Annotated in this window: 53 protein-coding genes (2 of these 53 running past the window's edge); 25 read left to right on the top strand and 28 right to left on the bottom strand. The window is 71.9% G+C overall.

The genetic code is table 11. The features are described from left to right. Nucleotides 1-1154 carry the 5' portion of a cytochrome ubiquinol oxidase subunit I gene (locus ABD346_RS09170; protein WP_344373660.1) on the bottom strand. 394 nt of this gene lie to the left of the window's left edge, so only the first 1154 of its 1548 coding nucleotides appear in the window; the start codon lies at nucleotides 1152-1154; the stop codon falls past the left edge of the window. Continuing rightward, complete coding sequence (locus ABD346_RS09165; protein WP_344373659.1) at nucleotides 1151-2341, bottom strand: TDT family transporter; 1191 nt, start codon at nucleotides 2339-2341, stop codon at nucleotides 1151-1153. Before ABD346_RS09165 ends, ABD346_RS09170 begins: the two co-directional genes overlap by 4 nt. A gap of 70 nt (nucleotides 2342-2411) precedes the next feature. Here ABD346_RS09165 and ABD346_RS09160 point away from each other — a divergent pair, with 70 nt between their 5' ends. Both ABD346_RS09160 and ABD346_RS09155 read left to right on the top strand, forming a co-directional pair. Then, nucleotides 2412-3356, top strand: a complete 945-nt coding sequence (locus tag ABD346_RS09160) for a LysR family transcriptional regulator (RefSeq protein WP_344373658.1) — start codon at nucleotides 2412-2414, stop codon at nucleotides 3354-3356. 170 nt (nucleotides 3357-3526) lie between these two features. Beyond that, complete coding sequence (locus tag ABD346_RS09155; protein WP_344373657.1) at nucleotides 3527-4909, top strand: MFS transporter; 1383 nt, start codon at nucleotides 3527-3529, stop codon at nucleotides 4907-4909. Between the two features lie 49 nt (nucleotides 4910-4958). Here the strand turns inward: ABD346_RS09155 and ABD346_RS09150 are convergent, their stop codons facing one another. The 6 genes from ABD346_RS09150 to ABD346_RS09125 all read right to left on the bottom strand — a co-directional run bounded on the left by ABD346_RS09150 (nucleotide 4959) and on the right by ABD346_RS09125 (nucleotide 11503). Next, nucleotides 4959-6875, bottom strand: a complete 1917-nt coding sequence (locus ABD346_RS09150) for a helix-turn-helix domain-containing protein (protein ID WP_344373656.1) — start codon at nucleotides 6873-6875, stop codon at nucleotides 4959-4961. Nucleotides 6876-6972: 97 nt separating this feature from the next. After that, complete coding sequence (locus ABD346_RS09145) at nucleotides 6973-7776, bottom strand: 3-hydroxybutyrate dehydrogenase (protein ID WP_344373655.1); 804 nt, start codon at nucleotides 7774-7776, stop codon at nucleotides 6973-6975. Nucleotides 7777-7832: 56 nt separating this feature from the next. After that, on the bottom strand, nucleotides 7833-8315 hold the full coding sequence (locus tag ABD346_RS09140) for an NUDIX hydrolase (RefSeq protein ID WP_189960432.1): 483 nt from the start codon (nucleotides 8313-8315) through the stop codon (nucleotides 7833-7835). A gap of 34 nt (nucleotides 8316-8349) precedes the next feature. Next, entirely contained in the window at nucleotides 8350-9966 is a 1617-nt protein-coding gene (gene lnt / locus ABD346_RS09135) for an apolipoprotein N-acyltransferase (protein WP_344373654.1), read from the bottom strand. Nucleotides 9967-10086: 120 nt separating this feature from the next. Beyond that, nucleotides 10087-10674, bottom strand: a complete 588-nt coding sequence (locus ABD346_RS09130) for a hypothetical protein (RefSeq protein ID WP_344373653.1) — start codon at nucleotides 10672-10674, stop codon at nucleotides 10087-10089. 46 nt (nucleotides 10675-10720) lie between these two features. Next, nucleotides 10721-11503, bottom strand: coding sequence for a glutamate racemase (locus ABD346_RS09125; RefSeq protein ID WP_344373652.1), 783 nt, complete (start codon nucleotides 11501-11503; stop codon nucleotides 10721-10723). 81 nt (nucleotides 11504-11584) lie between these two features. Here ABD346_RS09125 and ABD346_RS09120 point away from each other — a divergent pair, with 81 nt between their 5' ends. Then, on the top strand, nucleotides 11585-12760 hold the full coding sequence (locus tag ABD346_RS09120; protein WP_344373651.1) for a glycosyltransferase: 1176 nt from the start codon (nucleotides 11585-11587) through the stop codon (nucleotides 12758-12760). A gap of 6 nt (nucleotides 12761-12766) precedes the next feature. Here ABD346_RS09120 and ABD346_RS09115 read toward each other — a convergent pair whose 3' ends face one another. Further along, nucleotides 12767-14101 (bottom strand): TerD family protein, encoded by a 1335-nt coding sequence (locus tag ABD346_RS09115; RefSeq protein WP_344373650.1) that lies wholly within the window; start codon nucleotides 14099-14101, stop codon nucleotides 12767-12769. Nucleotides 14102-14311: 210 nt separating this feature from the next. Between ABD346_RS09115 and ABD346_RS09110 the strand changes: the two genes are divergently transcribed. Continuing rightward, nucleotides 14312-14773, top strand: coding sequence for a hypothetical protein (locus tag ABD346_RS09110; protein WP_344373649.1), 462 nt, complete (start codon nucleotides 14312-14314; stop codon nucleotides 14771-14773). A gap of 183 nt (nucleotides 14774-14956) precedes the next feature. Beyond that, complete coding sequence (locus ABD346_RS09105) at nucleotides 14957-16501, top strand: MFS transporter (RefSeq protein WP_344373648.1); 1545 nt, start codon at nucleotides 14957-14959, stop codon at nucleotides 16499-16501. 66 nt (nucleotides 16502-16567) lie between these two features. Here the strand turns inward: ABD346_RS09105 and ABD346_RS09100 are convergent, their stop codons facing one another. After that, nucleotides 16568-16915: a winged helix-turn-helix transcriptional regulator gene (locus ABD346_RS09100; protein ID WP_344374441.1), complete on the bottom strand. Its 348-nt coding sequence runs from the start codon at nucleotides 16913-16915 to the stop codon at nucleotides 16568-16570. Between the two features lie 788 nt (nucleotides 16916-17703). On the opposite strand from ABD346_RS09100, the gene ABD346_RS09095 reads away from it, so the two are divergent. The 4 genes from ABD346_RS09095 (at nucleotide 17704) to ABD346_RS09080 (ending at nucleotide 22307) form a co-directional block, all read left to right on the top strand. Further along, nucleotides 17704-18156 carry a DUF6643 family protein gene (locus ABD346_RS09095; protein WP_344373647.1) on the top strand — a complete coding sequence of 151 codons (453 nt, stop codon included), beginning with the start codon at nucleotides 17704-17706 and terminating at the stop codon, nucleotides 18154-18156. A gap of 57 nt (nucleotides 18157-18213) precedes the next feature. Next, entirely contained in the window at nucleotides 18214-19047 is an 834-nt protein-coding gene (locus ABD346_RS09090) for an MOSC domain-containing protein (protein ID WP_344373646.1), read from the top strand. A 138-nt stretch (nucleotides 19048-19185) separates the two neighbouring features. Further along, the gene (locus ABD346_RS09085; protein ID WP_344373645.1) at nucleotides 19186-19791 is read left to right on the top strand and encodes an Rv1733c family protein; all 606 of its coding nucleotides are present in this window, start codon (nucleotides 19186-19188) and stop codon (nucleotides 19789-19791) included. A gap of 113 nt (nucleotides 19792-19904) precedes the next feature. Continuing rightward, nucleotides 19905-22307: a right-handed parallel beta-helix repeat-containing protein gene (locus tag ABD346_RS09080; RefSeq protein ID WP_344373643.1), complete on the top strand. Its 2403-nt coding sequence runs from the start codon at nucleotides 19905-19907 to the stop codon at nucleotides 22305-22307. Here the strand turns inward: ABD346_RS09080 and ABD346_RS09075 are convergent. Next, nucleotides 22277-24604, bottom strand: coding sequence for a hypothetical protein (locus ABD346_RS09075; RefSeq protein ID WP_344373642.1), 2328 nt, complete (start codon nucleotides 24602-24604; stop codon nucleotides 22277-22279). The two genes, ABD346_RS09080 and ABD346_RS09075, sit on opposite strands and share 31 nt — an antisense overlap. 189 nt (nucleotides 24605-24793) lie before the next feature. Between ABD346_RS09075 and ABD346_RS09070 the strand changes: the two genes are divergently transcribed. Further along, nucleotides 24794-25654 carry a DeoR/GlpR family DNA-binding transcription regulator gene (locus ABD346_RS09070; protein ID WP_344373640.1) on the top strand — a complete coding sequence of 287 codons (861 nt, stop codon included), beginning with the start codon at nucleotides 24794-24796 and terminating at the stop codon, nucleotides 25652-25654. Nucleotides 25655-25777: 123 nt separating this feature from the next. Then, nucleotides 25778-26260, top strand: coding sequence for an SRPBCC family protein (locus ABD346_RS09065; protein ID WP_344373639.1), 483 nt, complete (start codon nucleotides 25778-25780; stop codon nucleotides 26258-26260). A 15-nt stretch (nucleotides 26261-26275) separates the two neighbouring features. On the opposite strand, the gene ABD346_RS09060 is transcribed toward ABD346_RS09065, so the two are convergent. The 3 genes from ABD346_RS09060 to cds1 all read right to left on the bottom strand — a co-directional run bounded on the left by ABD346_RS09060 (nucleotide 26276) and on the right by cds1 (nucleotide 30102). Next, nucleotides 26276-27889, bottom strand: coding sequence for an FAD-dependent monooxygenase (locus ABD346_RS09060; RefSeq protein ID WP_344373638.1), 1614 nt, complete (start codon nucleotides 27887-27889; stop codon nucleotides 26276-26278). A gap of 145 nt (nucleotides 27890-28034) precedes the next feature. Then, nucleotides 28035-28940 (bottom strand): universal stress protein, encoded by a 906-nt coding sequence (locus ABD346_RS09055; protein WP_344373636.1) that lies wholly within the window; start codon nucleotides 28938-28940, stop codon nucleotides 28035-28037. A gap of 61 nt (nucleotides 28941-29001) precedes the next feature. Further along, a complete protein-coding gene (gene cds1 / locus ABD346_RS09050; RefSeq protein WP_344373635.1) occupies nucleotides 29002-30102 on the bottom strand; it encodes an L-cysteine desulfhydrase Cds1 in 1101 nt (366 codons plus the stop codon). A gap of 219 nt (nucleotides 30103-30321) precedes the next feature. On the opposite strand from cds1, the gene ABD346_RS09045 reads away from it, so the two are divergent. Both ABD346_RS09045 and ABD346_RS09040 read left to right on the top strand, forming a co-directional pair. Further along, nucleotides 30322-30651: a hypothetical protein gene (locus tag ABD346_RS09045; protein WP_344373634.1), complete on the top strand. Its 330-nt coding sequence runs from the start codon at nucleotides 30322-30324 to the stop codon at nucleotides 30649-30651. 147 nt (nucleotides 30652-30798) lie between these two features. Next, nucleotides 30799-31317 carry an ATP-binding protein gene (locus tag ABD346_RS09040; protein WP_344373632.1) on the top strand — a complete coding sequence of 173 codons (519 nt, stop codon included), beginning with the start codon at nucleotides 30799-30801 and terminating at the stop codon, nucleotides 31315-31317. A gap of 22 nt (nucleotides 31318-31339) precedes the next feature. Here the strand turns inward: ABD346_RS09040 and ABD346_RS09035 are convergent, their stop codons facing one another. From ABD346_RS09035 to ABD346_RS09025, 3 genes are read right to left on the bottom strand one after another with little or no spacing between them, the layout of a single operon-like run. After that, nucleotides 31340-33895 carry an ABC transporter permease gene (locus ABD346_RS09035; protein ID WP_344373630.1) on the bottom strand — a complete coding sequence of 852 codons (2556 nt, stop codon included), beginning with the start codon at nucleotides 33893-33895 and terminating at the stop codon, nucleotides 31340-31342. After that, a complete protein-coding gene (locus tag ABD346_RS09030; RefSeq protein WP_344373628.1) occupies nucleotides 33892-34710 on the bottom strand; it encodes an ABC transporter ATP-binding protein in 819 nt (272 codons plus the stop codon). The genes ABD346_RS09035 and ABD346_RS09030 overlap by 4 nt, the downstream gene beginning before the upstream one ends. Continuing rightward, the gene (locus tag ABD346_RS09025; protein ID WP_344373627.1) at nucleotides 34707-34994 is read right to left on the bottom strand and encodes an SHOCT domain-containing protein; all 288 of its coding nucleotides are present in this window, start codon (nucleotides 34992-34994) and stop codon (nucleotides 34707-34709) included. Before ABD346_RS09025 ends, ABD346_RS09030 begins: the two co-directional genes overlap by 4 nt. 153 nt (nucleotides 34995-35147) lie before the next feature. Here ABD346_RS09025 and ABD346_RS09020 point away from each other — a divergent pair, with 153 nt between their 5' ends. From ABD346_RS09020 to ABD346_RS09005, 4 genes are read left to right on the top strand one after another with little or no spacing between them, the layout of a single operon-like run. Beyond that, entirely contained in the window at nucleotides 35148-35732 is a 585-nt protein-coding gene (locus tag ABD346_RS09020) for a TetR/AcrR family transcriptional regulator (protein ID WP_344373626.1), read from the top strand. A 35-nt stretch (nucleotides 35733-35767) separates the two neighbouring features. Then, the gene (locus ABD346_RS09015) at nucleotides 35768-36181 is read left to right on the top strand and encodes a (R)-mandelonitrile lyase (protein ID WP_344373625.1); all 414 of its coding nucleotides are present in this window, start codon (nucleotides 35768-35770) and stop codon (nucleotides 36179-36181) included. Between the two features lie 10 nt (nucleotides 36182-36191). Further along, entirely contained in the window at nucleotides 36192-36761 is a 570-nt protein-coding gene (locus ABD346_RS09010) for a DUF4865 family protein (RefSeq protein WP_344373624.1), read from the top strand. Next, entirely contained in the window at nucleotides 36755-37639 is an 885-nt protein-coding gene (locus ABD346_RS09005; protein WP_344373623.1) for a phosphotriesterase family protein, read from the top strand. Before ABD346_RS09010 ends, ABD346_RS09005 begins: the two co-directional genes overlap by 7 nt. Here the strand turns inward: ABD346_RS09005 and ABD346_RS09000 are convergent. After that, on the bottom strand, nucleotides 37627-38847 hold the full coding sequence (locus tag ABD346_RS09000) for an ROK family protein (protein WP_344373622.1): 1221 nt from the start codon (nucleotides 38845-38847) through the stop codon (nucleotides 37627-37629). The two genes, ABD346_RS09005 and ABD346_RS09000, sit on opposite strands and share 13 nt — an antisense overlap. A gap of 381 nt (nucleotides 38848-39228) precedes the next feature. Between ABD346_RS09000 and ABD346_RS08995 the strand changes: the two genes are divergently transcribed. Then, complete coding sequence (locus ABD346_RS08995) at nucleotides 39229-40443, top strand: MFS transporter (RefSeq protein ID WP_344373621.1); 1215 nt, start codon at nucleotides 39229-39231, stop codon at nucleotides 40441-40443. Nucleotides 40444-40506: 63 nt separating this feature from the next. Here the strand turns inward: ABD346_RS08995 and ABD346_RS08990 are convergent, their stop codons facing one another. Continuing rightward, entirely contained in the window at nucleotides 40507-40911 is a 405-nt protein-coding gene (locus ABD346_RS08990; RefSeq protein WP_344373620.1) for a MarR family winged helix-turn-helix transcriptional regulator, read from the bottom strand. A 160-nt stretch (nucleotides 40912-41071) separates the two neighbouring features. Between ABD346_RS08990 and ABD346_RS08985 the strand changes: the two genes are divergently transcribed. Next, complete coding sequence (locus ABD346_RS08985; RefSeq protein ID WP_344373619.1) at nucleotides 41072-41359, top strand: DUF6332 family protein; 288 nt, start codon at nucleotides 41072-41074, stop codon at nucleotides 41357-41359. Here the strand turns inward: ABD346_RS08985 and ABD346_RS08980 are convergent. The 3 genes from ABD346_RS08980 to ABD346_RS08970 form a co-directional block, all read right to left on the bottom strand. Then, a complete protein-coding gene (locus tag ABD346_RS08980; RefSeq protein WP_344373618.1) occupies nucleotides 41320-41985 on the bottom strand; it encodes a response regulator in 666 nt (221 codons plus the stop codon). The two genes, ABD346_RS08985 and ABD346_RS08980, sit on opposite strands and share 40 nt — an antisense overlap. Next, the gene (locus tag ABD346_RS08975; protein WP_344373617.1) at nucleotides 41982-43244 is read right to left on the bottom strand and encodes a sensor histidine kinase; all 1263 of its coding nucleotides are present in this window, start codon (nucleotides 43242-43244) and stop codon (nucleotides 41982-41984) included. The genes ABD346_RS08980 and ABD346_RS08975 overlap by 4 nt, the downstream gene beginning before the upstream one ends. A gap of 101 nt (nucleotides 43245-43345) precedes the next feature. Next, a complete protein-coding gene (locus ABD346_RS08970; protein ID WP_344373615.1) occupies nucleotides 43346-44044 on the bottom strand; it encodes a TetR/AcrR family transcriptional regulator in 699 nt (232 codons plus the stop codon). Between the two features lie 212 nt (nucleotides 44045-44256). On the opposite strand from ABD346_RS08970, the gene ABD346_RS08965 reads away from it, so the two are divergent. After that, entirely contained in the window at nucleotides 44257-44718 is a 462-nt protein-coding gene (locus tag ABD346_RS08965; protein ID WP_344373614.1) for a nitroreductase family deazaflavin-dependent oxidoreductase, read from the top strand. An 80-nt stretch (nucleotides 44719-44798) separates the two neighbouring features. Here ABD346_RS08965 and melA read toward each other — a convergent pair whose 3' ends face one another. The 4 genes from melA to ABD346_RS08945 are packed head-to-tail and all read right to left on the bottom strand — an operon-like array spanning nucleotide 44799 to nucleotide 49401. Continuing rightward, nucleotides 44799-46109 carry an alpha-glucosidase/alpha-galactosidase gene (gene melA, locus ABD346_RS08960; protein WP_344373613.1) on the bottom strand — a complete coding sequence of 437 codons (1311 nt, stop codon included), beginning with the start codon at nucleotides 46107-46109 and terminating at the stop codon, nucleotides 44799-44801. Between the two features lie 37 nt (nucleotides 46110-46146). After that, complete coding sequence (locus ABD346_RS08955; protein ID WP_344374440.1) at nucleotides 46147-47019, bottom strand: carbohydrate ABC transporter permease; 873 nt, start codon at nucleotides 47017-47019, stop codon at nucleotides 46147-46149. Nucleotides 47020-47030: 11 nt separating this feature from the next. Continuing rightward, nucleotides 47031-48026, bottom strand: coding sequence for a carbohydrate ABC transporter permease (locus ABD346_RS08950; protein WP_344373611.1), 996 nt, complete (start codon nucleotides 48024-48026; stop codon nucleotides 47031-47033). Between the two features lie 31 nt (nucleotides 48027-48057). Next, nucleotides 48058-49401, bottom strand: a complete 1344-nt coding sequence (locus ABD346_RS08945) for an ABC transporter substrate-binding protein (RefSeq protein WP_344373610.1) — start codon at nucleotides 49399-49401, stop codon at nucleotides 48058-48060. 369 nt (nucleotides 49402-49770) lie between these two features. On the opposite strand from ABD346_RS08945, the gene ABD346_RS08940 reads away from it, so the two are divergent. After that, nucleotides 49771-50493, top strand: a complete 723-nt coding sequence (locus tag ABD346_RS08940; protein ID WP_344374439.1) for a TNT domain-containing protein — start codon at nucleotides 49771-49773, stop codon at nucleotides 50491-50493. Between the two features lie 40 nt (nucleotides 50494-50533). On the opposite strand, the gene ABD346_RS08935 is transcribed toward ABD346_RS08940, so the two are convergent. After that, nucleotides 50534-51799, bottom strand: coding sequence for a geranylgeranyl reductase family protein (locus ABD346_RS08935; protein WP_381228415.1), 1266 nt, complete (start codon nucleotides 51797-51799; stop codon nucleotides 50534-50536). 177 nt (nucleotides 51800-51976) lie between these two features. On the opposite strand from ABD346_RS08935, the gene ABD346_RS08930 reads away from it, so the two are divergent. Continuing rightward, complete coding sequence (locus tag ABD346_RS08930) at nucleotides 51977-53341, top strand: dipeptidase (RefSeq protein ID WP_344373609.1); 1365 nt, start codon at nucleotides 51977-51979, stop codon at nucleotides 53339-53341. 89 nt (nucleotides 53342-53430) lie between these two features. Further along, a complete protein-coding gene (locus ABD346_RS08925; RefSeq protein WP_344373607.1) occupies nucleotides 53431-54141 on the top strand; it encodes an MBL fold metallo-hydrolase in 711 nt (236 codons plus the stop codon). On the opposite strand, the gene ABD346_RS08920 is transcribed toward ABD346_RS08925, so the two are convergent. Further along, nucleotides 54100-55140 (bottom strand): NUDIX hydrolase, encoded by a 1041-nt coding sequence (locus ABD346_RS08920; RefSeq protein ID WP_344373606.1) that lies wholly within the window; start codon nucleotides 55138-55140, stop codon nucleotides 54100-54102. The two genes, ABD346_RS08925 and ABD346_RS08920, sit on opposite strands and share 42 nt — an antisense overlap. A gap of 241 nt (nucleotides 55141-55381) precedes the next feature. Here ABD346_RS08920 and ABD346_RS08915 point away from each other — a divergent pair, with 241 nt between their 5' ends. Both ABD346_RS08915 and ABD346_RS08910 read left to right on the top strand, forming a co-directional pair. Then, complete coding sequence (locus ABD346_RS08915; RefSeq protein WP_189960472.1) at nucleotides 55382-55558, top strand: hypothetical protein; 177 nt, start codon at nucleotides 55382-55384, stop codon at nucleotides 55556-55558. Between the two features lie 125 nt (nucleotides 55559-55683). Continuing rightward, nucleotides 55684-55734: the 5' end (the start) of a 2OG-Fe(II) oxygenase gene (locus ABD346_RS08910; protein ID WP_344373605.1), read on the top strand. Its footprint extends 666 nt past the window's final position; only the first 51 of its 717 coding nucleotides appear in the window; the start codon lies at nucleotides 55684-55686; its stop codon lies beyond the right edge, outside the window.

Raw genomic sequence — 55734 nt, 5'->3', positions numbered from 1 at the left:
CGCAGCCGGCGTGCCAGCCACCACTTCCTGCGGGTCAGCCACAGCCCGGCCGTCGCGGCGCCGCACGACACCATGCCGAAGGTGATCATCAGCCGGAAGCCCCAGAACGTCATGAAGATGTTCGGGACGTAGTCCTTGGGATCTCCGCCGTAGCGGGCGGCCTCCTGCCGGGCGATGTCGTTGATGCCGGGGACGGCGTCATCGAAGTTGTGGTGGGCGAGGAAGGACAGCAGACCGGGTACCTCGACGGCGACGTCGTTGCGGCCCTCGTCCAGGTCGCCGACGGCGAACACCGAGAACGGCGCGGGCTGTTGGGTGTCCCACAGGGCCTCGGCCGCCGCCATCTTCATCGGCTGCTGCTCGAACATGACCTGTCCGAGGCTGTCGCCGCTGATCGCGGTGGCGAGTCCGGCGACTGCCGCGACGGCGAGGCCGAGGCGCAGCGAGGTGCGCATCACGGCGGTCCGCCCGCGCTGCCCGGCGCCGGGTTCCTCACCCCGGTCCTGCGCCCGCCTCGCCCTGACGAGGTGGAAGCAGGCGATGCCGACGACGAAGGCGCCACCGGTGAGGAACGACGCGCTGAGCGTGTGCCAGGCGTTGACCAGGACGGTCTCCTGGGTCAACACGGCCCACAGGTCGGCCAGTCGGGGCCTGCCGGTGGCCTTGTCGAGCCGGTACCCCACCGGATGCTGCATCCAGGCGTTGGCCGCCAGGATGAAGTACGAGGACAGGACCGTGCCGAGCGAGACCAGCCAGATGCAGGCGCAGTGGACCTTCTTCGGCAGCTTGTTCCAGCCGAAGATCCACAGCCCGATGAAGGTCGACTCCAGGAAGAAGGCGATGAGCGCTTCGAAGGCGAGCGGGGCCCCGAAGACGTCTCCGACGAACCGTGAGTAGTCGGACCAGTTCATGCCGAACTGGAACTCCTGGACGATGCCGGTGACGACGCCCAGGGCGATGTTGATCAGGAAGAGCTTGCCCCAGAACTTGGTGGCGTGGAAGTACTTCTCCTTGCCGGTCCGTACCCACGCGGTCTCGAGTCCCGCCGTGACGGCGGCGAGTGAGATCGTCAGGGGTACGAACAGGAAGTGGTAGACCGTGGTGATGCCGAACTGCCAGCGGGCCATGGTCTCCGGGGCGAGAGCCAGGTTCACGAGGCGGCCCTGAGCGCGGGGACGGGAACGGCGCGGACGGCGGCGGGGACGGGGGTGGGCGGGGGCAGGAACAGGGTGCCGCGCAGGGCGCCCTTGGCGGTGCGGACCGCGGTCACGGCCCAGGCGGCGACGAGCAGGGCGTACAGAGCGATGGCGGCCCAACGGAACAGGTTGGCGTCGGTGCGGGCGGCCAGGCCGATCGAGCCGGTCACGCAGGTGCCCACGGGGAAGGTGAAGCCCCACCAGGTGAGGTTGAAGGGCAGCCCGGTGGTGCGGGCGGCACGGATGGTCACGGCGGCGGCGATGACCAGCCAGATCATCGCGAAGCCCCAGGTGACGACGCCGAAGACCTCGGCGAAGACGGCCAGGCCGCGGGCGTACTCACCGGGCAGGGCGCTGGGCGCGGCGTTGGCGAGCAGCCCCGCGGCGGTCACCGACTGGCCCAGCGGGCCGAGCACGATCCACAGGGTGGGAACGGTCCCGGCGGGAGGCATGTCCTGGTGCACAAGGCGCGAGAAGATCATGTTGATGACGATGAACGCGGCGAACAGGCTGATGCCGAACATCGCGAGGCAGGCCAGGATCATGGTGAGGCGCAGCTGCCCGGCGGGGGTGTGCGGGATGAGCAGGGCGCCCATGGCGGCCGACACCATGGGGGGCACGACCGGCATCAGCCAGCCGCCGAAGGCGGCGTCCGGGGCCGCCTTGTGCCGGGTGATCATCCGGTAGGGGACGGTGAAGGCGGCGAGCAGTCCGAGCACGGTACCGGCCAGCCACAGGGTCCAGTCGACGGCGACAGCGGCTTCCAGGCCGATCCAGTCCTTGCCGAGCAGCAGGGTTCCGGCGCCGATGGTCATCAGGGCCATCGGAGGAGCACCGTAGAACTGCGACATCACGGGGTTGTTGCCGTGGGCCAGCGCGATGTCCCGGTGGCGCACCCAGTGCACGGTCCAGGAGGTGGCCATCACCACGAGAAGCAGCGAGGCGCACGCCCACACCACCGTGGCAGCGGTCCGCAGGCCCGGGAACTGGAGGGGAAGGGTGGCGGCGGCGTTGGCGACGATGCCGGTGCCCATCACGGAGGCGAACCAGTTCGGGCCGAGGTGCCGGAAGGCATCCCGGGGCTGCTCAAGGTCACGCAGCAGGCGGCGCCGCGCAGGGGCGGAAGGTGCGATCTTGGTGCTCATGGCCCCACCCTGCGACGGGCCGGATGAGCGCGGTAGAGGGATCAGACCAATGCGTCCATAGAATGAACCTATGCGCCTGTCTCCTCATGTCCCCGACCTCTCGGCCCTTGACCTGCTGCTGAGCGTCATCGAGCTGGGCAGCCTCGGCCGGGCAGCGGAGGCTCACGGCATCAGCCAGCCCTCGGTCAGCTCGCGCATCCGCTATCTGGAGAAACTGGTGGGCGTCCCCGTCCTCGAGCGTACGACGCTGGGCTCCCGGCCCACCCCGGCCGGCGCGCTGGTCGCCGAATGGGCTCAGGAGGTCCTCGACTCGGCCCACCATCTGGACGTGGGCATCCAAGCCCTGCGGGACAGTCGGCACTCCCGGCTGCGCGTCGCCGCCAGCCAGACCATCGCCGAATACCTCTTCCCGCGCTGGCTGGTGGCGCTGCGCGGCCGCACCTCCACGACCACGGTCGCCCTCGAGTCCGGGAACTCGTCGGAGGTCGGCGCCGCCGTCCTGGAGGGGCGCGCCGAGATCGGGTTCATCGAGAGCCCGCGTGCCCCGAAGGGGCTGCACAGCCAGCCGGTGGCGAAGGACCGGCTCGTCGTCGTGGTCGCCCCCGACCACCCATGGGCGCGGCGCGGCACGGTCTCCCTGGACGAACTGGCCGAAAGCCAGCTGATCCAGCGGGAGTCCGGCTCCGGCACCCGGACCGCCTTCGAGCGGGCGATGCTCAAGCAGCTGCCCGACTGGCAGGCGTCCGCCGCCCTGGAGCTGTCCTCGACGACCGCGATCAAGTCGGCGGTGGCGGGCGGGGTCGGCCCCGCGGTGCTGAGCTCGCTCGCGGTCGCGGCCGAGCTGGCCAACGGTACGCTCAGGTCCCCCACCGTGACGGGCCTGGAGCTGGACCGCGTGCTGCGCGCCGTCTGGCCCACCGGTCACCGCCCCACGGGCCCCGCCCGCGACCTGGTCGCCATCGCCCGCCAGTCCGCCGCCCCTCGCAGCGCGACCCGGCCGAGCCGCGGCCTGTGACGGGCAGGGCCTCTCGGGGTTCCTGACTACGCCTGCCACATCCCTTCATAGTGGCTCCCCGCATAGCCTGCCTCCGAAGTGTGGTGCCCCACCACATATCCGGCTGACCAGCGCATTCCTACGGTGTGGCAACACGTATCGTCCCCGCCCACCGCCCGGAAGTGGTACCCATGGCCGCCTCTGCAACCGCTCCCCCGCCCGCCACCAACCTCAAGCGCGTCGTCGCCGCCAGCCTCATCGGCACGACCATCGAGTGGTACGACTTCTTCCTGTACGGGTCGGCCGCCGCCCTCGTGTTCAACAAGCTGTTCTTCCCGGAGTCCGCGCCGCTCGTCGGCACGCTGCTCTCCTTTCTCACGTATGCCGTGGGCTTCGCGGCGCGGCCGCTCGGGGCGCTCGTGTTCGGGCACTTCGGGGACCGGCTCGGCCGTAAGAAGCTGCTCGTGGTGAGCCTGCTCATGATGGGCGGGGCCACCTTCGGCATCGGCCTGCTGCCCACCCACGCCACGGCGGGGGCCGCGGCTCCCGTGCTGCTCACGGCGTTGCGGCTGGTGCAGGGGTTCGCGCTGGGCGGCGAGTGGGGCGGGGCCGTGCTGCTCGTGTCGGAGCACGGGGACGCCCGGCGGCGCGGGTTCTGGTCCTCGTGGCCCCAAACCGGCGCCCCCGCAGGGCAGCTGCTCGCCGCCGGGGTGCTCTCCGCGCTCACCGCGCTGCTGAGCGACGACGCGTTCACGGCATGGGGCTGGCGCATACCGTTCCTGCTGTCCGGTGTGCTCGTCCTCGTCGGCCTGTGGATCAGGCTCTCGGTGGATGAATCGCCGGTGTTCAAGGCCGCGTTGGCCCGGGCCGAGGCCCGCAAGGCGGACAGCGTCACCGAGAAGCTGCCGCTCGTCGCGGTGCTGCGGGACCACTGGCGCGATGTCCTGGTCGCCATGGGAGCCCGGATGGCGGAGAACATCAGCTATTACGTGATCACTGCCTTCATCCTGGTGTACGCGACCACCTCGGCCGGGATGGCCAAGCAGACCGCGCTCAATTCCGTACTCATCGCCTCCGCCGTGCACTTCGTGGTGATCCCGGCGTGGGGCGCCCTTTCGGACCGGGTCGGGCGCAGGCCGGTGTATCTGATCGGCGCCCTCGGCGTCGGCGCCTGGATGTTCCCGTTCTTCGCGCTGATCGACACCGGCAGCTACGGAAACCTGATCCTCGCCGTCACCGTCGGCCTGGTGTTCCACGGGGCGATGTACGCACCACAGGCAGCGTTCTTCTCGGAGATGTTCGCGACCCGGATGCGGTATTCGGGCGCTTCGATCGGCGCGCAGTTCTCCTCCGTGGCGGCCGGTGCGCCCGCGCCGCTGATCGCGACGGCGCTGCTCTCCGACTACGGCACGTCGACGCCGATCGCCCTGTACGTCATCGCGGCCGTGCTGCTCACCGTGGTCGCCGTCGGGTGTGCGAAGGAGACCCGGGAGCGGGATCTGGAGTGTGTGGACGGCGCCGCACAGGGTGTTCCCGCCACATCCGCACGCGGGGTGGATGCCCGAACTGCCTAGCATGAGCCGGGAGTTGGTGTGGGGTGGCCATGCGGTGCCGCCCCACCCTTCACGGCGTCATGGCCGGCGCCGCCACATGGAGGCGCAGGGCCAGTTGGATTTCCAGGGCGCGGGCGGGGGACTGCCAGTCGGGGCCCAGGAGGCGGCCGATCCGGTCGAGGCGCTGGGCCACCGTGTTCACATGGACGTGCAGATGCTCCTTGGTGCGGGCCGGGCTCATGCCGTTCGCGAAGTACGCGTCGAGGGTGCGGACCAGGTCGCTCCTGCGTTTCCTGTCATACGCCACGACCGCGCCGATCGTCCGGTCGACGAACCCGCCGATGTCCCGGGTGTCCGCGAGCAGCAGCCCGAGGAAGCCGAGGTCCTGGGCCGCGGCCCCTTCACCGGAGCGGCCGAGCAGGCGCAGCGCCTCCAGGCAGCGGCGCGCCTCGGCGTACGCGGTGGCGACCGCTGCGGGTGTCACGGCGGGAGCCGCGACGGCGGCGGACGCGCCGACCGTGACGGGCTCGTGGAGGGCGGCGCTCAGCTGTTTCGCCGTCTGCCGGGCCACCTCGGCCGGGGTGTCGCCCGGGCCCAGCGGAAGGAGCAGCACCGTACCGCCGTCGCGGGTCGAGGCCAGGCCGTGCCGGGTCGCGGCCAGGTATGCGGCGGCGGAGCCGATGCGCCGGCGCTCCTCGGTGCGGCGGGCGGCGGTGCCCGGGTCGAGGCCGTCGATGCGGGCGGCGATCACCACGTGCGGGGCGTCGAGGTCGGCCCGCAGCCGGGCGGCGCGTTCCCGCAGCAGCCGGGGGTCGCGGCCCGGCGCGTCCAGAAGGTCGTCCAACAGCTCGCCCCGCACACGTTGTTCGGCCTCGCCGGCCGAGCGCCGGTTGAGCAGCAGGAGCGAGGTGACCAGGGCGGCCCGTTCCAGGGTGCGCCGGTCGACGGGATCGAGGCCCGGCTGGCCGTGCAGGACCAGCGCGCCCAGGAGTTCGCCGCCCGCGGAGACTCCGGCGAGCCAGTCCTCGCCGTGGCGGATCGCGTGGCCGTCGGTGCCGCTCAGGCGCAGGACGGCGGTGTGTGCCGAGTCGGCGTCGGCGAACTCGACCATGCCGTCGAGGACTTCGGACACCGCGTCGGCCACGTCGTGGACTCCGCCGCCGCGCAGCACCAGTTCGGTGAGCCGGTCGTGGACCTCCGACGCCCGTTCGAGGACCGCGCTGTGGTCCCGGATGGTCTCGTTGGCCATCTCCAACTCGGCCAGCGCGGAACGGGTTTCGGCCAGCAGGTTGGCGGTGTCGATGGCGACGGCGGCATGCGCGGCGAAGGAGCCGAGCAGCGCGATCTCCTCGCGTGCGAAGACCCGCGGGTGCCGGTCGGCCGCGAAGAGCACCCCGATGACGGTACTGCCGAGCATGAGGGGCACCCCGAGAATGGCGACGAGTCCCTCGTCGCGTACGCCGGTGTCGATGGCGCTGGTGTGCTGGAAACGCTCGTCGTCGAAGTAGCTGGAGGTGACGTACGGGCGGGCGGTCTGCGCGACGAGCCCGCCGAGCCCCTCGCCCATGCCGAGGCGCAGCTGCTGGAAGCGGGCGGCCACGGAGCCTTCGGTGACCCGCATGTAAGTGTCGCCCGCCGTGGGGTCGTTGAGGCTGAGGTAGGCGACCTCCGTGCCGAGCAGCGAGCGGGCCCGCTGCACGATGGCGCGCAGTACGGCGTCCAGGTCGCGCAGGCCGGCGAGGTCGTGGGCGGTCTCGAACAGGGCGGACAGCTCGGCCTCGCGGCGTCTGCGCCCTTCGAGGTCGGCCCGTACGCGCAGGGCGAGCTGTTTCGCGGCCTCCAGGCCGGCGAGCGCCTCGGGTGGCGCGCCGTCGGCGCGGGCGAGGAGCGCCGGGCGGTCGTACGCCTCGGCGGGCGCGCCCCGGGCGAGGAGTGCCAGGTAGGGGGCTTCGGGGTGGTCGTGGGGATGCGCTGGGTCGTGGGACATGGTCACAGGGATACCTGCCGGGTGGGCGGCCTCGCCAGGCCTGTGGACAACTCTTGAGGGGTGCAGAACAAGCAGGAGAACGGGCAGGCACCGGCGCTCAGTGCGCGGTCCAGCCGCCGTCCAGGGCCAGTGACGTACCGGTGATGAAGGAGGCCTGCGGGGTGCAGAGATAGGCGACCGCTTCGGCGACCTCGTGCGGTTCGACGAGCCGCTTGAGCGCCGCGTCCTTGAGGAGCACCTCGGTGAGCACCTGTTCCTCGGGGATGCCGTGTGCCGCCGCCTGGTCGGAGATCTGCCGCTCCACCAGGGGCGTACGCACATAACCGGGGTTGACGCAGTTCGAGGTGACCCCGTGGGGAGCGCCTTCGAGGGCGGCGGTCTTGGAGAGGCCTTCGAGACCATGTTTGGCGGACACATAGGCCGACTTGAAGGCGGAGGCCCGCAGGCCGTGCACCGATGACAGGTTGACGATGCGGCCCCACCCCTGCCCGTACATGTGGGGCAGCGCGCCCCGGATCAGCCGGAACGGGGCTTCCAGCATCACCGTGAGGACGGTGTGGAAGACCTCGGGCGGGAACTCCTCGATGGGGCGCACCAGTTGGAGCCCGGCGTTGTTCACCAGGATGTCCGTTCCGGCGGCGGCCTGTTCGGCGGCGTCGAGGTCGGTCAGGTCGAGGACGACGGATTCCACGGTGCCGCCGAGTCCGGCGCCCCGCGCAGCGAGCTCTTCGAGGCCTGCCGCGTCCCGGTCGACCGCCCTGACCTTGGCTCCGGCCGCGGCGAGCCGCAGGGCGCAGGCCCGGCCGATGCCGCCCGCGGCGCCGGTGACGAGCGCGGTGCGTCCGCCCAGGTCGACGGTGACGGAGTGCGGGAGGGGCGCGGGAACGAGGGGCGCGGTCATGGTCTCGACCCTAGGCAGGCCGCCCCTCACCCACCCATGTGGTCGGCACACATACTTCAGAGCCCAGTGCTGGGTTGGAACCATGTGGGGCTGTCCGACTGCGCCTGCTTGATGCGGAACAGCGCGAACTCGCTGAGCTTCGGCAGTGCGTCCATGGCGAACCAGCCCACTTCGAGGGACTCCTCGTCGTTGACGCGGGCCTCGCCGCCGGTGGCCCGGCAGCGGAAGGTGATGTCCATGAACTGGCATTGGTCGCCGTTGGGGTAGGTGATGGTGCTCTTCCCTGCCTCCACGAGCACCACCCGCTCGGCGACGCACCGCACGCCGGTCTCCTCGTACACCTCGCGCACGGCAGTGTGGGCGGGCTCCTCCCCCGGCTCGGGAATGCCGCCGATGGTCGACCACTTGCCGTTGTCCGCCCGGCGGCCGAGCAGGACCCGGCCCTCGTCGTCGAAGACGATCGCACTCACACCCGGCAGCAGGAGCAGCTGGTGCCCGGCGAGGGCCCGGATGTCTTGAATGAAGTCAGGAGTTGCCATGCCCCGACCCTAACGGCCGTCCGGATCCGGCCAGTCAGCTCTCGTTGCCGCGACGCCCCCGCACGGACCGGGTGATCGCCCAGGCCAGGCCCGCGGCGGCGGCTGCGACGAGCGCCCACTCGGGCAGCGTGCCCAGCTTGGTGGCGGGCGTCTGCGAGGAGCGCAGCGGCACCTTGGCGACGAGCGAGGCCGGGGTGAACATGGCGGTCTTCTGGACGACCTTGCCGTCGGGCATGATCACTGCGCTGACCCCGCTGGTGACCGGAACGGTGACGGTCCTGCTGTGCTCGACGGCCCGCACCCGGGACATCGCAAGCTGCTGGTAGGTCATCTCGCTGCGGTCGAAGGTGGCGTTGTTGCTCGGCACGGAGATCAGCTGGGCGCCCGCGGTGACGGTGTCGCGCACCGCCCAGTCGAAGGCGGCCTCGTAACAGGTGGCGATGCCGACCTTGGTGCCGGCCATGGTGAACAGGCCCGGCTTGGTGCCGCGGTTGAAGTCCTCGCGGACCATGGAGGTGTAGCCGGGGGCGAAGGTGTTGATGAGTCCGCGCAGCGGGATGTACTCGCCGAACGGCTGGATCTGCCGCTTGTCGTACGTCGCGACGGGGCCGAGCTTGGGATCCCACTGGACCTGCTCGTTGTAGAGCTTCGCGCCGTAGCCGCCGACGACCGCGCCGACCGAGATGGGGGCGCCTATGGCCTTGGCTGCCTGGTCGATGACGGCGCGGGCGTCGTCGTCCGCGAAGGGGTCGACGTCGGAGGAGTTCTCCGGCCACAGCACGAAGTCGGGCTGTGGCTGCTTGCCCGCCTTGACCTGGTCGGCGAGCCGCAGCGTCTCGCGTACGTGGTAGTCGAGCACGGCCCGGCGCTGGGAGTTGAAGTCGAGGCCGAGGCGGGGCACGTTGCCCTGGATCACGGCGACGGTCGCGGTGCCGTCCTCGGCGGAGTCGCTGACCAGGCCGCGGGCACCGAAGGACGCCGCGACCGGCACGACGACCGTGAGCAGTGCGGCCGCCGCCGCTCCCTTGCGGACACTGCCGGTGCTCCGGAGCCGCAGCCCTTGCCGTACGCATTCGTACAGGCCGAAACCGCACAGCACCACGGCGAAGCCGAGTACGGGGGTGCCGCCCAGGGCGGCAAGGGGCAGGAAGGTCCCGTCGGCCTGTCCGAAGGCGACCTTGCCCCAGGGGAAGCCCCCGAACGGCGCGCGGGCTCGGGCCGCCTCGGCGGCGACCCACATGGTGGCGGACCACACAGGCCACAGCGGAAGCCTGGAGACCACCGCCATACCCGCTCCGGCCGCCCCGATGAACAGCGCCTCGATCGCGGCGAGCCCCAGCCAGGGCCCGGGGCCGACCTCCACACCGGTCCAGACGAGGAGCGGGAGCAGGAAGCCGAGGCCGAAGAGGTAGCCGAGGCCGAGGCCCGCCTTCCAGCTGCGGCCGCGCAGCAGCAGGCCGAGGACGGCGAACGCGGGCAGCGCCAGCCACCACAGGGGCCTCGGCGGAAAGCTCAGGTACAGGAGCACCCCGGCCAGCGCGGCCGCGGCGGGCCGGGCGAGACGGTTCAGCAGTCCCCGCAGCCGCGAGGGTGCGGCAGGCTGCGGTCCGAGCTGCTCCGGCTCGGTTGTGGGGGTTTCGGTGGTGCTCACCCGGCGGAGTCTACGGCGGGTGACTGTGTACCGGGGAGTCCGGTCTCAGGCCCTGTGTGGACTCCGTCGGGCCCGGGCGGGCTTCAGCCCCGGGCTCTCTCAAGCATCCGGCCCCGAAGGTCAGGCCTCGGCGGGCTTCGCGGTGCCGAGGAGCCGCAGCCGGTCGCGGATGACGCGGACCGCCGCTTCGGCGTCGTCGACGGTGACGGTGAAGACGCGGCCGTCTCCGAGCTTGAGCGCCACGCCCTCACCGCGGCGTACGACGACGGCGGTGCCGATCTCGGGGCGCCAGCGGTAGCCCCAGCCGCCCCACTGGCGCGGGGTGACGCGGGGCACGAAGTCGGCTCCGACCACATGGTCGAGGGGGATCCTGCGGCGCGGCAGCCCGATGTGGCCGCAGCGCACTTCCAGGCAGTCACCGTCGACCGTGACCGCCACGTGGACGAAGGCGAGGGTCCCGAAGAGCACGAGGAGCCCGGCCGCCAGACAGCCGACGACGGACATCAGGAGCGGTGCGATGCCGGAGGTCCAGTTCGAGTCGACGGCCAGCTCGACGCCGAGCGCGATGCAGGCCGCGCCGCCGGCCGCGAGCAGCCATTGGACGCGGTTGGTCGCCCGGCCGGTCCAGACCTCTGGCGCCTGCTCGGCGGCACCGGATCCGTGCTGCGACTCGGGGGGCGTGGGGTACTCCGGGGACGGTTCCCTCATGGGTAGCAGCCTACTCAGGTTCCGCTGCGGTGGCACCGCGCAGCGCTCAGTGAGCGGGGCTGACGGCCTGGAGCAGGCGGCCTTCGGGGTAGGCGAGGGCGACATCGGGCAGGGTGCCGGTGCGGCCGCTGAGCAGCACCGTCAGGCCTCCGGCCTGGGCCGCGTCCGGTGCGGGCATGATCCCGGCCCGGCGCAGGCCCTGGGCGGCCACGGCCTCGGCGCTGCCGAAGAAGGTGAGCGGGCCGCCGTCGGGGCGCAGGGCCATACGGATGCGTTCGGCGACCAGTTCGTAATGGGTGCAGCCAAGGACGACGGTCCTTACCTCCGGCGGCGTGAGGGCGGCGGCCACGGCGACGGCCCGGTCGATCGCGGCGTCGTCGGCGTGCTCCACGGCCTCGGCGAGGCCGGGGCAGGGCACCGCGGTGACCGGGACGCCGTCGGCGAATTCGCGGATCAGTCCGCGCTGGTACGGGCTGCCGGTGGTGGCCGGAGTCGCCCAGATGGCGAAGGGCTCGCGGCCGGCCGCGGCGGGCTTGATCGCGGGGACGGTGCCGATCACCGGGATCTCCGGTTCCAGGGCGGCGCGGATCGCGGGCAGGGAGTGCACGGACGCGGTGTTGCAGGCGATGATCAGGGCGTCCGGTTCCAGGGCCGCGGCGGCCCTGGCCACGGCGAGGGCGCGCTCGGTGACGCCTTCGGGCGTGCGCGGGCCCCAGGGCATGCCGTCCGGGTCGTTCGAGATCACGATTTCGGCGTCGGGCCGCAGCCGACGTACCGCTGCTGCCGCGGCGAGCAGGCCGATTCCGGAGTCCATGAGCGCGATCTTCACCCGGTCACCATAGTCGACGGACCCCGGCAAAACCGGCCGAGGTCCCGTGTGGAGCACGGGATGTGGGGCAGACTGCGGCGGATGAGCGCCCTTGTATGGATCGCCCTGGTGTCCCTGGTCGTCTGGCTCTGGCTGCTGCTCGGACAGGGCTTCTTCTGGCGCACCGACCAGCGGCTGCCGCCCCGAGCGGCACTTGAACATTGGCCGGATGTCGCGGTGGTGGTGCCGGCCCGCGACGAGGCCGAGGTCCTGCCGTCGAGCCTTCCCTCGCTGCTCGCACAGGACTATCCGGGGCGCGCGGAGATCATCCTGGTGGACGACGGGAGCTCGGACGGCACCGGCGAGCTCGCCCGTTCCCTCGCCGAGCGGCACGGCGGTCTGCCGCTGTCCGTGGTGTCTCCGGGTGAGCCGGAGGCCGGCTGGACCGGCAAGCTGTGGGCGCTGCGCCATGGCATCGCGCTCGCGCGGGCGCGGGAGCCGGAATACCTCCTGCTCACCGACGCCGACATCGCGCATGCGCCGGACAGCCTGCGGGAGCTGGTCGCCGCGGCCATCGGCGGCGGCTTCGACCTGGTGTCGCAGATGGCCCGGCTGCGGGTGGCGAGCGGCTGGGAGCGGCTGGTCGTCCCGGCGTTCGTGTACTTCTTCGCGCAGTTGTATCCGTTCCGCTGGATCAACGCCCGCAGGCCGCGTGCCACGGCCGCCGCCGGTGGTTGCGTGCTCCTCCGCACGGAGGCCGCGGCCCGGGCCGGGATTCCGGACGCGGTGCGCCAGGCGGTGATCGACGACGTGTCGGTGGCGCGCGCGGTGCGCGGGTCCGGCGGGCGGGTCTGGCTGGGTCTCGCGGACCGGGTCGCCAGCGTGCGCCCCTATCCGCGCCTCGTGGACCTGTGGCGGATGGTCTCGCGCAGTGCGTACGCGCAGTTGCGGCACAACCCGCTCGTACTGCTCGGCACCGTCGCGGGCCTGACGCTGGTCTATCTGGCGCCGCCGGTCACTTTCGTCGCGGGCCTGGCGACGGGGAGTGCCGGGGCCGCGTGGGCGGGCGGGCTTGCCTGGCTGGTGATGACCGGAACGTATCTGCCGATGCTCCGCCACTACCGCCAGCCGCTCGCGCTCGCCCCGACGCTGCCGTTCACGGCGCTGCTCTACCTGCTGATGACGGTCGATTCGGCGGTGCAGCACTACCGGGGGCGGGGTGCGGCCTGGAAGGGCCGCACCTACGCCCGGCCCGAGGCCGCACCCGAGCAGCGGTGACGCGGGCTACTTGCGGCCGGGCGTCCAGTTCATGCCCCAGCCATAAGCCTGGTCGATGGTGCGCTGCGGGCTGACGCCGCGCGCGGGCACCAGGTAGCGGGCCTCGCGCTGGACGACCAGGTCGCCGTTGTTGTTGGTGATCAGGGCGAGCGCGCAGACCGTGGAGGGGACGGTGCATTCGTCGAGGAAGAACTCGATCGGCGCGCCGAACTGCGGCTGGAGGGTCACCGTGGCGTGCAGGTCGGCGAAGCTGCGGGCGCCCTCATAGATAGTGACGAAGATCAGCAGGCGGCGGAACTTGTCCTTCTGGTCGAGATTGACGGTGAGGTTCTCGCCCGATTCGACGGCGCCGGTGCGGTCGTCGCCGTCGAGGTGGATGTACGGGGGCTGGTGGAGCGCGCCGAAGGCGTTGCCCAGGGCCTGGACGACGCCCTTGCGGCCGTCGGCGAGCTCGTACAGGGCGCAAAGGTCGAGGTCGAGATCGGAGTGGTTGGCGGCGGCGCGGCCCAACTTGGCGCCCCAGCCGCTGAATTGCTTGCGGCTCTGCCAGTTGAGGTTCACCCGCATCGCGCCCGAAGTGCCGCCCTGTTTGGCGAGCGAAACCCTGGGCGCCTCCTTCGTGAGGGTGACTTTGGAGAGGCGAACGGGTGTCGTCGGCGTCAACGGCGGAGCGGTCGGAGGCGCCGGAATCCGGGCGGCCGGCTCGGGCCACACGGGCGACGGGGGCGGGGTATAGGCGGCCTGGGCGGGAGGCGGCGCCGGGGTGAAGGGCGCCTGCACGGGTGACGCGGCGGGCGGCTGCTGCGGCTTGTCGACGGTGATCCCGAAGTCCGTTGCCAGGCCTTCGAGTCCGCTGTCGTAGCCCTGGCCGACCGCGCGGAACTTCCAGGCGCCCTGGCGGCGGTAGAGCTCGCCGAGGATGAACGCGGTCTCGACGGTGGCGTCCTGGCTGTCGAAGCGCGCGATCTCCGCGCCGGTGGCCGCGTCCAGGACGCGGATGCCGAGGCCCGGGACGCGGCCGAAGGTCCCGCCGTCGGCGGACGCGGCGAGCACGACGCGCTCCACGGCCGGTTCCACCTGCGCGAGGTCGATGACCAGCGTGTCCGTCACCGCGTCGGGACCGGACCGCTTGCCTTCGTGGCGTACGGCGCCCGAGGAGTGGGTGGGCTGGTTGTAGAAGACGAAGTCGGCGTCCGAGCGGACCCGTCCTCCGGCCAGCAGGAGAGCCGAGGCATCCACGTCCGGGACACCGGGTCCCGACCGCCAGGCCAGTTCGACGCGTACCGAGTGCGCAGGCACCGGAACATTGGCTCCTTTAAGCATGGACATGCTCTCCCCCATCACTCGTCGCGGTGCCGAAAGATTTCTGCACCGTCAACCTAGTGCCCGATCGGCCACCCGGCACCTCTCCCGTCCACCGCGCCGGTAACCCTGGATGACCTCGCCCTTCACCGGATTCCAGCGCCCTGGCGCGACCGATTTACCCAAGTTCGCTCTCATCGAAGATGCCCAGGCACTCCGAATGCGTCTCCTCGATGTCCAGAGGTGCCGATGACCGGCCGTCCCGGAACGGCGGTGGCGGACTCCTTCGCCCTGTACCGGATCGTCTCCGGCCACGGCCCGGGTGCCGCGGTCGCACGGGAGGCCGCGCTCGGCGGGAGCCTGCGGCTGCTTTCGCCGGTCGTCGCCGTGGCGGTGGCGGCGGGCATGCGCGACTGCTGGGACGAGGCGTGCGACGAACGCCACGGATTCCTGGGACACGAACTGGTCACCTTGTGCCGACTCAGCGGTCTGGAGACCGGTTTGGACGATCCGGGCTCGGCAGTGGAGGCCGGGCGCCTGTACGCGGCGTCCACCGCGCTGCACATCGACGGGCCGGAGGTCCTGGCGGCCTGTCACGCCGCCGGGCCGGCCGCGCGCAAGGGCTGCGCGTTGCTGACCGCGGCCCGGGCCGCGTACTGCTACCGCTCGGCGCGGGAGGCCGGGCTCCGGCTCCCCCTGCGCGCGCTCTGAGGCGCCGGGCGGACACCGTTCACGGGAATTCCGGAGCGGCAATCCGGCACCGCCTGGGATTGCCGCTCCGGAGTCTGCTCCAATTTCACCGGAGACCCCGGTCAGAGGCAGTACACATTGTGTCCCCAGGGACAAGAAATACCGTACTTGTCCTGCCCTCCGGACCATCTGCACGATGAACTCATGACAGAAGAAAAGTCGGATCCCCGCCGCTGGGCGGTCCTTGTCGTGCTGTTGGCCGGAATGCTCATGGGGGGCATGGACCTCACCATCCTCAACGTCGCGCTGCCCACGGTGGGCCGGGAATTACTGCCGTCCAGCTCCGAACTCCTGTGGATCACGGACGGCTACGCGCTCACAGTCGCGGCGACGCTGGTGGTGTGCTCCACGCTGGGAGACCGGATCGGGCGGAAACGGATCCTCATGACCGGGGTTACTGTCTTCGCGCTCGCCTCGCTCGTGGCGGCACTCTCCCCGGCGCCGGGACAGCTCATCGCGGCCAGGGCCGTCCAGGGGCTCGGCTATTCGATGATGCTGTCGAGCACGGTGGTCATCATCCGGGTCGTCTTCCCGGTCGCCCGCGAGCGGTCGCTGGCGTACGGGCTGTGGGTGGCCGGCTCCAGCACGGGCGCGGCGCTCGGGCCGGTGCTCGGCGGCGCCCTGGTGGAGCGGTTCTTCTGGGGCTCGGTGTTCCTCGTCAACGTACCCATCGCGGCGCTCGCCCTGCTGGCCGGCGCGGTCCTCGTCCCCGAGTCGCGCAACGCCTCTCCGAGCCGCTTCGACGCCCCCAGCGCGCTGATCTCGATTCTCGGCCTGGCGGGAGCCGTGTACGCGCTGCAGCACATCGGCCAGCCCGAGAGCATGTCGCCGGTCACCGTCGGAGTGGGCATCCTGGGCGTGGCGCTGCTTGTCGCGTTCACCTTGCGTCAACGCCGCATCCCGAACCCCCTGCTTGACATGAGGCTGTTCGCCGACCGCCGCTTCTCGGTCTCCACCGTCTCGATCCTGCTGTGCTACGGCGCCTATACGGGCCTGCTGTTCCTGCTCACCCAGCAGCTCCAACTGGTCGACGGCTACTCGCCGTTGACCGCGGATCTGACCCTCGTGCCGGTGGCGGTGGCCGGCGCGGTCGGCGGGGTACTGGCCCCGCGGCTGTCGATGGCCGTCGGCAACCGGTGGGGTGTGACGGTGGGTGTGACGGTGCTCGCCCTCTCGCTGATCGCGCTGTCGGCGTTCGGGGCTGCCGGGAACCTCCCGGCACTGGTGGCTGTCGGCCTGGGCGCGGGCACCGTCATGACGCTGGGCGCGGACTCGATGATGAGTGCGGCTCCTCCCGAGCGGGCCGCGGAGGCCGGCGCCGTCCAGGAAGTCGGCTTCTCGCTGGGCGCGGGGCTCGGCGTCGCGGCGATGGGCATCATCACGACGGTCGCGTACGGTGCGAGCCTGAAGCCGGTGCCGGGCCTGACGGGGAGCCAATCGGACATCGCCTCAGGGTCGTTGAGCGCGGCCATGGACCTGGCGGGCCGGCTCGCCGGCAGCACGGGGGAGGCCGTGCGCAGCGGCGCCCAGCACGCCTTCGAGACGGGCTTCTCGGTCAGCACCGCGACGGTGGCGGTCGTCCTGCTGGTCCTCGCCGCCCTGGCCGCCGCACTCCTGCGTCCCGCCGAGACCGAGGCGCCGACGGCCACCCCGCAACGCACCCCGGCGGAGCAGGAGTCAACGACCTGATACCGCCGTCCCGGGCAGCGGCCTGAGGCCAAAGGACACGGTGACCACGTCGAGGCCGGGCGAGGTTCACGCCGCCGAGGAATCCGGAACGTCCGGAACAGTGCTGCGGACCTGCCGGCGGTAGTAGTTGCCCCACTCCTCCAACTGACCCACCAGGCTGCGCAGGCTCATGCCGACCTCGGTCAACGAGTACTCCACCCGAGGCGGGATCTCCTGATAGACGGTCCGCCGCACGAGCCCGTCCTCCTCCAGATCGCGCAGCTGCCGGGTGAGCATCCGCGGAGTGATATCGGGCATGGCCCGGTTCAATTCACCAAAACGTAACGTCCCGCCGAACAGATATTTCATGATGCTGAGCTTCCACACACCCCCGCAGACGGTCATCGCGACCTCAAGAGTGCAGTAGTCGAGCATCTCATCCACGCGCGGCCGCATGTTCCTCCCACTATCCGTCTCCCGCCGATCTCTGCACGGCGTCCTGATTTCCCCATGCTAACTACACGCGCTTGCCGGAGCATTGGCCGAACCGGACATGTTGGAGGCCCGGAGGCCCACATCGGAACGCCTGCACACCACTGGGCCCGGCAGGGCCACTCGGGGATTCACCACTGCCCCGTTTTCCGGCCCCGTAAAGCGCGGCGCGTACGGCCGGGTTCCGGCTCACCCCGGCAGCCTGTGGCCGACTTTCCGGCAGCCTCGGGGCATGTCGACGAAGCCCGCCAGACGGCCGGTCCAGCGCCGGAGAACTTCACAGCACTTGGGTCAACGACCGTCCGCTCGCGTCACTCGGCCGACTTCGAAGGCCGCGGGCCAGGCACCAAAGGCTCCGGCCGGCCTCCCCCTCGACGTACGCCGCGCGAGGGGCCCTATTCCCATCGGTGAGCAATAGCGCGGCCGGGGCAATGGGCGAGGGCCCCAGTCGACGTCGACAATGGCGACCGGCCTCTGTTGACCTGTCGTCAATCGCCTGATGACCCGAGGCGCTCGCGATCGAGGACCCCTTGCCCGGCGGCACAGCGCGGCTGTCACCTTTCGTAGCCATTCCGTCACTTCTCGTCAATCGGAAGGCTCCGCATTAGCCCTCGCCGCCAGAGATTCGTCAGCGCCGTTTCAGCAGGTCAAGCCGACAAAACCAGCGTAAAACGGATGACCCGAAGATGGGGGCTCCCCAACGACCACATCGTGGGCTTAACTTATGTGCCATGACCTCCCCCCGCTCCACCTATGGCGGCGGTTACTACTCCGCGCCGTTCTTCCCGGACACCCCCATCTACGACTCCCTCGTCGCAGAACGGGGTACGCCTCAGATCGCCCCGATCCGAGTGCCTTCCCTCTATGACACCGGCAGCAGTTACCTGCCGGCCCTTCCGTCGGCGCTGCCCGCGCTGCCGGCCGCTCCTTCGCAGCAGAGCCCCTCCTACGCCTCGTCGTACGGGTACCAGCAGCAGACGCCCCAGCCGATGCCGCTGCAGCACGCGCCCGCCCCGTACATCCCGCAGCAGACCTCGGCCCCGCGCGGCTACCAGGGGCAGCAGGCCATGCCGCAGCGGCCGATGGGCACCGGGTACGAGGCCATGCGGCCCGCAGCGCCCCGGCCGGCGCCCGCGCCGTACGAGGATCCGTACAACCGGCCCTATCAGGGCACCGGGTACTGATCAAGGGCGGGACCGGCCGTCCGGACGCTTGTCCGAGGCGGCTGGCAGAATGTGTTTATGAGCAACGGACTTGATGCGGTTGTCCACGGGATGCGCATTCATCCCGTCAAGTCGGTCGGGGGATACGACACAGCACAAGCGGCGGTCGAGCCATGGGGGCTCGCCGGGGACCGCCGCTGGATGCTGGTGGACACAGAGGGCACGGCCGTCACTCAACGCGAGCGGCCGGGCCTCGCCCTGAGCAGTGCCGCCACACTGCCGGGCGGAGGCGTGCGGCTCTCCGCGCCGGGGCGCGACGATCTGGTCGTCGAGCCGCCGGAGCCGATGGCCGCCGTCGGCGTCACGCTCTTCGGCAACAAGTTCAAGGCGGTGACCGCCGCCGACGAGGCCCACGCGTGGTTCAGCGCCTATCTGGGCACCGAGGTGCGGCTCATGCACCTCGACGATCCGGCGCGCCGCAGGACGATCAACCCCAAATACGCGCCGAACGGCGAGACGGTCAGCTTCGCCGACGGATACCCGCTCCAGATCGCCACGCGCGCCTCGCTCGACGCCCTCAACTCGCTGATCGCGCAGGGCGGCCATCCCGCCGAGGGCCCCCTGCCGATGGACCGGTTCCGGCCCAATGTGGTCCTCGACGGCACCGAGGCATGGGCCGAGGACACCTGGTCACGGATATCGATCGGCGAGGTCACCTTTCGGGTGGCGAAGCCCTGCGGGCGCTGCGTCATCACCACCACCGACCAGGCCACCGCGGAGCGCGGCAAGGAGCCGCTGCGCACCCTGGCCCGGCACCGCCGGATCGGCAGCTCGCTGGCGTTCGGCGTCCTGGTGATCCCGGAGGACACCGGCATCATCCGCATCGGTGACGCGCTGAAGGTGCTCGCATAGCTCTGCGCCACGCGGGAACTCCTGTGGGTAGCAGACGCGTTGGACAGGACAAGCCGGGTGGATCAGATCCCTGTTCGTGCCACCCGCGCGCAGGCCGGCCCGCCGGGGCGGCACGAAGCGGAAGGGGGTGCGTGGCCGGTGCGAGCCATTCCGGGAGTGTGGCGCTGGCGGCACAACCCGCTGCGCCGCCGCACCGACCTCGCGGAGGCCTGGCTGGCGCTCGTGGCCCTGGTGCTCATGGTGTTCGCCGCGCCGGCGGTGGGGGTGCTCTGCGGTTCCCTGACGGACACGAGCCTGCGCCAGGCGGTCACCGAGCAGCGCCGGCACCGGCATGTGACCTCGGCGGTGGTGGTGCGCCCGGCCGGGCAGCGCGCGCCGGTGTCCGAGCCCGACGGTTCGACGGTCCGCACCCCACGTACCCGGGTGGTCGCCAACTGGACGGCGTACGACGGCAGTTCGCACAGCGGGACGCTGGCCTCGCCGCTCAAGGCGCCCGCTCCCGGCGCCACTTTCCGGATATGGACCGACGACCACGGACGCCCGGCGCCCCGTCCGATGGCGCTGTCCGCGGCCGATACGCATGCCGTGTTCTCGGGGATCTGCGCGGCCGCGGCGGCCGCCGGATTCGTCGAGGGCGTACGGCGGTTGATCGTATGGCGGCTGATACGCCGGCGGTATGAGCGACTGGACCGGGCGTGGGCCCGGTACGGTCCGGACTGGGGTCGTACCGGCGCAGGCAGCTGACCGGTCAACTCACCGGCCCCGCGCGCGCTACGGTGGACCATCAGTCGCACAAACCAGGTCACGGTCGAGGTGTGTGCGAGGTCGTACGCACGAGGTGGGGGCACGGCAGCACCATGGCTCAGGGCACGGTCCAGGTGACGCACACGGGCACGTCGAGGTGGCGCCGCCGCACGGGTGAGTACGCCTCTCTGGCCGCGGCCCTGGAGGCCGCGGGCGACGGCGACGTCCTGACCGTCGCCCCGGGCACCTACCGGGAGAACCTGGTGCTGCGCCGTTCGGTGACGCTGCGCGGCCCCGAGGGCACAGTCGGTTCGGTCCGGATCGCGCCGGCCGACGGTGTGGCGCTGACCGTGCGCGCCTCGGCGACCGTGCGGGACCTGTATCTGGAGGGCCAGGACGCGGCGGCGCCCGCGCTGCTCGTGGAGGACGGTGCGCCCGAGCTCGTCGACCTGCGGGTGGTGACGCGCTCCGCGGTGGGCATCGAGGTGCGCGGCGAGGCGCGGCCCACGGTGCGGCGCTGCACGGTGGACAACCCGGGCGGCGTCGGCATCGGTGTGTTCGACGGTGCGGGCGGGGTGTTCGAGGAGTGTGAGGTCGTCGCGGCGGGGCAGTCCGGGGTCTCGGTGCACAGCGGCGCGCACCCCCGCCTCGAACGCTGCCGGGTGCACCACTCCAGTGGCGCGGGGCTCGCCGTCAGCGGCGAGGGCAGCGGTCTCGAAGCGCTCGGCTGCGAGGTGTACGAGATCAAGGGCGCCGGGGTGCAGATCGCCTCGCGCGCCTCGGCCCACCTGACCGACTGTACGGTGCACCGGACTTCGGCCGACGGCATCACCCTGGACACGGACGCGGTGCTCACGCTCGCCGACTGCGACATCCACGACATCCCGGAGAACGCGGTCGATCTGCGTTCGCGCTCGGTGCTCACGCTGACCCGCACCAAGGTCCGCCGCTTCGGGCGCAACGGCCTGTCGGTGTGGGACCCGGGCACACGGGTGGACGCCAAGCAGTGCGAGATCCACGACAGCACGGGCGACTATCCGGCGGTGTGGGTCAGCGACGGCGCGACCGCGGTCCTGGAGGGCTGCCGCGTCCATGACGTACCGGACGCGATCTTCGTGCTCGACCGGGGCTCGCGCGCCGATGTCGTCGACAGTGATCTCACCCAGGTCCGCAACACGGCGGTGTCGGTGAGCGACGGCGCTACCGCGCAGCTCGACGACTGCCGGATCAGGGAGGCCTCCACCGGCGCCTGGTTCCGCGACCACGGCAGCGGCGGCACGCTCGCGGGCTGCACCATCGACGGCGCGCAGACCGGCGTCATCGTCACCAAGGGCGCCGATCCGCGCATCGAGCGGGTCACGGTCACCTCGCCCGCCGAGGCCGGTTTCTACGTCTCCGCCGAGGGCCGGGGCACCTTCCACGGCTGCCGGGTGACCGGCAGCGGCGGCTTCGGCTTCCATGTCATCGACGGCTGCCGTACGACGCTGACGCGCTGCCGCACCGAGCGGTGTGCGCGCGGCGGTTATGAGTTCTCCGAGGACGGCGCGGTCGTCGAGGACTGCACCAGCGACGAGAGCGGCGCCAAGGCGGGCGCGGCCGAGCCGCCCGCGGTGCTGAGCGCGACGCAGACCATGGGGCTGCTCTCGGCGGTACCGGGCCCGCGCACCGTCGAGCCCCCGGCGGCGGAGCCGGTGGCCGAGCCCGCGCGCACGTCGGGCGCGGTGCTCGGCGAGCTGGACACCTTGGTGGGTCTGGAGAGCGTCAAGCGCGAGGTGCGGGCGCTCACCGACATGATCGAGGTCGGCCGCAGGCGGCAGCAGGCCGGCCTCAAGGCGGCCTCGGTCCGCCGCCATCTGGTCTTCACCGGCTCCCCCGGCACCGGAAAGACCACGGTGGCGCGCCTGTACGGGGAGATCCTGGCCTCCCTCGGTGTCCTGGAGCGCGGCCATCTCGTCGAGGTGTCGCGCGTCGACCTGGTCGGCGAGCACATCGGGTCCACGGCGATCCGTACCCAGGAGGCCTTCGACCGCGCGCGCGGCGGGGTGCTGTTCATCGACGAGGCGTACGCGCTGTCCCCGGAGGACTCGGGCCGGGACTTCGGGCGTGAGGCCATCGACACGCTGGTGAAGCTGATGGAGGACCACCGTGAGGCGGTGGTGGTCATCGTCGCGGGCTACACGGCGGAGATGGAGCGCTTCCTGAGCGTCAACCCCGGTGTGGCGTCCAGGTTCTCACGGACCATCAGGTTCTCGGACTACTCTCCCGAGGAGCTGCTGCGCATCGTGGAGCAGCAGGCCGACGAGCACGAGTACCGTCTCGGCTCCGGCACGGCGGAGTGTCTCCTGAAGTACTTCACGGTGCTGCCCAGGGGCGCGGCGTTCGGCAACGGGCGCACCGCGCGCCAGACGTTCGAGTCGATGGTGGAGCGGCACGCGGGCCGGGTCGCCCAGCTGCCCGAGGCCAGCACCGACGACCTGACCCTGCTCTATCCGGACGATCTGCCCGAACTGCCCTGATCCGCCCGCTGGTTGGGCACACCGCTCGCCAGCTCGGCCAGGAGCAGCGCCCGTTCGCGGCCGAAGGCGGGGTCGGCCTGGTAGTCGGAGTGCCCCAGTATCGGCGCGGGCAGCGGGTGTTCGCGGGTGCGGCCGTAGGCGAGCGGGTCGAGCAGCGGGCCCTTGTCGACGTCGCCGCCGGTCAGGACGGGTCCGCCGATGGGGTCGGTGGCGCGCCACAGGTTCCGCCAGCAGTGCACCTCCTGGTGGAGTGCCTGGAGCGGCGCGGGGCCGAAGTAGGTGGGGAACCAGCGTCCGTAGAGCCGCTCGACGGGGCAGCCGTAGGTGAGCAGGGCCACCCGGCGCCGGGTGGCGGCGGGCAGTTGCCAGACAGCGGCCGCGGCGAGCGCGCTGCCCTGCGAGTGGCCGGAGATCACGAGACGGCCGCCGGTGCGTTCGGTCCAGGTGTTCATCCGCCAGGCGAGGTCGGGCACGGCCCGCTCGGCGTAGCAGGGCGGCGCGAAGGGGTGTGCGGCGCGCGGCCAGAAGGTGCCGACGTCCCACAGGATGCCGACGGTGCGGCGGGCCGCCGCGTCCTTGTAGGCGCGCCGGCCCCAGGTGACGAAGAGCAGGAAGCCGAAGCCCGTGCACCAGGAGCCGAGCGACTGGGCCGCGTCGGCGGCGAAGGCGATGGGCGTGGCCGCGCCGTCGGCCGCCTGCTCCGGCACTTCGCCGGTCCACCACGCGCCGACCAGGGCCGCCGCGCCGAGCAGCAGGGACGCGCCGGAGAGAATGCCGAGGAAGACGGGGGCGTGGTCGGTGAGCCCGGCCATCGCGCGCGCTCCGGCGATCCGGCGGGTGCGGGCGGTGTCGGGCTGTTCGGTGGGGTAGTCGGCCATGACGCGCGGGGCGTCGGCGCGGGCGGTGCGCCAGGTGCGTACGGCGAAGAACAGCACGACGGGGATCAGCAGGGCCAGCAGGGCGGGGATCACCGAGGACTGCCACGTCAGCAGCGCGGGCGGCCCGTTGAAGGACGCCCGGTGGATGGCCCCGTGGTCCACCCAGGCGGCGACGCGCTGGGCGACACCGCCCGTCATCACGCCGCCGAGCGCGCAGGCGAGCATGGCGACGGCGGGGCCGCCGAGGCCGCACAGGGCGGTACGTTCCCCGGGTGCCCGGCGTCGCAGGTGCAGGGCCACGGCCGCCAGGGCGATGATCAACACGCCCTGCGCGAAGGCGAGGAAGCCGAAGGAGCGGTCGCCGGGCAGGGCGCCGGAGGAGACCCAGTCGGCGCGGTCCCAGGACGCGTACACCAGGGCGAGCGCGAGCAGGGCGAGCGAGGCGACGGGCAGCCAGGCGGTCACGGCCCGGTCGAGCTGCTCGTCGAGATGCGTTTCGGTACGTCCCCTGCGGCACACCACCCACACCACAACTATCCCTGTCACAGCGAGAGTTGACTCCAGGAGCAGGCCCAGCGTCTCGAAGACGGCGCTGGTGGCGGCGCGGTCGTAGCGGGCCGCGGCGCCCGTGACCCCCGCGGCGGTGGTCAGGAATCCGGCGGCCGTGTGGGCGGCGCGGAGCCGGGCCACCAGACGCCTGCCGTACCAGAATCCGGGCCTGCTGAAGGCGGGCTTGACGGCCTCGGCGGGGTCATTGGCAGGCTCCGCGTTCAGCGGCTGCTGGGATTCGTACGCGCTCCAGGTGCGGTTGGAGAGGTACCAGAGCAGGAAGGTCAGGCCCGCGGGCGCGAGCGCCGCGAGGGCGAGGCGGCGGCCCGGCTGGGACCACCAGCCGTGGTGGGCGACGGAGGTGAAGCCCAGCCAGTACCAGGAGCGCGAGCAGGCGGCCGAGCCCGCGCACTGCCAGGCGGTGAGATCGAGCGCGACCTCGCAGGCGGCGGCGACCAGGAGCACGGTGAGGCTGAGCGCGACGAGCCGCACCAGGACCCCGTACAGCCGGATCGCCCAGTGCGGCTCCTTGGCGGGCGGCCGCATCCAGTGCGCGAGGTTGATCACCATGAACGGCAGCAGGAGCAGCCACAGGGCGCGGGCGCTGTTGCCGGAGGTCAGATTGCACCAGACGTACGCCTCGGGCACCGGGCGGTCGCGGTAGCGCTCGGGGTGGGTCTCGGCGTCGGCGTCCTCGGCACGGCGGTAGATGGCCGCCGTGTCGTCGCCCGTGACGCACACGGTGCGGGGGTCGTCGAGCATCTTCTGCGGTGTGGTGCCCCCGACGCCGTGGACAAGGAGTTCGAGGGCGGGCCCGCCGCTCTCGACTGCTGGGGCACCGGCCTGGGCGGCGGGTGTGGCACGGGACACTTCTGCGACTCGCTCTCGTGATGGCAGGATCGGCGACGCGAAGGGCACGGACGTTCAGGATCTCGGATCCGGGTGCCCCGGCGCAGTGCTCTCACGGAATCTCCCCGTGACAGGATGGGGTGTCCGTAGCCGGGGGTGCAGATGTGCCCGGCGAGTGTGTTCGACGATGTGGAAGGGGCCGGCCCGGCAGTGAGCGACCACCAGAATCTGCTCGCGGAGCAGCGTCGTGCGCTGATCCTCGATGAGGTCAGACGGCGTGGCGGAGTCCGGGTCAACGAGCTCACCCGGAAACTCAACGTCTCCGACATGACGGTCCGCCGGGATCTGGACGCGCTGGCGCGCCAGGGCGTGATCGAGAAGGTGCACGGCGGGGCGGTGCCCGTCGCGGAGGCCACGGCCCACGAGCCGGGCTTCGAGGCGAAGTCGACCCTTGAGCTGAGCGCCAAGCAGGACATCGCGCGAGAGGCGGCCAGGATGGCCGTGCCCGGCAGCGCGATCGCGCTGGCCGGCGGCACGACGGCGTACGCGCTCGCTCAGGAGCTGGTGGACGTTCCGGAGCTGACGGTGGTGACCAACTCGGTGCAGGTCGCCGACGTGTTCCATGCCGCGCAGCGCTCGCCCGCGGGGTCCGGGCCGCGTCCGGGGGCCGCGACCGTGGTCCTGACGGGCGGGGTGCGCACGCTCTCCGACACGCTGGTGGGGCCGGTCGCCGACGCGGCGATCCGTTCGCTGCACTTCGATGTGCTGTTCATCGGGGTGCACGGCATCTCGGTGGAGGCCGGGCTGTCCACGCCCAACCTCGCGGAGGCGGAGACCAATCGCCGGTTCGTGCAGTCGGCGCGGCGGGTCGTGGTGATCGCGGACCACACCAAGTGGGGGACGGTGGGGCTCAGTTCGTTCGCCTCGCTCGACCAGGTCGACTCGCTCGTGACGGACTCGGGCCTGTCGGACCGGTCCCGCGCGGAGATGACCGAGCACCTGCGCGACCTCGTGGTGGCCGGGGAGATCCCCGACAACGGCGGCGAGAACGGCGACTCCGCAGACATCTGACGGTCTGCCAGTTATGGTGTGCGGGCTTTCCCGCGCCGGGCTCGTACGGCTCCCCCGTACGCGATCCGGCGCGGGTCCACCCGCAGGGACTCCCGCTCTCCCGACCGCCAGGAGGTACGCGTCATGGCTCGCCGACTCAGGTCCGTGGAACTCGACTTCGCCGAGTCGGCGCCGGTGCGGCTGGCCTTCACGGCCCGCCTCTCGGCGGAGCCCGCGGCCGTCTACCGCGCGCTCGCCGAGGAGGTGTCCGACACCCCCGCCTGGTTCTCGTCCGTCGCCGCGGCCCGGCCCCTGGACGGCGGGGCCGGGCGTGAGATCAGGCTGCGGGGCGGGGTGTTCTTCCGTGAGACGATCATGGCGAGGGACCCGGGCGAGCGCTACGCCTACCGGATCGACGAGACCAACACCCCTGGTGTGACCGCCCTGCTGGAGAACTGGCGGCTCGCTCCGGACGGCTCCGGGACCACCGTGCGGTGGACGATGGCTAGCGACGGCCCGGCGCTGTTCCGCCTGTCGATGCGGGCGGCACGGCCGGGCATCGGCCAGTCCTTCAAGGGCGCGATGCGCAAGCTCGACCGTCGGCTGGCGGCCGCGCCGAAGGCCTGATCAACCGGACTCGCCTCAGCCGCTGGTGACGGATCGCCAGATGTCGTCCAGCACCTCCGGAGTGAGCCCTTCGTCGGACCGGGCGGCGACGAATCCGTCCGGGCGGACGAGCAGCGCGCCCTGTGGGGGCAGTCCGACCAGGCCGGGCCAGGCGCCTTCGCCGTCGCGCGGAACCCCCTCGTCCGACGCCGGGTCGGCGCCCCCGCTCCGTATGTGATGCACCGTCACGGGGAGCGTCTTGGCCGCATCGGCCCAGGCCGCGTCGGCTTCGGTGTCCCCGCCGGTGAGCAGGGTGAAGCCCGGGCCGCACAGGTCGAGGGTGGACAGGCGCCTGCCGTCGCGGTCGAGCCAGAGGTGCGGGACGCGGGTGCCGGTCTGGCCCGCGAGCAGGTCGACCGTGTCCCCGGCCGGGGCGCCGTGGACGGCGGCGGACGCGTACCGGTAGCGGGTCATGATCTCGCCGGTGCCGAGCTGGCGGTCCAGCGCCTCGGCGTTCCGCGGGGTGCGGATGCCGTACCGGGCGAGGAACTCGGTGCGCAGCCAGGCCTGTTCGGCAACGAGCAGGCCGCGCGGGCGCCGCTCGGGCTCGTAGGTGTCCAGGAGCGCGGCCGGCGCTTCCGCGCGCAGGACCGCGGCCAGCTTCCATGCCAGGTTGTGTACGTCGGCGATGCCGGTGTTGGCGCCGAAGCCGCCCCAGGGGGCGTGCCGGTGGGCCGCGTCGCCGGCCAGGAAGACCCTGCCTTGGCGGTAGGTGTCGGCGACCGCGGTACCGGTGTCCCAGGCGGCGCGGGCGAGCAGGTCGATGCGGAGCCCGGGGGCGTCCGCGCCGATGGCGGTGCGCAGCAGGGCGAGGCACCGCTCGTCGGGGTAGTCGCGCGGGCTCTCGCGCTCGGGGTCGTAGGCGAGGTGGAACGACCATTCGTCGGTGTTGTTCTTGGCCAGGAACAGGCCGGACACGTCGGGGCCGGTGATCTCGCACTGGCTGAAGGTGCGGTCGCGCACCAGCTCGGTGAGGTCGGCGCGGAAGTAGAGGTTGAGGTAGTGGTGAGTGGCGGGGCGGGTGGTGCTGGTGATGCCCAGGGTGGTGCGGATCGGGCTGCCCGCGCCGTCGGCGGCCAGAAGGTAGTCGGCGTACACGGTCGTCGTACGGCCCGTTGACCGGTCCGTCAGGGTGGCGGTGACGCGGTCGTCGTCCTGGGTGAACGCGGTCAGTTCGGTGCCGAAGCGGATGTCGCCGCCGCGCTGTTCGGCCAGTTCGCGCAGGACCGGTTCGAGGAGCACCTGGGGGCAGAAGCAGAAGGCGCAGGGGCTGTCGTCGGCGCCGACCATGGCGCCGGTGGCGAAGACGTGGCGCAGGTCGAGCGCCTCGGAGTCGGCGATGCTCCGGCCCCTTCGCGCGCCGCCGAACCTGCCCATTTTGAGAGCGGACGCGCTCGCGGCCTGTACGGCGTCCTCGACGCCGAGCTGCCGGAAGATCTCCACGGCGCGGGTGTGCATGCCGCGCGAGCGGGGCAGCACCGTCGGCTCGGTGTTGCGCTCCACGAGGACGTGGTCGACCCCGTGGTACTCCAGGCACAGGGCGGCGGTCAGGCCCACCAGTCCCCCGCCGACGATCAGTACAGATGGCATGACAGCTCCCCGTGTTCCCCGTGCCGTTCAGTGGATCTTTCCCACCGTAGACAGCAAAGCCACTGTCGGGGGCAAACTGCGGGTCAACGCTGGGGGCGGGCTCAACGCGGTGTCGGCGAACGGCAGTTGGGGTGGCCGGAAACAGTCAGCCCTCCTCCCTTGCCGGGACCACCGCGACCGGGCACTCCGCGTGGTGCAGCACCGCGTGGGCCACGGAGCCCATCAGGAGGGAGCCGGGCTTCAGGCGGCGGCGGTGGCGGCCGACCACGATCAGCGCCGCGGAGGCCGAGGCGTCGACGAGGTGGCCCGCGGCGTCGGCGGGCGCGATCACGGCGTCCACCTCGACGTCGGGGAAGCGCTCCTCGAAGGGGCGCAGCCGCTCGGCCTGGTCGCGTTTCACGTCCCGCTCGGCGGGTTCGTACTGATCGACGTCAAGCCTCCCCGGCGGGAACTCGCCCGCGACCATCAGGGCGGCCGGGGGCGGCGCAGGGTAGGCCGAGAGCACCTGGAGCGGCACGTTCCGCGCCCGGGCCTCGACGAAGGCGAAGTCGATCACTTCGTCCACGGTGTCGCCGAGGTTGAGCCCGAGCACGACCCGGCCCATCGTCCGCTCCTCCTCGCCCGTGCGGGCCAGCGGCGGCACGACCACCACGGGGCAGGGCGCCCGGGTGGCGACGGCCAGGCTGTTGGAGCCGAGCAGCAGGCTCGCGAAGCCGCCGCGGCCGCGCGAGCCCATCACCAGCATCCGGGCCTCGGCGCCCAAGGCGTGCAGCGCGTCGGCCACTTCGCCCTCAAGGGAGTCGAACCGCACGGAGGGCAGTCCGTCGCGGCCCGAGAGCGCGGCGCGGACCCGGTCGGTGACCGGGTCGTTCAGCGCCGGTCCCGGGCCGAGCGTGGACCGGCGGGCCGCCCAGAGCTGGGTGGCGTCGGGCAGGACATGCGCGATGACCAGGTCGGCGGCCAGTCTGCGAGCGGTCGGAATGGCCCACTCCAGGGCTCGCAGACTGTGGTCGGATCCGTCTACGGCGACAACTACCGGGCGCGTGTCCATGACGTCACCCTGGCACGCGGCGCGGGGTCCCGCGCGGGCAGAAGGTCCCGTTCCGGACAGCTCAGCGGGCCGGCCAGACCCCGGTCTCCAGGAAGGTGTCGAGTGTCTCGGCGTACGGGGTGATGTCCAGGCCCTGCTCGGCGAGCCAGCTGTCCGAGTAGTACTTGTCGAGGTAGCGGTCGCCCGGGTCGCAGAGCAGGGTGACGATGCTGCCGGTGCGGCCCTCGGCGACCATCTCCGCGACGATCCGCAGCGCGCTCCACAGCCCGGTGCCGGTCGAGCCGCCCGCCTTGCGGCCGATCGCCTTCTCCAGGGCGCGTACGGCCGCGACGCTCGCCGCGTCCGGGACCTTCATCATCCGGTCGATGGCGCCGGGAACGAAGCTCGGCTCCATGCGGGGGCGGCCGATGCCCTCGATGCGCGAGCCGCAGTCGCTGGAGGCGAGCGGGTCTCCCTGGGTCCAGCCGTCGAAGAAGCAGGAGTTCTCCGGGTCGGGGACACAGATCATGGTGTCGTGCTGCATGTAGTGCACATAGCGCGCGATGGTGGCCGAGGTGCCGCCGGTGCCGGCCGTGGCGACGATCCAGGCGGGCTCGGGGTAGCGCTCCAACTTCAGCTGCTGGTAGATCGATTCGGCGATGTTGTTGTTGCCGCGCCAGTCGGTGGCCCGCTCCGCGTAGGTGAACTGGTCCATGTAGTGGCCGCCGGTCTCGGCGGCGAGCACCGCGGACTCCTCGTACATCTTCATCGAGTCGTCGACGAAGTGACACTGGCCGCCGTGGAATTCGATCAGGCGGCACTTCTCGGCGCTGGTGGTGCGGGGCATCACTGCGATGAACGGGACGCCGATCAGCTTGGCGAAATATGCCTCGGAGACGGCGGTGGAGCCGCTGGACGCCTCGATGACCGGCTTTCCCGGCCGGATCCAGCCATTGCACAGGCCGTACAGGAACAGCGAGCGGGCGAGGCGGTGCTTGAGGCTGCCGGTCGGATGCGTCGACTCGTCCTTGAGGTAGAGGTCGATGCCCCAGGCCTCGGGGAGGGGAAAGCGCAGGAGATGGGTGTCGGCGGAGCGGTTGGCATCGGCCTGGACCTTGCGCACGGCCTCCTTCAGCCACGCACGGTACTCCGGATCACTGCGGTCCACATCGATGGTTTCCATGCCACTCCTCGGTCGTGTCTGCGTGCCGCCCCCACGCTTGACAATACCCCTCTCACCTGCACAAACGTTCCCTTTGGGGATCCATAGGAGTGGCTTGTGGGGCGCCTGGTGGCCGTTGTACGACGCTGGCCCGGACCCGATCCTCCGCGCGCCCTGGTGCGTAGGCTCGTCGTTGTGCAGACTGCCCACCAGGAACGATGCGAAGGGGGCCGGACGGTCATGGCGGAACCCGAGTTCAGTGCGAAGGGCGTACGGATCGAGCGGTGGACCCGTTCGCTGACCCGAGCGGGCCAGGTGCTGATCAAGGACGGCCGGCTCGCCCTGCTCACCAGCAACGGGCGGGAGATCGACAGCGCGCCCGTCGACACGGTCAGCGCGGCGCGCCCCAGGCTGCCCTGGCTCGCCAAGGAGGACCGCACGGTGGCGCGGCTGAACGGCACCCGTTACCGCTTGACGATGGGCGAGGAGCCGGGCCGTTCGCGCGGCCCCGATCTGACCCAGCGGTTCCTGCAGGCCATCCGGCAGACGACGCACGGCGCGCACGGCTGAAACGCGTGGGGCCCGGGGTGGAGTTGCGGAGTACGAACCCTTGGGCCACCCTGGTGTCACATCACTGAGGGTTTACCGGCGGTGACGCTCTGGGCAGGCCGCCGGACCAGACAGCAACTTCCGGACCTCATTCGGGGAGTCGCAACCGTGATCAGCCAGCCAAGCAGGCAGTGCACGGTGGAGCTCCAAGCCCTGCCGTCGCGGATCGGACAGGTCCGCAGAATCGTATCGGCGCAGTTGCGCTACTGGCATCTGGACCCGTTGATAGACGAGGCGGCGCTCGGCGTCACCGAGTTGCTCACCAATGTTCACCGGCATGCCGAGCCGGACAAGATGTGCACCGTGGAGATCGAGCTGCTGCTCGACCGGCTCACCATCTCCGTCCACGACCACGATCCGACGCTGCCCGCTCTGCGGGACGCCGACGCGCTCGCCACCAACGGCCGCGGTCTCGCCCTGATTGCGGCGGTCAGCGACAGCTGGGGGGTGCGCCTGGAAGGCGAGTCCGGCAAGGCCGTGTGGTTCACGCTCGCCGCGCCCTCCCCCGCTGCGGCCCTGCCGCCGTACCCGCTGTACGCGGCGACGTCCGGCACTCCTTTCACAGAACCGCGGCCCTCGCGCGCAGCGCGTGGACGGGCCGCCGCCCGGTCTCCCATCGCGGGCTGACCGGGCGGAACGGTGTCGGGCGCTATTCGGTCGCGATCGCACGGAGCACGTCGAGCCGCGCCGCCCGGCGCGCGGGACGCAAGCCCGCCACCGCACCGGCCAGCAGGCCGACGAGGGCGACCACCGTCAACTGGAGCGGCGGCAGCGCGAAGGCGCTGGTGCCGGCCGAGTCGGACGCCTTGACGAGCACCCAGCCGAGGAAGGCGCCGAGCCCGAGCCCGCCCGCCGTGCCGAACGCGGCCACCAGGACCGACTCCCAGCGGACCATGGCCCGCAGCTGGGCCCGGGTCTGGCCGACGGCGCGCAGCAGCCCGAGTTCCCGGGTGCGTTCGTGGACGGCGAGGGTGAGGGTGTTGGCGATGCCGAGCAGGGCGATGACGACGGCGAGCGCGAGCAGGGCGTAGACCAGGGTGAGCATCATGTCGATGCCGCTCGCCGAGGAGGCGGCGTACTCGGCGCGGGTCTGCACCTCGGGGTTGCCGTACGCGGCGGCTGTCCGCTCGACCGCCTTCTTGCCGTCGGCGAGCGGGACGCCGGGCCTGAACGCGACCGCCACCAGGCTGTCGGAGTCCTGGACGCGGTGCGGGGCCCAGGCCTCGCGGGTGAGCAGGTAGTCGCCCGCCAGGTCCTTCTCGGCGTACACGGCGCGGACCGTGAAGGTCTGCTTCTGTCCGTCGGGAAAGGTGAGTCGGGCCGTGGAACCGGGGTGCCAGCCCTTCTTGCCGGCTTCGTCTGCGGAGACCGCGAGGCCGTTGGCTCCGAGGCCGGCGAGCGAGCCCTGCACCGCACCCAGGTCGAGCACGCCGGAGAGTTTCGCCGGGTCGGTGACGGTCAGGGCGCGCCCGCCGCCGTCGACGTCCGCGACGCCCTTGCCGAGCCCGACGGCTGTCTTCACCTCGGGCAACTTGCCGACGGCAGGCGCCAGTCGGGGGCTGATGCCCGCGCCGCCCGCGCCGAATGCCCTGGCACTGACGGCGACATCGCCCGCGAAGGACTTGGACACCGTCTGGTTCATGGTCGTCTTCAGCGAGGCTCCGAACACGGTGAACAGGGAGACGACCGCGACGCCGATCATCAGTGCGGTCGCGGTGGCGGCGGTGCGCTTGGGGCTGCGCAGCGCGTTGCGCCGGGCGAGCGAGCCGGTGATGCCCCGCACCTTGTCGAGCGGGCCGCCGAGGAGACGTACGGCGTAGGTGGACGCGACGGGGCCGAGGACTACGAACGCGGCCAGGGTCAGCACCGCGCCGACACCCGCGAGCAGCACGTTCGGGCCGGTGAGCACTCCGGCAAGGGTGACCGCGATACCGGCCGGGAGCAGGATGCCGCCGGTGATTTCGCGTCCGGGGGAGGCGCCGGACTGGTCTACGGCCGTTTCGCGCAGCGCGGCCAGCGGTGCGGTGCGCCCGGCCCGCACCGCGGGCAGCAGCGCCGAGCCGAGGCAGACCAGGACGCCGACGGCGATCGGGAGGGCGACGGAGAGCCAGCCGATCACCAAGTCCCCGCCGGGGAAAGGGAATCCGATGGCCGGGAAGAGCGCCTGAAGTCCGGCCGCGATGGCGATGCCGGCGAGCACGCCGACCGCCGATGCCGCGATCGCGACGGCCGTTGCTTCGGCGAGCGTGGCGGCGACGACCTGCCGCCGGGCGGCGCCGAGCGCGCGGAGCAGGGCGTTCTCGCGGGTGCGCTGGGCGACGACGATGGCGAAGGTGTTGTGGATGGAGAAGGTCGCGACGAGCAGGGCGATGCCGGAGAAGACGAGCAGGAGGGTGGTGAACAGGTCGAGGAACATTCCGGCGACCATGTCGAGGCTCTCGGCCGACGCGGCCTTGCCGGTGATGGCCTCAACTTTGGTCGGCAGTACGGGAGTCAGCCTGTCGACGAGTTGCCGCTGGCTGATGCCCGGGCCCGCGCGGACGGCGATGGAGGAGGCCTCGCCGGGCTTGGGGGTGAGGTACTTCTCCGCGTCGGCCAGGGTCATTCCGGCGTAGGTGACCTGCCCCATGCCGTCCTGGCCGCCGAAGGTGGCGATGCCGACGATGCGCACGGTGACGGGGTCCGGGGCGCGCAGCACGGTGGTGTCGCCGAGCTTGAGGCCGCCTTTGTCGGCGGCGCCCCGGTTGACGACGACCTCGCCGGGTGCCTGCGGGGCGCGACCCTGGGCCAGTTGATACGGGTTGAGCCTCGGGTCGGTGATCCAGTTCCCGGCGCGGGTGGGCGGACCCTGGCCGCCGATGGGTTTGTGGTCGGCGCCGGCGAGCTGGCCCGAGCCCTCGACGACCGGGACGGCGGCCGCGACGCCGGGAGTGCCCTGGATCTTCGTGATGAGGGAGGTGTCGACGCGTCGGCGGCTGCCCTGGCCCTGTCCGGAGACGGTGACGACATCGGTGCTGCGGACGACGGCGTCCGTGCCGCCGTTGGCGCCGGCGAAGAGGGTGTCGAAGCTCGCGCGGAGGGTGTCGCCCATGACGAGCGTCCCGGCGAGGAAGGAGACGCCGAGCAGGACGGCGACGAACGTGCCCGCGAAGCGGCGCTTGTGGGAACGCAGGGAGTTGAGGCTGAGACGCAGTGAGGCGTTCATGTCCCTCGCTTCCCCGGGGAGTTGACGCCATCCGGGCTCTGCGCGAGAAGCCGCGCCCGGTCGCCGTCCTCGCTCTGCGAGAGCAGGCGCATACGGTCGAGTACGCGCTCCGCGGTGGGGTCGGGCATCCGGTCGACGAGGCGGCCGTCGGCGAGGAAGAGCACCTCGTCCGCGTGGGCGGCGGCGACCGGGTCGTGGGTGACCATGACGACGGTGCGGGCGGTCTGACGCACGGTCCGGCCGAGCAGGCTCAGGACTTCCTCGCCGGAGCGCGAGTCGAGGTTTCCGGTCGGCTCGTCCGCGAAGACGACGTCCGGGCGGCCGGCGAAGGCGCGGGCCACGGCGACGCGTTGCTGCTGGCCGCCGGAGAGTTCGCCGGGGCGGTGGTGCAGGCGGTCCCGGAGGCCGACGGTGTCGACGAGCGCCTCGATCCACTCGCGGTCGCCGCGCTGCCCCGCGAGGTCGAGGGGCAGCGTGATGTTCTCGGCGACGGTGAGCGTGGGGATCAGGTTGAAGGCCTGGAAGACGAAGCCGACGCGTTCGCGGCGCAGCAGGGTGAGCCTGCGGTCGTCGAGCGCGCTCAGGTCGGTGTCGCCGATGAAGGCGGAACCGGCGCTGAGGGTGTCGAGCCCTGCGGCGCAGTGCATGAGGGTGGACTTGCCGGAGCCCGAGGGCCCCATGATCGCGGTGAAGCGTCCGGCGTGGAAGCCGACGCTCACCCCGTCCAGGGCCCTCACTTCGGTGTCACCGGTGCCGTACACCTTCACGGCGTCGACGACCCGGGCGGCGGGGGCGGTGCGGACGGCGGTGCTCATGCCGCACCGCCCTTGCCCACAGGGGTGAGGTTCGTCCGTCCGAAGTGCTCCTCCAGGACGGAGATCCGGCGCCAGTACTCCTCCTCGTCGATCTCGCCGGCCGCGAACCGGCGGCCGAGGACGGTCAGGGGCGAGCGGTCGTCCAGGGGCGGGCGCCACGGTCCGCGGCGGCCCCGCCAACCGGTGCGGCGCAGCACCGTGACGACGGCGAGGATCACGGCTGCCCAGACCAGCGGGACGAAGAAGATCCAGGGTCCGGGACCTGCGTAGGCCAGGGTGTTCATCTCGGTCAGCTCCCTCGGTGGGGGTGGTTCCTCGGTGCTTCGAGCCTCCCGCCGCAAGGGGGTCCGAGTCGTCGTACGGTCAGCGGCAGTCGGCATACCCCGCAGGGAGCAGATCGGGTTCCGACGACTGCGCTGGATTCTGTACCTACTGGTATGTACAGTGGCTTCATGAGCACTCCGGAGCGTCTGATCGAAGCCACCCGCGAGCTGTTGTGGGAGCGCGGTTACGTAGGCACCAGCCCGAAGGCCATCCAGCAGCAGGCGGGCGCGGGGCAGGGCAGCATGTACCACCACTTCGCGGGCAAGCCCGATCTGGCGCTCGCGGCGATCCGGCGCACCGCCGAGGAGATGCGCCGCGCCGCCGAGGCCACGCTCGGGGGCGGCGGCACGGCGTACGAGCGGATCTCGGCGTATCTGCTGCGCGAGCGCGATGTGCTGCGCGGCTGCCCGGTCGGGCGCCTCACCATGGACCCCGAGATCATCGCCAGCGCCGAGCTGCGCGCTCCGGTCGACGAGACGCTCGACTGGCTGCGCGGCCGGCTCGCCGAGATCGTCCAAGAGGGCCTGGCTCAGGGCGAGTTCGCCCCTCATCTGGTGCCGGGCGAGATCGCCGCGGCCGTGGTGGCGACTGTCCAGGGCGGCTACGTCCTGGCCCGCGCCTCCGGCTCGCCCGTCGCCTTCGACGCGGGTGTGCGCGGACTGCTCTCCCTGCTCGCCCCTGCCGACACAACCCAGTGACCACTGCCAACCACCCAGCGAAGGAACGGTCGTACGTGCACATCACTCGCCAGCGCCCCGACACCCGGACCGGACCGGCCGACAACTTCACGGGCACGGTCTGGCTCGACGAGATCGCGGCGCCGCAACCCCCTTCCCGGATAAGGATGGTCAGCGTCCACTTCGCCCCGGGGGCCCGCACCGCCTGGCACCGCCACCCGCACGGCCAGGTCCTGCATGTGACCGAGGGCGAGGGTCTGGTGCAGCGCCGGGGCGGTGCGATCGAGCCGATCCGGGCGGGCGACACGGTCTGGATCGAGCCGGACGAGTGGCACTGGCACGGCGCCGGGCCTCGCACGTTCATGACGCATCTCGCGGTCGTGGAAGCGGCCGCCGACGGCACGACCATCGAGTGGGACTGCCATGTCGGAGCCGACACATACCCGGCCGTGACCGGCCCCGCCGCCTGAGGAGTACGCGATGCACGCCATGCAGTACGAGATCACGCTGCCCGCCGACTACGACATGGAGATCATCCGCAAGCGGGTCGCCACCCGGGGCCACCTCCTGGACGACTTTCCCGGGCTCGGCCTCAAGGCGTATCTGATGCGCGAGCGCCGAACCGGATCGCCGGTCAACTCCTATGCTCCGTTCTACCTTTGGGCCACTCCCGAGGGCATGAACTCCTTCCTGTGGGGCCCCGGTTTCCAGGGGATCGTCGACGACTTCGGGCGTCCGCAGGTGAGGCACTGGACGGGCCTGGCTTACGCGGAGGGGCCCGCGTCCGGGGCCGTGCCGACCACGGCGACCCGGCTTCGCCTGCCCGTGCCGGAGGGCGTCGAGCCGGCGCGCTTCGTGGCGGACGAGGCGGCTCGGGCGCTGGACCCCGGGGTGGTGGCCTGCGCCGTGGCCATCGATCCGAGCCGCTGGGAGCTGGTGCGGTTCACTCTCTGGGAGCAGTCCGATCCTCCGGCGCAAGGCGACCGGTTCCAGGTGCTGCACCTGTCGCAGCCCGGGCGCGCGGGGCTGCGGTCGGGGCGGCAGTGGTGAGCGCGGCGCACACGGTGCTCGGCGAGGTTCCGGCCGACCGGCTCGGCGTCGTCGACGCGCACGACCATCTGTTCATCCGCAGCCCGCTGTTGCCGGGTCAGGAACTGGACGATATCGGGCACGCGGTCGCCCGGCTCACCGCCTTCGGTGCGCTCGGCGGCGGCACGGTGGTGCAGTGGACGCCGTACGGCATGGGGCGGCGGATCGCCGAACTTCCCGCGCTGTCGCGGGAGTCGGGGGTGCACATCATCGCCGCCACCGGACTGCACCAAGCCGCCCATTATCCGGGCGAGTTGCTCGATTCGGTACGCGACCGGCTGGCCGAGCTCTTCGTGGTCGAGCTGATCGAGGGCATCGGCGACACAGGGGTCCGGGCGGGTCTGATCAAGGTGGCGGGCGGCTTCCACGGGCTCGACGAGCACGCCACGCTCACGATGCGGGCCGCCGCCGAGGCGCACCGCCGCACGGGCGCGCCGATCGCCGTCCACCTGGAGCTGGGCACGGGTGTGCTCGATGTACTCGACCTGCTGTGCGGGGAGTTGGAGGTGCCGCCCGGGTCGGTGATCCTCGGGCACCTCAACCGCTCACCCGACTTCGCCGTGCACCGCCTGGCCGCCGAAGCGGGAGCCAACCTCGCCTTCGACGGGCCGTCGCGGGCCAACCACGCCACCGACTGGCGGATGCCGGACGCACTGCGGGCGCTCGCGGACGCGGGCTTCGCCGACCGGCTCCTGCTGGGCGGGGACACCGTGACCCCGGACACCCCCGGCATGCCGTATCTGCTGCGCCGGGTACGACCGAGGCTCGAACTCGCCCTGGGCGAAGGGGTGTTGGAGCAGATCCTGGTCGCCAATCCGGCGCGGGTCTACGCCTGGTGAGTGAGCGCGCCGAGCGGGTCGTCGAGCACCGGCTGCCAGGCCAGCTCGGCCGCTCCGACCAGGCTGTTGTGGTCGAGGGAGCAGGCAAGGATGGGTACGCCGCCGCTCTGGCCCCACAGGCTGCGGTCGGCCACGACGGCCCGCAGCCGGTCCGGGTCCGCCTCCAGGAGCGCCTTGTGCAGGCCGCCGAGGATGATCCGGTCGGGGTTGAGGATGTTGACGAGTCCGGCGAGGCCGAGGCCGAGCCGGTCGATGAGCTCCTCGGCGGCGTGCCGGATCGTGACGTCCGCGTACTCGTGACGCAGCAGGGCCCGTGACTGTTCGAGGAGCGACACCTCGGGTCCGGGCGTGCGGCCCGCAGCCGTGAGGAAGGCGAGCGGGTCGGCCTCGACGTCGAGGCAGCCGCGGCTGCCGCAGTAGCAGGGGCGGCCGTCCGGGTTGACGGTGAGGTGGCCGACCTCCAGGGCCAGGCCCGAACTCCCGCTGTGCAGACGGCCGTCGAGGACGAGCGCGCCGCCGACGCCTCGGTGGCCGGTGGCGACGCAGAGCAGGTGCTGAGCGCCGCGGCCCGCGCCGTGCCGGTGCTCGGCGAGGGCGGCGAGGTTGACGTCGTTGCCGGTGAAGGCGGGGCCCGTGATGCCGGCCGCCCGGACGCGTTCGGCGAAGATCTCGCGCACCGGGGAGCCGGCGGGCCAGGCCAGGTGGAGCGGGTTGAGCGCGGTGCCCTCGGGTTCGGCGACGGCGGAGGGGACGGCGAGGCCCGCGCCCACGCAGCGGCGGCCGGTGCCCTTGAGGAGGGCCGCGCCCGCGTCGACGACCTCGCCAAGGACCTGGGCGGGATCGGCCGAGACGATCACACAGCCGGGGTCGGTGGCGACGATCTCGCCGCCGAGGCCCACGAGCGCGGCCCGGTAGCCGTCGGCGTGCACCTGCGCGGCGAGCGCGACGGGCCCGGTGTCGTTGACGGCGAGCCGGTGCGAGGGGCGGCCCTGGGAGCCGGCCGCGGCGGGCCGGGAGTCGACCTGGATCAGGCCGAGCGCTTCGAGCTCGGCGGCGACCGCGCCGGCGGTGGCGCGGGTGACGCCCAGCTCGGCGGTGAGCACGGCGCGGGTCGGGGCGCGGCCGGTATGCACCAGTTCGAGTGCGGGGCCGAGTGCGCTGCGGCCCCTCTCCAGCCTGGTCCGGGTGGTCGTCGCCTTGCCGTTCATGGGGGCGAGTCTCCCATGATCCCGACGGAACCGGTTCTTCCGGCAGTTGGCCGGCGACAGGTCCGGCGTGGCGGCCACTCCCGGGGGCTCCGCCCCCGGACCCCGGGGATGCCCCACTCCGCCCCTTCCCGAAACCCGCCGGGGGCGAGGGGGAAGGGGAAGGTCCGTTCCTGGGGCTCCGCCCCAGACCCCGTAGCGCGCCTGAAGGGCGCTCGGCCTCGAACTCCGGACAGGCTGAAGGCGCCTGTATCCGGCGCCGCCGGTGGCGCGGGAAACTGCGCGACAGCCACGCACGGCCCGCGGCCGAAGCCCCCGCCCCGGGAGGGGACCGCCGCCCCGACCCGGTTGATGCACCCACCCCACCACCCCTATCCTGACTTTGTGCCGCTACTAAACAAAGTCCGGACGGCCGCTCCGGGGGGACCTGGCGACAACACCGCCGCACCCTCCCTGTCCCGCCTCCGCACCGCCCTGACCGTGTTCTTCGCCCTCGACGGCTTCCTCTTCGCCGGCTGGGTGGTCCGCATCCCCGCGATCAAGCAGCAGACCGGAGCCTCCGCGGGCGAGCTGGGGCTCGCCCTGCTCGGTGTGTCCGCCGGGGCGGTGGTGACGATGGTGCTGACCGGCCGGCTGTGCCGCCGGTTCGGCAGCCATCCGGTGACCGTCGTCTGCGGCGCGCTGATGGCGCTGGCCATCGCACTGCCGCCAGGGACCCACTCCGCGCTCGCGCTCGGCCTGGTGCTGCTGGTGTTCGGCGCCGCGTACGGCGGCATCAACGTGGCGATGAACAGCGCGGCCGTGGACCTGGTCGCGGCGCTGCGCCGCCCGGTGATGCCGAGCTTCCACGCGGCGTTCAGCCTCGGCGGAATGGTCGGCGCGGGCGTCGGCGCGCTGGTCGCATCCACCCTCTCCCCCAGCGCGCACCTGCTGGCCCTGACCGGAGTCGGCCTCGCGGTGACCGCACTGGCCGGGCGGGTGCTGCTGCGCCATCCGGCGCCGGTGCACGCGAGCACACCCCACACCCAGGAGCGCCGTCCCGACGGACGGTCCCGGCGTCTGGTGCTGCTCTTCGGCGTGATCGCGCTGTGCACGGCGTACGGCGAGGGCGCGATGGCGGACTGGGGCGCTCTGCACCTGGAGCAGGACCTGTCCGCCGCACCCGGCGTCGCGGCCGTGGGCTACTCGCTGTTCGCCCTGGCCATGACGGCCGGCCGGCTCTCCGGCACAGCGCTGCTCGAACGGCTCGGCCAGACTCGCACCCTGGTGGCGGGTGGGCTCACGGCCAGTGCCGGGATGCTGCTCGGCGCGCTCGCCCCGACGGTGTGGCTCGCCCTTGCCGGCTTCGCCGTGATGGGTGTCGGCCTCGCCAACATCTTCCCGGTCGCCGTCGCGAGGGCGGGCGCGCTCGCCGGGCCCGGCGGGGTGGCCGCGGCCTCCACGCTCGGCTACGGCGGCATGCTGCTCGGGCCGCCCGCGATCGGGCTGCTCGCCGAGTGGTCGTCACTGCCGGTCGCCCTGACCACGGTCGCGGCCCTGTCCGCGGGCGCCGCGCTCATCGGCTACACCGCACGGCACACCACGGCGTCCCGGCCCTGATCCAAGCCAAAGCATCAACCCGTCACTCCGGCACGGCAGTTGACCGCAACGGTGCTCCACCGCCTACCGCTCGGCCCGGCTCCCGAGCATCCGGGCGAGCACCTCGCGCTGGAGCGGCAGCACCTCGGCGTGGCGGGACCGGCCGGAATCGGTGATCTCCACGCTCACCCCGCGCCGGTCCTCGCTGCACATCCCCCGCGTGACCAGGCCGTCCTTCTCCAGGCGGCCGATCAGGCGGGACAGCGCGCTCTGGCTCAGATGGATGCACGAGGCCAGCTCCTGCACGCGGAACGCGCAGTGCGGCTCGCCCTTGCGCCCCTCGGCCAAGATGTCCAGGACCTCGAAGTCGCTCGCGCCGAGCCCGTACGCATGGAGCTCGCGGTCGAGTTCGCACGTGGTGCGCGCATGGAGCGCGAGGAGCTCCCGCCATTCCGCCACGAGCAGGCGCTCGGTCTTCTCAGCTGCCATGTCGGCACGGTAGCAGAGCCGCGCGATTGTGTTGCATGGACATTAAATGCGCTCGCATTCAATGCATGCACATGTAATCTCGGCCAAGCAAGCACCGGGGGGAGGGACGGCCGGCGGGCGATGGTTGCTCACCGGCCGTCCCTGCTGTGAAACTTCGCGCATGGGGACACGGAGTGGGGCCGAGCGGGACGCCATCACGATCGAGATCGGATACGCGCTGGTCAGTGCCCTGTTCGCGGCCGGCCTGGTGTTCGGCGCGATCGGTGGCTCCGGCTACGCCCTCGAACTGCCGCACCCCCTGCGGCGCGTACTGCTGCTCATCGGCGGCGCCTGCGCTCTCGTCGTCTTCGTCTGGCGGACCGTGCACGTCCTGTGGCGCTTTCCGTACGGGGCCGGCCGCGGCGCGCGTCAGCCCAGCCAGCCGGGGCGCACCAGACCCGACTCGTAGGCCAGAACGACCAGTTGGGCCCGGTCGCGGGCGCCGAGCTTCACCATCGCTCGGCTGACGTGGGTCTTCGCGGTCAGCGGGCTGACGACGAGGCGGCGGGCGATCTCGTCGTTGGAGAGCCCGATGCCGACCAGGGCCATCACCTCCCGCTCGCGCTCGGTGAGTTCGGCCAGGGTGTCGGCGGCGGCCGGCTCCTTGGAGCGCGCGGCGAACTCGGCGATCAGCCGCCGGGTCACCCCGGGCGAGAGCAGCGCGTCGCCGTCGACCACGGCCCTGACCGCGCGCAGCAGTTCCTCCGGCTCGGTGTCCTTCACGAGGAAGCCGGAGGCACCGGCGCGGATCGCCTCGAAGACGTACTCGTCGAGCTCGAAGGTGGTGAGCATGACGACCTTCACGGCGGCCAGGTCCGGGTCGGACGTGATCCGGCGGGTGGTGGCGAGGCCGTCGAGCCGGGGCATCCGGATGTCCATCAGGACGATGTCCGGCCGCAGTTGGCGCACCAGGCCCAACGCCTCCTCGCCGTCGGCGGCCTCCCCCACCACCTCGATGTCGTCCTGGGCGTCGAGCAGCGCCCGGAACCCGGCGCGCACCAGGAGCTGGTCGTCGGCTAGCAGTACGCGGATCAAGGGGTCTCCTTCGGGTGGGCGGCCAGCGGAAGCCGGGCGGTCACGCGGAAGCCGCCGCCCGCGACCGGTCCCGCGTCGATCGTGCCACCGAGCGCGGCCGCCCGCTCCCGCATGCCGATCAGGCCGTTTCCGCTACCGCCCGCGTCACCGCCGGACGGGGGTCCGTCGTCGTCGACGCGGAGGAGCAGGGCGCCGGGTTCATAGCCGACCGCGACTCGTGCGGTGCGCGCCGCGGAGTGGCGTACGACGTTGGTGAGGGCCTCCTGCACGATGCGGAAGGCGGCCAGGTCGGCGCCGGGCGGAAGGGCCTCGGGCCTGCCGGTGGTCGTGGTCTCGACGGCGAGTCCGGCGCTCGCGGCCTGCTCGACGAGTTCGGGGAGCCTCTCCAGGCCGGGGGCCGGGGAACGTGGCGCCTCGCCCGGCGCGCGCAGCGTCTCCAGGACCTGGCGCACCTCGCCGAGCGCCTCTTTGCTCGCGGACTTGATGGTGGTCAGCGCCGTGCGGGCCTGCTCGGGGTCGGAGTCGAGCAGCGCCAGGCCGACGCCGGCCTGGACGTTGATGACGGAGATGCTGTGGGCGAGCACGTCGTGCAGTTCGCGGGCGATCCGCATCCGCTCCTCGTCGGCCCGCCGCTTCGCCGCGGCGGCCCGCCCCGCTCGCTCCCTGGCCCACTGTTCCCTTCGGACGCGCACGAGTTCGGCGACCGCGACGATCGCCACCGCCCAGGCGGCGATGCCCACTTCCTGGCCCCAGGGCGCGGCTGAGTCGCCCGACGGGGGCAGCCAGCGGTAGAGCCAGTGGGCCACCAGGAGGTGCCCGAGCCAGAGCATGGCGATCGCGCCCCAGGCCTGGCGGCGGTGTCCGGCGATGACCGCGGTGAAGCAGCCGACCATGACGGGCAGGAAGACCGGGCCGTAGGGATATCCGGCGCCGAGGTAGACCATGGCGGCTGCCGAGGCGGCGAAGACGGCGACGACCGGGTGGCGCAGGCGGATCAGGAGCACCGCGCAACTGGCGACGAGGAGCACATGGGCGAAGGCGTCGAGCGGGGCCCGGCCGGCCTGGGAGTGCTCGGCGAAGTGGGAGCCGACCAGGACGAACACGGTGAGCGCGGCCGTCGACAGCCACGGCAGCCGGGGACCGGGCCGGTCCTCGTCGTCCGGCCCCTGCACCCAGCGCCGCACGAAGGGCGGCGGCCCCTCCTGGTGCCGGGGCGGACCGCCGCGGCCGGTGGCGCGCGGTGACTGCTGCTCTTCCATACCGGCCACGCTAGACCGGGGGCGGTGGCCGGGGCGTCAGCCGTGCGAGGTGATCACACGTACTCCGCAGGGAGTACCGGGCCCGGCTGGGGAGTGCCGGGTCAGGCGGGCAGCACCAGGCCCACCGAGCGGGCCAGCTGCTCGGCGGCGTGCGTGAAGAACGGATCGCGGTCCTCGACGACCCGCCGGAACTGGCCGAACACCTCGAACAGGATGAGGCCGAAGAGCTGCGCCCAGGCCGCGACCAGGGCGACGGCCACCGCCGGAGGCAGGTCGGGGGCGAGCTCGGCGGCCATCCGCTCGGCCTCGGCACGCAGGGGCACGGCGAGCGGCGGCGGGGCGATGCCCTTGCCGTGGTGGGCGTCGCGGGCGATGGAGACGAGGACGAGCCCGACCCGGGCAGCGGGGCCGACGGTCTCCTGGGGGGCTGTGTAGCCGGGGACGGACGACCCGTAGATCAGGGTGAACTCGTGGGGGTGGGCCAGCGCCCAGGCGCGCACCGCGCGGCAGACGGCGGTCCAGCGGGCGGCGGGCGACGCGGCCTTGCGCTGCTTGGCGAGGGCCTGCTCGGCGGCTTCGCCCACGGCGTCGTAGGCGTCGATGATGAGGGCGGTCAGCAGGTCGTCGCGGCTGGGGAAGTAGCGGTAGAGGGCCGAGGAGACCATGCCGAGCTCGCGGGCGACGGCACGGAGCGAGAGCTTGGTCGCGCCTTCCGTGGCCAGCTGCTTTCTGGCCTCGTCCTTGATGGCCGCGGTGACTTCGATACGTGCCCGTGCACGGGCTCCCTGGACGGTGCTCATGGCCCCAGTCTGCCAGTCCCGAGAGCAGTGGCCAAGAACGCGACTGCCGCACCGAAATCGGATCGCCGCACATTTATGAGAGCACTGTTCTTGCTTCGGAGCGCCGCTTCGGTGCACACTGCTCACGAACGAGAGCACCGCTCTCGCAGACGGCTCGCCCACTCGCCCACTCGCCCACTCACCCGCCCACTCACCCCCAGGGGAGACACACCATGTCCGCATCCGCATCCGCACACGTCAAGAAGCCCGGCTGGTTCACGGTCAACGTCGTCAACCGGTCCGTCGCCTGGCTGACCCGGCGCGGGCTCAGCATCTGGGGCTCCCGGGTTCTCGCTGTCCGCGGCCGCAAGAGCGGTGAGTGGCGGCGCACCCCGGTCAACCTGATGACCTTCGAGGGCGGGCACTACCTGGTGGCCCCGCGCGGGCACGTCCAGTGGACGCACAACATGCGGGCGGCCGGCGGCGGCGAGCTGCACCTCGGCAAGAAGGCCGAGGCGTTCACCGCGGTCGAGGTCTCCGACGACGACAAGCCCGCCCTCCTGCGCGCCTACCTCAAGCGCTGGAAGGCCGAGGTGGGCGTCTTCTTCAACGGCGTCGGCCCCGAATCCAGCGACGAGGAACTCCGCCGGATAGCCCCCGACCACCCCGTCTTCCGCATCACGATGACCCAGTGACCCGACCGTCCACGCAGTCCCTCGTACCGTCGCCCGGCGCGCCTTCCCCCGGCCACTCAGGCCCCCCGCACCTTCGGGGCTCAATGCCCCAGCGAAGCCCTCAACTCCGGTTGCAGCAAAGGCTCATGGGCCCGTACGAGGTCGTCGCACAGGTCCCAGATCCGCTCGACGGGCAGCGTCGCCGCGGTCGCCGGATCGCTCATCGCGGCGTGCCGGATGTGGCGCGGCTCGCCGAGCAGGGCGGCCCGCACCACCAGGTCGGTCACCGAGACGTAGCCGCGGTTGAGCGCCGCGCACTGCGGCGGCAGGGCGCCGATCCTGGTGGGCTGCACCCCCAGCGCGTCGACCAGGCAGGGGACTTCGACGACCGAGTCGGCGGGCAGGTTGTCGATCAGGCCGTGGTTGGGAACGTTGCCGTAGACGGTGCGCGGGGTGCCGGTGACGATGCTGTGGATGATCTGCGGTGCGTACTCCATGGTCCCCTCCACCGGCAGGGGCCGCCCCGAGGCCAGTGCGTCGCGGGTGCGGGCGTAAGTGGCGAGGTTCTCCTCGACGATGTCGAGGTAGACGCCGACCGGCAGGCGCAGCCGGTCGATCTCCGCGTCGTGGTGCAGATACCAGGGCACGTACTCCGAGGAGTGCTCGCTGGTCTCGGTCGGGTAGTGGCCGAGTCTGCGGTACATGTCGACGCGTACCCGGCGAAGCAGTTCGGGGTCCTTGGCGATGGCCTCGTCGAGCAGCGGATACAGATCCTGGCCTGCGCGTTCGAAACGCAGCACCCAGGACTGGTGGTTGACCCCGGCGGCGAGGTAGGTGACCTCCTCGAAGGGCGTGCCGATCAGTTCGGACAGGTCGCGCATCGTCCAGTACACCGAATGGCACAGGCCCACGGCCCGCAGCGCGGGGGCCACCCGGTGCAGATAGAGCAGGTTCATCGCCATCGGGTTGGTGTAGTTCAACAGGTGGGCGCCCGGGCAGAGTTCGGCCATGTCGGCGGCGAGCGAGCGCAGCAGCGGGAACGTGCGCAGGGCGCGGAAGATGCCGCCGATGCCGAGGGTGTCGCCGATGGTCTGGCGCAGCCCGTAGCGCGCCGGGATCTCGAAGTCGGTACGGGTGGCCCGGTTCATGCCGATCTGGACGGTGTTGATGACGAAGTCGGCGCCGTCGAGCGCCGCCCGCCGCTCCAGGTGGGCGCTGACCAGCGGCGCCGCGCCGCGCTCGGCCGCGATGTGGTGGGCCGCCGCCTCGCTGGTGGCGAGGCGTTCGGGGTCGATGTCGTGGAGCACGATGCGGGCGCGGGCGAACTCGGGGAAGGCGAACAGGTCGGCCAGCAGCCCCTGGGTGAACTCCACGCTGCCCGCGCCGATGAAGGCGATCTTGGTCTCGGTCATGCCGTGCTCCTTCCGGTCCCGGCCGTGCCGTGCTGCCTCACCCCTTCAGCCCGCTCGACGTCAGCGACTGGATGAAGGTCTTCTGTGCGAAAAGGAACGCGAGGAGGACCGGAAGGACCGTGATGACGTTGCCCGCCATGACCGCGGACCACTTGGTGTGGTGCTGGCCCTGGAAGGTGGTGAGGCCCAGTTGCAGGGTGTAGTGCGCGTCGTGGTTGATGGCGATGAGCGGCCAGGAGAGGTCGTTCCAGGTGGCGAGGAAGGTGAGCACGGCGACCGTGGCCAGCGCCGGGCGGGCCAGCGGCGCCACGATCGAGACGAGCACCCGCAGTCGCGAACACCCGTCGATCCAGGCCGCCTCCTCCAGTTCCCTCGGCAGGGACAGGAAGAACTGCCGGAAGAGGAACACCGCGAACGGTGTGACCAGGGACGGCACGATCAGCGCGCCGAGCGTGTCGATGAGCCCGAGCCACTTCATCACCAGGAACGTCGGGATCATGGTCAGCTGGAACGGCACGGCCATCGTCGCGAGCATCAGCCCGAGCAGAAGGCGCGACCCGGCGAACCGCATCCGCGCGAAGGCGTAGCCGCCGAGCGCCCCGAGCACGAGGTTCGAGGTGACGGCCACCAGCGCGACGATGCACGAGTTGAGGAACCAGCGCGGGAACATCGCGTTGCCGAGGACGTAGCGGTACCCGCCGAGGTGGATACCGTGCGGCCACAGCGCCGGCGGGAACCGGTTGATCTCGGCGTCGCTCATCACGGAGCTGAGGATCAGCCACACCAGCGGCAGCGCGAAGCCGATCGAGAGCGGCGCGAGGAGCAGATGCCAGGGGCTGAACGGCAGGCGGCGGCGCCGTGCGGTGCGGTCGGCGGACGCGCTGACGGAGGCGGCCGCCCCCTGGGTCATCGTGGGCGCGGTCATCGGCCCGCTCCTTCCGGTCGGACAACGCCCGCTCCTGGTACCGGAGTTGATCCCGTACGTTCCCGGTGGCGCCGGTACAGGCGCAGCACGACGGCCGCCGCCACCAGGCCGACCGCCAGGACGTAGGCCGCGGCGGCGCCGTATCCGGCGGTGAAGTTCTGGAAGGCCTGCTCCCAGACGAAGTAGACGATGACGGTGGTGGCGCCGAGGGGGCCGCCCTTGGTGGTGACGTACACGAGGTCGAAGACCTGGAGGGCGATGATGAACTGCCACAGGACCAGGAACACCGTGACCGGGGTGAGCGAGGGCAGGGTGACATGGCGCAGCACCTGCGCCCGGTTCGCCCCGTCGAGGCGCGCCGATTCGACGAGTTCGGCGGGCACGTCCTGGAGGGCGGCGAGGTAGACGATGACGCAGAAGCCGATGCCGCTCCACAGCGAGATGAGCAGCAGGACGTAGAGAGCCTGTCCGGGGTCGGAGAGGAAGCCCTGCGAGGAGACGCCGATGTGGTGCAGAAGGGCGTTGGCCACGCCGAACTCGGGGTCGAAGATGAACGAGAACAGCACGCCCTGGGCGGTGGCCGAGACCACGAACGGGACGAACACCAGCGTGCGGTACAGCCCGACGAGCCGGATGCGCCGGTTCAGCGCGAGGGCGAGCGCGAGCCCGCCGGCCAGGCTGAGCGGTACGTAGACGCCCGCGTAGATCAGGGTGTTCTTCACGGCGGTGCGGAACGCCGGGTCCTTGCTGAGGGCGTGGTAGTTGTCGAGCCCGACCCAGCGGCCCGGCGTGACCAGGTCGTCCGCGCGGAAGGAGAGCAGCAGCGACCACAGCAGCGGTACGACGCCGAGCCCGAGGATCACCAGGACGGCCGGGCTGATGAACGCCCAGGCGGTGGCGGTCTCGCCGCGCGCCCGGCGGCGCCTGGCGGTGCGGGCGGCCGGGGTCGGGTCGAGCGTGAGCGGGCGGGGAGTCGGCCCAGTACTTCTCATCTCGGAGACCCTTCTGGTCACGGAGTCGGCTTCAGCGCGGGATCAGCAGGGCGGCGTCGGCCTTCTCGACGCACTGGCGCATGGCCTTGTCCGGGGAGGAACGCCCCAGCAGGATCGCGACGACGGCCTCGCCGAACGCCTGCGAGATCTGCGGATACGCCGGGTGCACGGGCCGTACCCGCGCCGACTCCAGGGCCTTGGTGAACACCGGGATCCCCACGGTCTTCGCGGAGTGGTCGGCCCACGCGGGCAGGCGTGCGCTCTCCGCGGTGAGCGGCAGGCTTCCCGCTCCCATGTCCCACTTGACGTCCTGCTCGGGCGCGATGAGCCATCGGACGAATTCGACGGCGGCCTTCGAGCGTGCGGAGCCGTTGTCGAAGACGGTCCAGGTGTCGGGGCCCGAGATGGTGACGGGCTTCCCGCTGAAGGAGGGCAGCGGCACCACCGTGTAGTCGACCTTGGCGGTGATGATGTCCGCCAGCGTCCAGGGGCCGCCCATCACCATGCCCATGCGCCCCGACAGGAAGACCTGGTACATCTGGGCGCTGCCCGGCTTGGGGTCTATGTAGACGCTCTTGCCCGACACGAGTGAGGCGATGGTCTCCAGGGCGCGGCGGCCCTGGTCGGCGAAGCCGATGGTCTTGCCGCCCGGCCCGATGATCTCCCCGCCGAGGTCCCACACCATCGGCCAGAGCCGCCAGGTGGTGTCCTCGTCGCCGACACCGGGCCAGCCGGTGCCGAAGACGCCCTTGGAGGCGTCGGTGAGTTTGTGGGCGGTGTCGATGAACTCGTCCCATTTCCAGCCGGGTTGGGGCAGCGGAAGCCCCGCCCGCCGGAACAGGGTCTTGTTGCAGACGACCGCCATGGAGTCGACGAGGGAGGGCGCGGCGCGGACCTTGCCGTTGACGGTCACCGCGTCCCGCAGCGAGGGCCAGTAGTCGGTCCAGGGCACGGGCCCGCTGCGCATGGCCGTGGTGAGGTCGACGACGCGGGGGCTGCGGGCGATGCTCGCGATGTCCGAGCCGAAGACGTAGGCGATGTCCGGGTACGAGCCCGAGGCAAGGGCGGCGGTCACCTTCTGGAGCATCACGTCCGAGGTCGCCCCGCCGCCCGTATCGACATGGATCTTGGGATGGGTGCGGTTGAACTCGGCCACCAGGGCCTCGATCGCCTTCTTCGACGTGTCGACCTGGCCGTGCCAGAGCTCGACCGTCACGGTGCCGTCGGGCGCGACGCCCTCGGCGGAGCCGCAGGCCGCGAGGGCCGGTGCGGCGACGGCAGCCACGGCGCAGCCCGCTCCGGCCCGCAGCAGTGCGCGGCGGTCCGGCGCTCTGTGGGACGAAGGGGCGGTGGAGTGATCCGGGCCGGCGGGCATGATCCGCTCCATCCCTCGCGGGTACGTCCCCGCCTCGGACCCGGGGTCGGATCCTGGCGACTCGGGCCGGTCCCGGGCCCCCGGTCGGGGGACCTTGTCGGCTGGGCGCACCTCTCGCGGTGCCGGACCAAGCCGCGGTCCGGGCCACTGGCTGGATGAAAGCGCCTTCTGCGGCCGGGCGTCAAGAGCCCGGAGCCGTGTCGTTGGGGTGCTCCGCCGGATGGTGGTGCCGGGGCCGTGCGCAACGGTCCCGATCCGGCCCCCGACCGGCCGTTATTCGGCCGAACTTGCGACCGAGGACCCACAAGTCACTTTCTTCCCAGTAGATGTGATGACTCATCATCTCTGAGGAGGATCTCGGTGAAACCCCTGCGCAGACTGCGCGTTCTCGTCGGGACGGCGTTCGCGGCCCTCGCCGCCACCGCGCTGATAGGCACCGGCACCGCGCAGGCGGCCACGGACGGCGGTGCGGCGCCGGCCGCCCTGTCCGCCCAGCGTCCGGCCGCGTGCTCCGGCACGTACCAGGGCGACGAGCGGCTCGGCCCGCAGTACCTGCCCCGGCCCTGGAACGGGCCGGTGGGGCCGCTGGTCCTCGGCTACCACCGCACCGGGCACCTCACTCCGCCGACCTTCCTCGCCACGTTCTGGGACACCACCGCCGGGTCCTGGAAGTACCCGCCCAATGACGGGTTCGCGAACCGCGCCGACGGCACCCCGGACAAGCACGCCGTCGCGCTGCGCGTCGGCGAGGACCTGGACCGGTTCGGCTCCGAGTACGGCTCGTTCCTCGCCCCGGCGGGCGCCCGCTACAGCGAGCGGGCGCTGCCCCCGCAGAGCCTGATCACCCGTGAGGCCGCCTACCCGTGCGCCTATCACGCGTACGAGGTCGTGAAGTCGTTCACCGTGTGGCAGGGCCGGATCGCGCCCTGGTTCGACCAGCCCGGCGGCGGGCGGCAGATCAAGCTGGACCCGGCGTTGCTCGACCCCGGCCAGGGCCAGTCCCTCAACGTCAAGTGGCTGCTCGACCACGGCTATCTGAAGGCCGATACCAACCCGGCGGCCGCGGCGAGCGCGCTCGCGGGCATCGGCTGAGGCCGACCGGGCCGGGGCGCACGGCCCCGGCCCGGGCCGGTCAGCGGTCGACGGCGTCCAGGGCCCGCCGGGCCATCGGATGCGTACGCACCAGACCGGCCAGGGTGGTGGCGCCGCGGGTGATGTCGGCGAAGGCCTTCCACGCGGGCCGGAATCCGGTGATCGCGGCGTGCAGCAGCAGCGGGCGCTTCTCGAACAGGGCGAGCATCCGGCGGCCCACACCCATCTCGACACCGAGCCCGGCCTTGATGGCGAACGCGTAGTTCAGCGCCTGACGGCGGGCGTCGACCGCGTCCTGCGACTCGGCGATGCGCACCGCCCACTCTCCGGCGAGGCGGCCCGAGCGCAGCGCGAAGGAGATGCCCTCCCGCGTCCACGGCTCGAGGAGGCCCGCCGCGTCGCCGCAGACCAGGACGCGGCCTCGGGAGAGCGGCGAGTCGTCGCTGCGGCAGCGCGTCAAGTGGCCGGAGGAGACGGCCGGTTCGAAGCCCGCGAGGCCGAGCCGGGCGATGAAGTCCTCCAGGTAGCGCTTGGTGGCGGCGCCTTCGCCGCGCGTCGAGATCACGCCGACCGTCAGGGTGTCGCCCTTGGGGAAGACCCAGCCGTAACTGCCGGGCATCGGCCCCCAGTCGATGAGCACCCGCCCCGCCCAGTCCTCGGCGACGCTCGGCGGCACCGGGATCTCGGCTTCGAGGCCGAGGTCGACCTGCTCGGTCTTCACACCGACGTGTGCCCCTATGCGGCTGGCGCTGCCGTCGGCGCCGACGACCGCCCGGGCCAGCACGGTCTCCCCGTCGGAGAGGACCACGGCGACGGTGCGCCGGTCGGGCACGGCGGAGCCGTGCTGCTCGACCTTGGAGACGGTGACGCCGGTACGGATCACGGCGCCCTCCTTCTCGGCGATCGCGACCAGGCCCGCGTCGAACTCCGGCCGGTTGATCAGGCCGAACAGCATCTTCTTGGAGCGGCGGGTGCGCGTCAGCCTCCCGTTGAGGGAGAACGTGACCGCGTGCACCCGGTCCTGCAGCGGCAGCTCGAAGCCGGGCGGCAGGGCGTCGCGCGAGGGCCCGATGATGCCGCCCCCGCACGTCTTGTAGCGGGGCAGTTCGGCCTTCTCCAGGAGCAGCACCTTGCGCCCCGCGGACGCCGCCGCGTACGCGGCCGAGGCTCCGGCGGGGCCCGCGCCGACCACGACGACATCCCAGACGGGCCCGGCCCCCGGTCCGGTCACCGCTTCGGCGGCGGGCTCGCCCTGGTGCTCTTCCAGCGGTCCGTCCGTCCCGGCGTCTGCGTTCTCGCTGCTCACGATGTGCCTTTGCTCCCCGTCCGATCAGTGGCCCCTGTTGACGACCGCATCCTACGGGGCAGTAGCCCCGCCCTCCTGTCCTGGCCCGTTGTGGGAGGATCGGCCATACCTTCGCCGTACACACACGTGCACCTGCGTATCTGTACATACAACGTCGCACCCACGAGGAGCGTGCCCATGACCGCCCATCCGATCGCCGAGACCGTCGCGTCGCTGATGCCCCGCGCCAAGACGGAGCTCACGGAGCTGGTCGCGTTCCAATCGGTGGCGGACGAGGCGGTGGCGCCGAGGAGCGAGTGCGAGGCCGCGGCGAACTGGGTGGCCGACGCGCTGCGCACCGAGGGCTTCCAGGACGTCGCCCTGCTCGACACCCCGGACGGTTCGCAGTCGGTGTACGGGCTGCTGCCGGGCCCGGTGGGCGCGCCGACGGTGCTGCTCTACGCGCACTACGACGTGCAGCCCAAGCTGGACGAGTCCGCGTGGGTGACGCCGCCGTTCGAGCTGACCGAGCGCGACGGCCGCTGGTATGGGCGCGGCGCCGCGGACTGCAAGGGCGGGTTCATCATGCACCTGCTCGCGCTGCGCGCCCTGAAGGCGAACGGCGGTGTCCCGGTCTCCGTCAAGGTGATCGTGGAGGGCTCGGAGGAGCAGGGCACCGGCGGTCTCGAGCAGTACGCCGAGGCGCACCCCGAGCTGCTCACCGCCGACGCGATCGTCATCGGCGACACCGGCAACTTCCGCGTCGGCCTGCCCACGGTGACGGCGACGCTGCGCGGCATGACGATGATCCGCGTCCAGATCGACACACTTGAGGGCAATCTGCACTCGGGCCAGTTCGGCGGCGCCGCACCGGACGCGCTGGCCGCGCTCATCCGCGTACTGGACTCCCTGCGGGACGAGAACGGCCAGACGGTGATCGAGGGCCTGGCCGCGGACTCCGCGTGGGACGGGCTGCAGTACCCGGAGGCGGAGTTCCGCCAGGACGCCAAGGTCCTCGACGGGGTGTCGCTGCCCGGCACCGGCACCGTCGCCGACCGCATCTGGGCCCGCCCGGCCGTCACGGTCATCGGCATCGACTGCCACCCGGTGGCCGGCGCGACGCCGTCCATCCCGGCGAGTGCCCGCGCGCAGATCAGCCTGCGGGTGCCGCCCGGCCAGGACGCGGCCGAGGCGACCAAGCTCCTCTACGCGCACATCGAGAAGCACGTCCCGTGGAACGCCCGGGTCAGCCTGGAGCAGGTCGGCCAGGGCCAGCCGTTCCGCGCGGACATCAACAGCCCGGCCTACACCTCGATGGCCGAGGCGATGGCGGTGGCCTACCCGGGCGAGGAGATGCAGTCCTCGGGCATGGGCGGCTCGATCCCGCTGTGCAACACCCTGGCGGCGCTGTACCCGCAGGCCGAGATCCTGCTGATCGGCCTCAGCGAGCCGGAGGCGCAGATCCACGCGGTGAACGAGAGCGTGTCGCCGAAGGAGCTGGAGCGGCTGTCGGTCGCGGAGGCGCACTTCCTGGTCAACTACGCGCAGTCCAAGCGGAGTTGAGCCTTCTCCCGTGAGGTTCAGCGCTCGGCGGACATCGCCCGGAGCGTAAATCCATGCGGCGAGCGGCGGCACCGCCGTACGTTCGCCGCATGGATCTTGTAGAAGTCCACCCCCGGCTGCACATGTTCCGCTTTCCCATCGGCCAGGCGTATCTGTGGCGCGACGACGACGGGCTCACGCTCATCGACGCGGGTGACGTGAACGCGGCGGTGCCCGTCGAGGAGGCGATCCGCGGACTCGGGCTCGACCCGGCCGACATCCGCCGCATCGTGATCACGCACTGCCACCGCGACCACTTCGGCGCGGCCGGGGAGCTCGCCGAGCGGTACGGCGCCGAAGTGATCGCGCACCGCCTCGACGCCCCGGTGGTCCGGGGCGAGCTGCCCACTCCGGAGCCGGTGCTCCTGGACTGGGAACGTCCGCTGTACGAGCACGCGCTGACGGTTCCGCAGGCACCGCCGACCCGGGTGGACCGCGAGGTGGGCGACGGGGACGCGCTGGGCTTCGGCGACGGCGCGGTCGTCGTCCACTCCCCCGGCCACACCGACGGCTCGATGTCGGTCCATCTGCCATACCACGGCGTGCTGTTCACGGGCGACAGTGTGGCCGGGGTGGGTCAGGTGATGGTGGGCGTCTTCAACACCGACCGGGAGCGGGCGCTCGCCTCGTTCCGCCGTCTTGCCGAACTCGCCGCGGACACCGTCTGTTTCGGGCACGGCGACCCGCTGACCGAGAACGCGGCGGCGGTCATGAAGGCCTCAGCCGACCGGAACTCCGGCCTCCAGGTTGAGCACGGTTGACCGCTCCCTCGCCCGCAGCGCCCAGCGCAGCCGCTCGAAGCGGGCGGGCGGCAGCAGCTGCGCGGCCTCCTGCTCGCTGACGAAGCGCCAGCCGCGCAGTTCGGCGCCGGGCAGCAGCACCTGCCCGGCCCGCGCACTGTCGAGCCGGCCGCCGTCGAAGAGCATCCGCAGGCCGCCGAACCCGGGGGGCCTGGGCGGTTCCCAGTCGACCACCAACAGCCTCGGTACGCGGTCGAGCCGGACGCCGAGCTCCTCCTCGACCTCGCGGACGCCGGCTCTGGCCGGGGCCTCACCGCGCTCGACGACACCGCCGGGGAACTCCCAGCCGGGCTTGTAGGTGGGGTCGACCAGGAGCACCCGGTCCTGGTCGTCGAAGAGCAGCACCCCGGCGGCGAGCGTCTCGGCGGTGGGCTCGGGGGTCTGCACGATCTCGCATGCGCGGGCCGCTCCGGAGCGGACCGCGTCGGATATTCGCTCGGCGCTCTCGCGCGGGGTGAGCGCGCTGTTGTCGACGGTGTACGCGTCGGCGGCTATCCAGCCGAGCGCGCGCCGGAACGGCTCGATGTGCTCGTACGCCCATTTGCGGACGCGCTGCTCGTCGGCCTCGGGGTCGTCGGGGAACTCCACCCGGGCCGCGATACGCGCCCGCAGGATCGTTTCCTCCTGAGTGAGGACCACATGGCGTACGGGGATGCGGCGGGCCGCGAGCCCGCCGAAGATCTCGTCCCGGTACTCCTGCCTCAGCAGGGTCATCGGCACCACGAGCACACCGCCGACCTCGGCGTGCAGCGCGGCCGCGCCGTCCACCACCAGACGCCGCCAGATCGGCAGGTCCTGGTAGTCGGTCACCTGGTCAAGCATCTTCTGCGGCAGCAGATGCCGCAGTGCCCCGCCGATCACCTCGGGGTCGTAGAACGTGCTGTTCGGGATCAGGTCGATCAGCTCGCGCGCGGTGCTGGTCTTGCCCGCGCCGAACGCACCGTTGACCCAGACGATCACGGTTCCCCCTCTTCGGTAGCCCCCAGTGGACTGCCCGCAACACCCTGCCACGGAAACCCGCGCCCCGGCTGTGGCCGTCCTTGATCGCGTACCCAACTGTGGCCGGGCCGTTGCCTGCGGGACGCGACCTCCGGGCCCTCGGCGGCGTCTTGATGTACGAGCACCGGCCACGGGGGGCCGTAACGCCGACGGCGGAGACGTCGTTGTGCGGGTGCCGGAAGAGATGACAAGGGGCGACGAAATGCGTCGTACGGTACTGGAACGTTTTCCCGCTGGCGGGCCGTACGGCCACTGGCCGGCCGAGGAGTTCGCACGCGACCGCAGGAACGAAGGGCTCGCGGCCGAGGTCGTGATGGACCTGGAGAGCGACGCCTTCCTGGTCGTCGTCACCCGCCCCGTGCCGGAGCCCGTCGGCTGACGCCACCGCGCCCGCGCTCAGCGCGACGTCCGGATTCCGCCGGTCGGCGCGGGCGGACGGCGTGACCCTCGATGTGTTGCACCGTCCGGGCACGAACCCTGTGCCCCGCACATCGGAGGGTCCCCATGTCCAGCACCCGCACGGCCGACCGCGTGAGCGCGGGCGACTGGCCGAAG

It is taken from the genome of Streptomyces mauvecolor (assembly GCF_039532965.1).
Classification (GTDB): Bacteria; Actinomycetota; Actinomycetes; order Streptomycetales; family Streptomycetaceae; genus Streptomyces; species Streptomyces violascens.
Note: the sequence above shows the minus strand (reverse complement) of the source record. Positions and strands in the feature narration are given on the sequence as shown.

Bases quoted from the DNA above. Each gene is read 5' to 3' on its own strand.
- ABD346_RS09165 (WP_344373659.1), bottom strand. From the start codon at position 2,341: ATGAGCACCAAGATCGCACCTTCCGCCCCTGCGCGGCGCCGCCTGCTG.
- ABD346_RS09160 (WP_344373658.1), top strand. From the start codon at position 2,412: ATGCGCCTGTCTCCTCATGTCCCCGACCTCTCGGCCCTTGACCTGCTG.
- ABD346_RS09155 (WP_344373657.1), top strand. From the start codon at position 3,527: ATGGCCGCCTCTGCAACCGCTCCCCCGCCCGCCACCAACCTCAAGCGC.
- ABD346_RS09150 (WP_344373656.1), bottom strand. From the start codon at position 6,875: ATGTCCCACGACCCAGCGCATCCCCACGACCACCCCGAAGCCCCCTAC.
- ABD346_RS09145 (WP_344373655.1), bottom strand. From the start codon at position 7,776: ATGACCGCGCCCCTCGTTCCCGCGCCCCTCCCGCACTCCGTCACCGTC.
- ABD346_RS09140 (WP_189960432.1), bottom strand. From the start codon at position 8,315: ATGGCAACTCCTGACTTCATTCAAGACATCCGGGCCCTCGCCGGGCAC.
- ABD346_RS09130 (WP_344373653.1), bottom strand. From the start codon at position 10,674: ATGAGGGAACCGTCCCCGGAGTACCCCACGCCCCCCGAGTCGCAGCAC.
- ABD346_RS09120 (WP_344373651.1), top strand. From the start codon at position 11,585: ATGAGCGCCCTTGTATGGATCGCCCTGGTGTCCCTGGTCGTCTGGCTC.
- ABD346_RS09115 (WP_344373650.1), bottom strand. From the start codon at position 14,101: ATGGGGGAGAGCATGTCCATGCTTAAAGGAGCCAATGTTCCGGTGCCT.
- ABD346_RS09110 (WP_344373649.1), top strand. From the start codon at position 14,312: ATGACCGGCCGTCCCGGAACGGCGGTGGCGGACTCCTTCGCCCTGTAC.
- ABD346_RS09105 (WP_344373648.1), top strand. From the start codon at position 14,957: ATGACAGAAGAAAAGTCGGATCCCCGCCGCTGGGCGGTCCTTGTCGTG.
- ABD346_RS09100 (WP_344374441.1), bottom strand. From the start codon at position 16,915: ATGCTCGACTACTGCACTCTTGAGGTCGCGATGACCGTCTGCGGGGGT.
- ABD346_RS09095 (WP_344373647.1), top strand. From the start codon at position 17,704: ATGACCTCCCCCCGCTCCACCTATGGCGGCGGTTACTACTCCGCGCCG.
- ABD346_RS09090 (WP_344373646.1), top strand. From the start codon at position 18,214: ATGAGCAACGGACTTGATGCGGTTGTCCACGGGATGCGCATTCATCCC.
- ABD346_RS09080 (WP_344373643.1), top strand. From the start codon at position 19,905: ATGGCTCAGGGCACGGTCCAGGTGACGCACACGGGCACGTCGAGGTGG.
- ABD346_RS09065 (WP_344373639.1), top strand. From the start codon at position 25,778: ATGGCTCGCCGACTCAGGTCCGTGGAACTCGACTTCGCCGAGTCGGCG.
- ABD346_RS09060 (WP_344373638.1), bottom strand. From the start codon at position 27,889: ATGCCATCTGTACTGATCGTCGGCGGGGGACTGGTGGGCCTGACCGCC.
- ABD346_RS09055 (WP_344373636.1), bottom strand. From the start codon at position 28,940: ATGGACACGCGCCCGGTAGTTGTCGCCGTAGACGGATCCGACCACAGT.
- cds1 (WP_344373635.1), bottom strand. From the start codon at position 30,102: ATGGAAACCATCGATGTGGACCGCAGTGATCCGGAGTACCGTGCGTGG.
- ABD346_RS09045 (WP_344373634.1), top strand. From the start codon at position 30,322: ATGGCGGAACCCGAGTTCAGTGCGAAGGGCGTACGGATCGAGCGGTGG.
- ABD346_RS09035 (WP_344373630.1), bottom strand. From the start codon at position 33,895: ATGAACGCCTCACTGCGTCTCAGCCTCAACTCCCTGCGTTCCCACAAG.
- ABD346_RS09030 (WP_344373628.1), bottom strand. From the start codon at position 34,710: ATGAGCACCGCCGTCCGCACCGCCCCCGCCGCCCGGGTCGTCGACGCC.
- ABD346_RS09025 (WP_344373627.1), bottom strand. From the start codon at position 34,994: ATGAACACCCTGGCCTACGCAGGTCCCGGACCCTGGATCTTCTTCGTC.
- ABD346_RS09020 (WP_344373626.1), top strand. From the start codon at position 35,148: ATGTACAGTGGCTTCATGAGCACTCCGGAGCGTCTGATCGAAGCCACC.
- ABD346_RS09010 (WP_344373624.1), top strand. From the start codon at position 36,192: ATGCACGCCATGCAGTACGAGATCACGCTGCCCGCCGACTACGACATG.
- ABD346_RS09000 (WP_344373622.1), bottom strand. From the start codon at position 38,847: ATGAACGGCAAGGCGACGACCACCCGGACCAGGCTGGAGAGGGGCCGC.
- ABD346_RS08990 (WP_344373620.1), bottom strand. From the start codon at position 40,911: ATGGCAGCTGAGAAGACCGAGCGCCTGCTCGTGGCGGAATGGCGGGAG.
- ABD346_RS08985 (WP_344373619.1), top strand. From the start codon at position 41,072: ATGGGGACACGGAGTGGGGCCGAGCGGGACGCCATCACGATCGAGATC.
- ABD346_RS08975 (WP_344373617.1), bottom strand. From the start codon at position 43,244: ATGGAAGAGCAGCAGTCACCGCGCGCCACCGGCCGCGGCGGTCCGCCC.
- ABD346_RS08970 (WP_344373615.1), bottom strand. From the start codon at position 44,044: ATGAGCACCGTCCAGGGAGCCCGTGCACGGGCACGTATCGAAGTCACC.
- ABD346_RS08965 (WP_344373614.1), top strand. From the start codon at position 44,257: ATGTCCGCATCCGCATCCGCACACGTCAAGAAGCCCGGCTGGTTCACG.
- melA (WP_344373613.1), bottom strand. From the start codon at position 46,109: ATGACCGAGACCAAGATCGCCTTCATCGGCGCGGGCAGCGTGGAGTTC.
- ABD346_RS08955 (WP_344374440.1), bottom strand. From the start codon at position 47,019: ATGACCCAGGGGGCGGCCGCCTCCGTCAGCGCGTCCGCCGACCGCACC.
- ABD346_RS08950 (WP_344373611.1), bottom strand. From the start codon at position 48,026: ATGAGAAGTACTGGGCCGACTCCCCGCCCGCTCACGCTCGACCCGACC.
- ABD346_RS08945 (WP_344373610.1), bottom strand. From the start codon at position 49,401: ATGCCCGCCGGCCCGGATCACTCCACCGCCCCTTCGTCCCACAGAGCG.
- ABD346_RS08930 (WP_344373609.1), top strand. From the start codon at position 51,977: ATGACCGCCCATCCGATCGCCGAGACCGTCGCGTCGCTGATGCCCCGC.
- ABD346_RS08925 (WP_344373607.1), top strand. From the start codon at position 53,431: ATGGATCTTGTAGAAGTCCACCCCCGGCTGCACATGTTCCGCTTTCCC.
- ABD346_RS08915 (WP_189960472.1), top strand. From the start codon at position 55,382: ATGCGTCGTACGGTACTGGAACGTTTTCCCGCTGGCGGGCCGTACGGC.